Genomic DNA, 56,882 nt, shown 5'->3' with positions numbered 1-56,882 from the left:
TGAAGCCGACCGTGTCCGACAGCATCGCCTTGCCGCCATGCGGCAGGTTGAGTGCGCGCAGCGTGGGGTCAAGCGTCGCAAACAGCATGTCGGCGGCCTGCACGTCGGCACGCGTCAGGCGGTTGAACAGCGTCGACTTGCCGGCATTGGTGTAGCCGACCAGCGCGACGACGCGATATGGCACGCGCTGGCGGCCGGCGCGATGCAGCCGCCGCGTCGCCTGCACCTTCTTCAGCTCGCCCTCGAGCTTGGAGATGCGCTCCTGGATCAGGCGGCGGTCGGCTTCGATCTGGGTCTCGCCGGGACCGCCCATGAAGCCGAAGCCGCCGCGCTGGCGCTCCAGATGGGTCCATGAGCGCACCAGGCGCGAGCGCTGGTAGTTGAGATGCGCGAGCTCGACCTGGAGCGAGCCTTCCTTGGTCTTGGCGCGGCGTCCGAAGATTTCCAGGATGAGACCGGTGCGATCGAGCACCTTGGCGTGCAGTTCCTTTTCGAGGTTGCGCTGCTGGATCGGTGCCAGCGCGCAGTCCATCACCACGAGCTCGACGTCGAGGCTCTTGGCCAGCGCCGCGATCTCTTCGACCTTGCCCTTGCCGATATAGGTCGCGGGCCTGATCTGGCTGATCGGCGTGATGATGGCGTCGGCAATGACGAGATCAATCGCACGCGCGAGGCCGGCGGCTTCATCGAGTCGGGCCTCGGCGTTGCGCTGGATATGAGTCTCCGATTGCGCGTCGGCACCGCCTGCGCGCACCCGCAAATAGGGGCCGATGACAAGCACCCGCCCCGTCTGCTTAGCCCCTGCCGACCGCGGACGGTCGGCATCCCCGTCGAAATTCCGGGGTTCCAATCAGATCACTCTCAAGCCGGCTGATCCTCGCCGCCTTCGAACAACTGGATCGGCGCACCCGGCATGATGGTCGAGATCGCATGCTTGTAGACGAGCTGCGAATGACCGTCGCGCCGAAGCAGTAGACAGAAATTGTCGAACCAGGTCACGATGCCCTGGAGCTTCACTCCGTTGACCAGAAAGATCGTCAGTGGCGTCTTGGTTTTGCGAACGTGATTAAGGAAGGTGTCCTGTAGGTTTTGTGCGCGGTCTGCCGCCATTGTTTTTTTCTCGCTTTGAGTTTCTTTTTATTGCGCCGGTTGCGGCCCTCTTTGTGAAGTTCGGAGCCTCTCCCGGTTGCCGTTCCTCATGAGATCCCCCTCGGAAGGAACAGCTGTGCAATTAGAGGACAGGTGGACCTATTAGGCAAGCCGCTTCACGCGGCAGCGGGCGCCGTATTGCCCCGAAAAACTACGGAAATCGATGAATTTCCTCGTTTTATTCAAAGGTGTCGCCGCAGCGTCGCGGCGTTAGATCTTGTTCTGACGACGTTTTCCCAGTGCATACCGGTACCCGCTTCGCACGAGCACGCGCTAGCCGACACCGAGCGCTTTCAACTTTCGATGCAGCGCCGACCGTTCCATGCCAACGAACTCGGCCGTGCGAGAAATATTTCCTGAAAAACGGCTGATCTGTGCAATCAAATAGTCGCGCTCGAACACCTCGCGCGCCTCGCGCAGCGGCAGGCCCATGATGTGCTCGCCATTGTTGCTGGTCGGCATCGCCGGCACCATGGAGCCGACGTCCTGCGGCAACATGTCGGCCGTGATGATGACCTCCGGTCCACCGGCGGCGAGAATCATGACTCTTTCAACGTTGTTGCGGAGCTGGCGCACATTGCCCGGCCAGACATGCGATTGCAGCACCGCCATCGCGTCCTGGCCGATCTGCCGCTTGGGCAGGCCGCTACCGGCCGAGATCTGCTCCATGAAATAGTCGATCAGTTCCGGGATGTCCTCGCGCCGCTCCGACAGTGCAGGCACGCGGATCGGCACCACCGAGAGGCGATGATAGAGGTCCTCGCGGAAATGGCCGGCCGCAATCTCCTCTTCGAGATTGCGCGCGGTCGAGGAGATGATGCGGACGTCGACCTGCACCTTGGCGGTGCCGCCGACGCGCTGGAACGATTGCTCCACCAGGACCCGCAGGATCTTGTTCTGGGTCTCGCGCGGCATGTCCGCGATCTCGTCGATGAACAGCGTGCCGCCATGGGCTTCCTCGAGCGCGCCGGGCTTGCGCGCCTGTTCGCCGTTGGACTGCTCCACGCCGAACAGCTCGTGCTCCATGCGCTCGGGCGTGATCGCGGCTGCGTTGATGACGACGAAGGGACCGTCGGCGCGGCCCGAGGCCGTATGCAACGTCCGCGCCGTCAATTCCTTGCCGGCGCCGGCGGGACCGACGATCAGGATGCGGCTGTTGGCCTTGGCCGCGCGCTCGATGGTCTGGCGCAACTGGTTCATACTCGGCGAGCGGCCGACGAGCTGGCTTGCGCTCGGCGCCAGCTGCTTCAGCTCCTTGACCTCGCGCTTGAGCCGCGAGTTCTCCAGCGCCCTGGTCGCGACCAGGATCAGCCGGTCGGCCTTGAACGGCTTCTCGATGAAGTCGTAGGCGCCGCGCTTGATCGCGGCCACCGCGGTCTCGATGTTGCCGTGGCCGGAGATCATCACGACCGGCAGGTCGGCATTGTCCTTCTTGACCTGCTCCAGGAGCTGCAATCCGTCGAGCTTGGAGCCCTGCAGCCAGATGTCGAGGAACACCAGATGCGGCCGCCGGTTGGCGATTTCAGCCAGTGCAGAGTCGCTGTCGCGCGCAGTCCGCGTGACAAAACCCTCGTCCTCAAGAATGCCTGCGACGAGATCCCGAATATCGGCCTCATCATCGACAATCAGAATTTCACTTGCCATGGGTCGCGCCCTGTCTTGTCAGCTGCCTGTTGAGGCTTCGATTTTCGTTGAATCATTGGTCTTTTCAGCGGCCTCTTTGGTTTCGGCCGCCAGCTCTTTTGTTTCCTGCGCCGGGTCCTTGACAGGAGCGCCGGCCTCTTCGCCGGTTGCGTCCTTGACCGCGGCCGCCGGGGCCTGCTCGGCTCCCTCGGACTTCGCCGGCTGGCCGGAGACTGCGAAGCGCATCCGCATCCAGGCGCCGCGCTGGCCCTCGCGGAAGTCGGAAGCATCCTTCAGCTCGATGCGCCCGCCATGGTCTTCCAGCACGCGGCCGACGATCGCAAGGCCAAGGCCGGTGCCCTTGGCGCGCGTCGTGACATAGGGCTCGAGCAGCCGCGAGCGCGCGACCTTGGGTAGGCCGATGCCGTTGTCGATGACGTCGATCAGAACGTCCTCGCCCTCGCGCGACACGACCACGTCGATGCGGCCTTTGCCCAGCTCCTCCGGCGGGACCTGCTCGATCGCCTCGGTGGCGTTCTTGACGATGTTGGTGACGGCCTGCGAGATCAGCCGCCGGTCGAACTGCGCGCGGAGCGGATCGTCTTTGAATTCGGCCTCGATATCGATCTCGGGATGGGCGACCTTCATCAGGAACACGGCCTGCCGCACGGTGTCGGCGACGTCCTCGCCTTCCATCACCGGCTTCGGCATTCGTGCAAAGCGCGAGAACTCGTCGACCATGCGCCTGATGTCGTCGACCTGGCGCACGATGGTGTCGGTGCACTGCTCGAAGATCTGCTTGTCCTTGGCCTCGGTGATGCCCTTGCCGAATTTGCGGCGAATGCGCTCGGCCGAAAGCTGGATCGGCGTCAGCGGATTCTTGATCTCATGCGCGATGCGGCGCGCCACGTCGCCCCAGGCCGAGGTGCGCTGCGCCGAGACCAGCTCGGTGATGTCGTCGAGCGTGATGATGTAGCTGTCATGCGGCTGGTTCTTCTCGGCGCTGACGCGGACCGAGAGATTGCGCTCGGTGCCGTCGCGGGTGATCGTGATCTGGCCCTGCACCAGACGCTGGCTCCCTTCCCGCGCCGCCTTCATCATCTCGTCCAGCTCGGGCAGCACGTCGGAGAGCGGATGACCAAGCGTCTCCGCCTCGGAGTGCCCGATCAGTTTCTCGGCCGAGCGGTTCAAAATGCCGACGCTGCCGGAAGCATCGACGCCGATGATGCCGGCGCTTGCGGAGGACAGCACCGCTTCGATGAAGCGACGGCGGCTGTCGATCAGGTCGCTGGCGTTGACGAGCTCATCGCGCTGGCTGCGCAATTCCTGCGTCATCTTGTTGAAGGTCTCGCCTAACTGCGCGAGATCGCCTTCCGACTGGTGCACCGGCACCTGGACATGGAGGTCGCCGGTCGAGACCGTGTGGGCCGCGTTCATCAGCCGCCGGATCGGCGAGACCAGTGAATTGGCGAAGTTCAGGCCGATCAGCACCGAGGCCATCAGGATGGTCAGCGCGATCACGGCGAACATCAGCGCAAAGGCAACCTGGATGCCGAGCCGGCGCGACTCGATCTGGGCGTATTCGGCGACGCTGACCTCGGTCTGCTTGAGCTGATTGACGACGTTCGGATCAAGCGGACGGGCGACATAGAGGAAGGTGTCGCTGAAGGCGCGCAGCCGGATCACCGCGGCCACGAAGCTCGCATCGGGAAGGACCGCGATCTCGGGCTCTGACTCGTTGACGTTGCTGAGGAAGTCGGACGCGGGCGGCGAATAGGCGAGCCGCATGCCGGTGTCGGCGGATTCCAGGATGTTGGTGTTCTTGTCGATGATCATCGCGCCCGGCAAATTGCGGGAACTGGCGCTGGCGCTCAGCATCTCCCGGAACGAGCGGCGATCCTGGTCGTAGAGCGGCCGGGCATGCGCGATGTCGTTGGCCATGCCGAGAATGTCGCCGCGGATCAGCTGCGCATGGTCCTGCATATAGGCCCTCGCGATCGTCAGCGAATTCTGGATCACCTCTTTGGTCGGGCCGGAGAAGAGCCGGTCGAGGCCGCGTTCGATGGTGACGTTGGCGACGACGGCGACCAGCACCGCCGGCAGCACCGCCACGATCGAGAACAGGCTGACGATCTGGACATGGAGCCGCGCCGCCGCCCTGCCCCGCCGCCGCGCCAGGATCAGCTGCCAGAGCTCGCGGATGATGATCCCGACCAGCAACAGGATCGTGGCCGCGTTGGTCAGGTAGATCGAGCGGACCACCGCCGGCGTCGGCTCGATCGTGGTCAGGCCGGTCAGAACCAGAAAGGTCAGGAAGGCCGAGAGCAGTGCCAGCGCCACGGCAAAGGGCGCCAGCCAGCGCCGCGCCGACCAACGCCGGGGCTCTTCCGCTGGTGTCGTGTCAAAGTGTGCGGCCGAGGTGTCTGCGCTGGTCATTCCGGCAATGGTGGTGCTGAAAACGGGTCCGCGAAGGGCGGATACTGATGTATTCGTACCACATTGTTGCCGAATTGCGACAATTCCGCGGCGCCCCCGCCGCGGCGGACCGGCGCATCCACAGCTCTAGCGCGGCGCGTGGCACCGGCATCGTCATTCGCGAACGAGGGTGAGCTTTGACGCAGATCAAGGGTGCGCGGTGGCCGCTCGCGCCAATGTGGCTCATGCCCGACCGGAGTTCCGCCCATGAAGGCTGTGGCCGTTGAAGAAGCCGTTGCGATGCTTCCCGCTGGCACCAGCGTAGCGGCTTCATGGGTATTGGAACACCGGAGCGCTTGCTCGATGAAACGGCAGAAGACCGGATTGTCGGTGATCTGCAACGATGCCGCACTGCCGGGCAAAGGCGTCGGCAAGTTGTTTGACGCATCGCTCGTGTCGCGTCTGACCGCGACGCATATCGGGCTCAATCCCAAGGCCCAGCAGCAGATGCTGACGAACGAGATCGAGGTCGATCTTGTGCCGTGCTCGGCGGCCTCCAAGTCGACGCGCAGGGCCGCCTCGCCAACTGGATGATCCGCGGCAAGATGGTGCCCGGCATGGGCGCGGCGATGGACCTCGTCAGCGGCGCCAGGCGCGTCATCGTCGCCATGCAGCACGCGGCCAGGGGCAAGTCGAAGATCGTCGCCCAATGCACCCTGCCCCTGACCTCGGCGCGGTCGGTCGATCTCGTCGTCACGGACATGGCCGTGATCGGGCTTCTCCGGCGGCAGGGCGACGCTGCTGGAGACCGCGCCCGGGGTCAGTGTCGGCGAGGTCATCGCGCTCACTGAAGCCGAGCTCGCTCTTCCCGACAACGTCCCGGAAATGAACGTCTGATCCGTCGGCGGCCTCAATCGATGATGTGATAGCCGCCGTCGATATAGAGCACGCCGCCCGTGATCAGCTTGGCGCCGTCGAGCGCGAGGAACGCGGTGGCGTTCCCGACATCGTCGATGCTGACGAGACTGCGCGCCGGCGCCTTCGACTGCGCCTTGTCCATGAGCTCATCGAACTCGGGAATCCCCGAAGCCGCGCGGGTGGCCAGCGGACCCGGCGAGATCGCGTGCACGCGGATGCCCTTCGGGCCGAGCTCCGCGGCGATATAGCGGACCGAGGCTTCCAGCGCGGCTTTCGCGACACCCATCACGTTGTAATTCTCCACCACCATCTGGCTGCCGTAATAGGTCATGGTGAAAAGCGTGCCGCCGTTCTTCATCAGCGGCTCGGCGAGATGAGCCATCCGCAAGAACGACCAGCATGAGACATCCATGGTCTTGAGGAAGCCGTCACGGCCGACGTCGACGACACGGCCGTGCAGCGCTTCCTTCGGCGAGAAGGCGATGGAATGAAGCATGAAATCGAGCTGCCCCCATTCTGACGCGATGCGCTCGAACACCGCCTCGGTCTGCCCTTCGGCCATCACGTCCAGCGGCATGAAGATCGGCGCTTCCAGCGCCTGCGCCAGCGGCTCGACATGCTTTTTGGCGCGGTCGTTCAGATAGGTCACCGCGAGATCAGCACCCAGTGCACGAAACGCGCGCGCACATCCCCAGGCGATCGACTGGTCGTTGGCGATGCCGACGATCAGTCCCTTCTTTCCCTTCAGGGCCACCTTGCTTTCCGGAAATACTGGGATCATGACACCCTCTTAGGTCTCGTGTTGATCAACTGACCGTCCATCAATAGCGATAGCGTGTGCTGTGCAATCATCAGCTCCTCGTCGGTCGGAATGACGTAGACGGGGACGCGGCTGTCGGCTGCCGAGATCAGGGGCGCATGGCGGGCGTTCTCACCGGCATCGAGGCGGACGCCGAGCCAACCGAGCTGCTCAGCGATACGTGCGCGGATCGATGCCGAGTTCTCCCCGATACCGGCAGTGAAGACGAAGGCATCCAGGCCCTGCAAGGCCGCGGCCAGCATGCCCGCGTTGAGGCCGATCCGATAGACGAAATGGTCGATTGCGAGCCGCGCACGCGGGTCCGTGCTCGCTTCCAGCTCGCGCATGTCGTTGCTGACGCCGGAAAGCCCCTTCAGACCGCAGTCCCGATAGACGAAGTCCTGCACCTTCGCGGCCGGCATGCCCTTCTCGGCGATGAGATAGAGGATGACCCCGGGATCGATCTGCCCTGGACGCGTTCCCATCGGCAGCCCGTCGAGCGCCGTGAAGCCCATGGTACTCTCGACGCTGCGTCCCTCCTTGATCGCGCACATCGAGGCGCCGCTGCCGAGATGGGCAACGATGACCCGCCCCTTGGCGATCTCAGGCGCCACACCGGGCAGCGTCCGGGCGATGTATTCGTAGGAGAGCCCGTGAAAACCGTAGCGCCGCACACCCTCGGCATAGAGCTGCTGCGGAATCGCATAGTGATCGGCGACGAGATCATGCGTGCGGTGAAATGCCGTGTCGAAGCACGCCACCTGCGGCAGCCCAGGGAAATTCGCGAGCAGCGAGCGGATCGGCGCGAGATTGTGCGGCTGATGCAGCGGCGCCAAGTTGACAAGGCGTTCGAGGCGGGAGACGACGCCGTGGTCGATCAGGACCGGGCGGACATGGTCCGGCCCGCCATGAACGACGCGATGACCGACCGCGATCGGCGTAATCCGAAGCTCGTCGCGCAGCCAATTGCCGGCAACCGACATGGCGGCGGGCACATCGGGCACAGCTTCAACCGAATAGGCGCGATCGGCCAGCGCATCGCCGCTCGCACCGCTGGCGCGCAGGCGCGGGCGGCTGCCGATGCCATCCATTTGTCCCTTGATCTGACGCCGGAGCGCACCGTCGCCCAACGCCGAATAGACCTGAAACTTGACGCTCGAAGAGCCGGCATTGACGACCAGGATCGTGTCCATGGCGATCACGCGGCCACTGACGGCGCCTTCTGGCGCCGGGCGCGCGCGTAGAGCGCCGCCACCGCACAGGAGGCCATGCGCGCACGCGGCGTATCGGCGCGCGACGTCAGGACGACGGGTACCCGCGCGCCAAGAACAATGCCGGCACCATCCGCCTTGGCGAAATAGGCGAGATTCTTGGCCAGCATGTTGCCGGACTCCAGATCTGGAACGACCAGGATCTGTGCGCGGCCGGCGACCTCGGACTCGATGCCCTTGATGCGTGCCGCTTCCGGGTCGATGGCGTTGTCGAACGCCAGGGGACCGTCGAGCACGCCGCCGCTGATCTGGCCGCGATCGGCCATCTTGCAGAGGGCGGCGGCTTCGATGGTCGAGGGAATTTTGGACGTCACGGTCTCGACCGCCGACAAGATCGCCACGCGCGGCGTTTGGCCAAACCCGGCGTGATTGTAGAGATCGATCGCGTTCTGGATGATGTCGCGCTTGGCATCGAGATCGGGAAAGATGTTGATCGCGGCGTCGGTGACGAAAATCGTCTCGGCATAGGCCGGGACATCCATGACGAAGACATGGCTGATGCGCCGATCCGTGCGCAGGCCGCCGGTCTTTGCCGTGACCGCGCGCATCAACTCGTCGGTGTGAAGGCTGCCCTTCATCAACAGCTCACCTCTGGCGGCATGGATGAGCTCGACGCCCTTGGCCGCGGCGTCGTCACTATGGGCGGCATCCACGATCTCGAAGCTTGATACGTCCAGATCGAACCTCGCGGCGGTGTCTCTGATCTTCCCTTCCGGCCCGACCAGGATCGGTCGAATGATCCCCGCGCTGGCGCTGTCGATCGCCCCGCGCAGCGAAGTCTCGTCGCAGGGGTGCACGACGACGGTCGGTGTCGGGGGCGCAGCCCTCGCCGCCGCGATCAGCCGGTCGTACTTGCCGCCGGTTTCGTGCGTCATATCGGTCGACATCAGGTCACTCCCGCTTTCGTCAACCACGCTACGACGCTCTTGCCTGGGGATCGAATGGCGCGACGTTCGACGTCATCTCGCCCTCTCCGTCCAGGCCAAATAACTCGGCGACTCGCCTCAGGCGATTGGCGCGCTCGCCGGTGATGTCCGCGCTTGCCGAGAGCACCTCGCACATCGCCTCGAAGGCCGCGCGCCGCTGGTTCATGTCCTCGGGCAACAACCTTGGAATGGCCGCCAAGGCGCCCTCTCGGTCGAGCAGCAGCATGAAGAACTGCTCGCGTACCAGCATCTTGAATGCGGACAGGGTCATCCGGGAGCCGGCATGGTCGCGCCTAACCTGGCGCAGCGCCTCGATGCTGCGCTCGTCCACCATGCCGCGCGCGGAGCCGACATAGAGCAGCGCGCGGATAGCAGCCTCCCGCAGGCCACCGTCACCAATCTTCGCCCTCAACTCCGCAATCCTGCTTTCGAGCATGGCGCGATGCTCGTCCGACATCTCACGGCGCCGCGTTGACTCGGCGTTGGGGTCGATGCCGACAGCGGCCTGGAGCGCAGGTGAGCCATAGACGTTGAGGAAGACGGTCTCGCTCAGCGCCTCCTGGGCATCGCGCCAGCTGTCGAGCGCATGCACAATCTGCTTCGACACATGCTCCTGGAAGGCCAGGAACGGATTGTCTTGCGACACCGGCCTGCGCTTCTCTTCGGCGCGATCGGCCGCCGCCTTCACCACGGACATCCATGGATTCTGACTGCTGAAAGCCTCATATTGCATGCGTAGCGGATGCATCTCGCGCGCCCAGTTGGCCGCCTGTGGCGTCACCATCTTCTTGATCCAGGGCTGCACGAATTTCTGATAGGCTGCAAGATTGAGCTCCGAGATGCGCTTGGCGGTGGCGAACCGCCGCTCATCCTCGGGGGAATTGCCGCCCATGACCCGGATGTCGTCGAGCGTACGGGCCTCGCAACGCATTACCCATTGTCCCGTTGCAAGGTCGGCGTTGAGCGTCTCGCTGCCCCTCGCCTCGAACGTCGCCTCGTAGAGCCCGGGCGGGAGCACGTCGATCAGATCGATGTTGCTGGAGAACTCGGAATGCTCTTTCTTGGCGACGCCTCCGGACACGAAGATCCCGAGATGACCGATGCTTTCGTGGATGGTGTAAACGATGGTCTGGCCATATGCCCTGATCTCATTGACGTCGGCGTAGCAGTCGCAAATCCAGTCCAGCGCCTGCTGCGGCGGGGTGACGTTGTCGCCCTTGGAGCAGAACACCACGATCGGCGAGCGGATATTGCGCAGGTCGACCTTCTCCCCGTCCGACATTTCGATCCGGCCGGCGGCGAGGTTGTTGCCGATGAACAGCTCATCGACGATGAACTGGATCTCCTCGGCGTTGAGATTGACGTGCCCGCCCCACCAGCGTTCGAAGTCGAGATAGCGCTCGGCCTCGGTGTCGACTTTGGAATAGACGTTGTATTGCTTGGTCCAGAGTGTGTTCGAGGGGTTCTGGTTCTCGAAATTCTGCACCAGCCAGGCGCCGTCGAACTTGCCGGCACCGAGATCGCTCGTCAGCGCCGTCAGCCAGCTTCCGCCCAGGAGGCCGCCGGAATAGCGCATCGGATATTTGCCATGCACGCCCGCCCAATAAGCGAGCGGCGCGCCTGCGATGATCAGCGGTCCGAACAGCTCCGGCCGTAGCGACGCCAGGATCATGATCGCCCAGCCGGCCTGACAATTGCCAATGACGCAAGGCTTGCCGTCGGCGTCGGGGTGACGGCTGATGACAGTTTCAAGAAACGTCGCTTCGGCTCGCGCAATGCGCTCGATCGTCTGGCCGGGCATGGGTTCGGGCAGAAACCCGATGAAGTAGCAGGGATGTCCCGCCTTCATCGCGACACCGATTTCGCTGTCCGCCTTGAAGCCGCCGATGCCGGGACCATGGCCGGCGCGCGGATCGACGACGACGAACGGCCGCCGCCTCATGTCGATCGCGACATTCTTGGGTGGGATGATGCGTACGAGCGCGTAGTTGACAGGCTCGTCGAGTTTGCGGCCGTCCGTGATCAACTCGGCGGCATATTGCAGCACATGCGGCGCGGTCTGCGCGAGGTGCTCGCGATATTGGTCGCCGCGCTGGCGCATGATGTCCAGAAACAACACGCTCCGCTGTCCGGCATCGACCAGATACTCCACGGCGGAGGCGACTAACTCCGACATGGGACCGGCAGGCGGCTTCAGATTTTCCATCGCAATCTGACCTCGTTGTGTGCGAGGCCACTCAAGGAGAGATGTCACCGGCGACGTTGACATAGGTCAACGGTCAGCGGTTTCCAGCATAGCGGGACGCCAGATCTTGGAACCTTCTAGAGGTAGATCGATAATGTCAGACGGGGGAACTGTTTCCGGCCATTCCGGCTTGACATGGCATGGATAGGTTCTTCCTCGCGATAATGGTTTCTGCCGTTCTGCTGCTGATCGTGGCGTCCGATCTGCTGGTCAACGGTCCCGGTCTGCAGGAGCCGACGACAGACGTCGCGCGCCTGATGCCGTCGACCGAGCGACTGTTCAGGTGATGGATCGCGGTCGCGGGCGACTGAATGCCTCACCCTTGTGTGACCGCGGAACATGTGTGACCGCGGAACATTTCGGCCCCATTCCGACTTCTGCTCACCGCGTCAGCCAAAACGGCCAGCGCGATCCGGACAGGCTCAGCTCCGCTTTGGTAGGGGGAGCTGAGCCACCGTCCGCGTAAACGCGTTTAGCGTTTGTCGCGAGGGAACTAGCCCCCGCTCCGATAGACCTGGATGTCGAGATCCCGGATCTTCTTGCGCAGCGTGTTGCGGTTGAGGCCGAGCAGGTCGGCGGCGCGGATCTGGTTGCCGCGGGTGGCGGCGAGCGCGGCCGTGAGCAGCGGCACCTCGATCTCCTTGAGGATGCGGTGATAGAGGCCGGGCGGCGGCACGCCGTTGGGGAAGCCTTGGAAGTGCGAGGACAGATAGGCCTCCACTGCGCCGCCGAGATTGTCGACGCCCTGCTGGACCGCGGCGCCCGGGCTGACCGAGGGCGGCGCCAGCTCGCCATCGATGACGGAAGCCGTGATCACGTCCTGCGGATAGAGCGCGGCGAGGCGCCGGGCGAGGTTTTCCAGCTCGCGCACGTTGCCGGGCCAGCGGTGCTGCTTCAGCCGCTCCAGCGCCAGCACGTCGAGCTTCTTCGGCGACAGGCCGTCCTTCTCGGCCAGCGCGAAGAAGTGCCGGATGAGATCGGGCAAATCCTCGATGCGCTCGCGGAGCGGCGGCAGCCGCAGCGGCACGACGTTGAGTCGGAAGAACAAATCTTCCCGGAACAGGCCCTGCTGGATCAGGACGCGCAGATCCTTGTTGGAGGCCGCGACGATACGCACGTCGGTCTTGATCGGGGTGCGGCCGCCGACGGTGGTGTATTCGCCCTGCTGCAGCACGCGCAGCAATCGCGTCTGCGCCTCCATCGGCATGTCGCCGATTTCGTCGAGAAACAGCGTGCCGCCCTCGGCCTGCTCGAACCGGCCGGAGGCGCGGGTGTTGGCGCCGGTGAAGGCGCCGCGCTCATGGCCGAACAGTTCGGATTCGATGAGGTCGCGGGGGATCGCCGCCATGTTGACCGCGACGAACGGGCCGTTGCGGCGCTTGCCGTAATCGTGCAGCGCGCGCGCCACCAGTTCCTTGCCGGTGCCGGACTCGCCCGTGATCATCACGGTGAGATCGGTCTGCATCAGCCGCGCCAGCACGCGGTAGATTTCCTGCATCGCCGGCGAACGGCCGACCAGCGGGATCGCCTCCATCTCGGCGTCCTCGTCCGGGGTCGAGACCCGCTCCTTCGGCTCGGCCAGCGCGCGGCCGACGATGGCAATCAGCTCCTTGAGGTCGAACGGCTTCGGCAGATATTCGTACGCCCCGCGCTCGGAGGCGCGGATCGCCGTCATGAAGGTGTTCTGCGCGCTCATGACGATGACGGGCAGATTCGGCCGCATCTTCTTGATCCGCGGCAAGAGGTCGAAGGCGTTTTCGTCCGGCATCACCACGTCGGTGATGACGAGATCGCCCTCCCCCTGGCTGACCCAGCGCCACAGCGTTGCGGCATTGCCGGTCAGCCGCACTTCGTAGCCGGCGCGGGACAGTGCCTGATTGAGAACGGTGCGGATGGCGGTATCGTCATCTGCTACGAGAATGCTACCTGCGGGCATCGTTAATCCTCATTTCGCCCCCTGTGACGCAGGCGACGGCTTCCCGGCAGAGTCGGCGCGACTGCTTTGATCGGCATGTTTCACCGATGTGGAATACATCGGCATCAGCACGCGGAAGGTGGTCTTGCGCGGCTGAGATTCGCATTCGATGATGCCCCCGTGATCGCCGACGATCTTGGCGACCAGCGCAAGGCCCAGGCCCGAGCCGGTCTGCTTGGTGGTCACGAAGGGATCGAACAGGTTGGGCAGAAGATCGTCCGGCACGCCAGGTCCGTTGTCCTTCACGCAGAATTCGAGCGGCAAGGATACCCGGGATTTTTGACCGGGGACTGACAGGCGCACGCCGGGGCGGAACGCGGTGGTGAGCTGGATCTCGGCGTCGGGGATGTCGATCAGGGCTTCTGCGGCGTTCTTCACGAGATTGAGGAACACCTGGATCAACTGGTCCTGGTTCGCCAGCACCGGCGGCAGCGAGGGATCGTAATCCTCGATGAAGCGGATGTTGCGGGCAAAGCCGGACTGCGCCAGCCGCTTGACGTGGTCGAGCACCGAATGGATGTTGACGGGGCCGCGCGATACGGGGCGCTCGTCGCCGAACACCTCCATGCGGTCGACCAGCGTCACGATGCGGTCGGCCTCGTCGCAGATCAGGCGCGTCAGCATGCGGTCCTCGGACGAGGCCTGCTGCTCGAGAAGCTGCGCCGCGCCGCGGATGCCGGAGAGTGGATTCTTGATCTCGTGCGCCAGCATCGCGGCCAGCGCGATCACCGAGCGCGCCGCGCTGCGATGGGTGAGCTGGCGGTCCATCTTGTCGGCGATGGAGCGCTCCTGCAGCATCACCACGATATGGCCGGGCCGCTCGGTCAGCGGCGCGACATGCAGATCGACCTGCCGGTCGCCGCCCATGCGCGGCGTGCCCAGATCGACCTTGTATTCGTTGACCGGCGAATTCGACGAGCGCACCTGGTCGATCAGCGCCAGCAAGGGGCTGCCGAACGGCACCAGCTCTTTCAACGACTGCCGCTTCAGGAACTGCGTCGAGATGTCGAAGAAGGCCTCGGTCGCGATATTGGCGGCGACGATCTTGCCGTCCGGCCCGATCATGAGCACGGGGTTGGGCAAGGCATCCAGGATCGCGTCGCTGTCGGACGGCCGGCGATGTTCGGCGGCGGAGCTCATGCAGCAGCGCTCCATCCGAAGTCGTCGAACGCATCCTGCAGCGACTGGTGGACCAGGCGCGGATCTTCCGAGGTGAGGATCTTCTGGCGCCAGGATTTCAGCTTTTCGGCCGGCGCGCGGCTTACCTCGGCTGCGACATCGAGCGCCCAGCCCAGATGCTTGCGGGCATGCCGGAGGCCGATGCGCAGACCGTAGAGCGCGCAGACGCCCTCATAGAGCGTGCGGACATAATGCAGCTGCGTTTCCAGCGAGGGCCCAGCCTCCTCAGCCCCGCCCTGCAGGCGGCGGCCGATCTGACCGGGCAGCCAGGGCTGGCCCTGCGCGCCGCGGCCGATCATCACGGCGTCGGCGCCGGAGGCTTCGAGCGCCGCGAGCGCTTTCTCGTAGGAAGTGATGTCGCCGTTGACGACGAGCGGAAGGCAGGTGGCCTCGCGCACGGCGCGGATCGCATCCCAATCGGCCTCGCCCTTGTAGAACTGGCTGCGGGTGCGGCCATGCACCGTGACGAGCTTGACGCCGGCGGCTTCCGCGCGCCGCGCCAGTTCCGGCGCGTTGCGGCTGCGGTCGTCCCAGCCGAGCCGCATCTTCAGCGTCACCGGCACCTTCACCGCCGCGATGGTCGCATCGATCAGGCTGACGGCATGGTCGAGGTCGCGCATCAAGGCCGAGCCGGACTGACCGCCGGTGACGTGGCGGGCCGGACAGCCCATGTTGATGTCGATGATATCGGCGCCCTCGGCTTCGGCGATCCGGGCGCCCTCCGCCATCCAATGCGTCTCGCAGCCGGCGAGCTGGACCACGTGCGGGCCGATGCCGGTGGCTTCGCAACGCAACCGGGACATCCGGTGGCCGCTCGCGAGCTCATCGCTGGCAGTCATTTCGGACACGACGAGACCGGCGCCAAGCTCGGCGGCCAACCGGCGGACGGGCGAGTCAGTCACCCCCGACATCGGTGCCAGGAAGACCGGGGTGGCGACATCAATATCGCCTATTTTCAACGGCTTAGAGCCGGATACTGCCGAACCGGTCACGGGGTTCTCGTTGACTGGGCAGGGCCTCATCGCGCCTGCCATGACCTATCTTGCGCACAATTCTTGTGCAGTCAAGCGTCATGCCTACAGTTTAGACAATTCTGCAAATCTTTCAAGTGCAGTGCAGCAAATTGCTGTTTCCAACAATCCGGGGAAACCCCCTTTTTTTGCGGGCCTGCCGTGCTAGAGGCATGCGGCAATCACCCCACTCCCCGACTCTCCATCACCAACTGAGTATTCGAGTCCTATGGCGAAATCACAACGCACCGCAGTCGTCCTCGTGGCAGCCGGGCGTGGACTGCGTGCGGGCGCCGGCGGGCCGAAGCAATATCGCGAGATCGGCGGCGTGCCCGTGATCTACCGCGCCATGGAAGCCTTCAGCCGCCACGCCGACGTGTTTGCGGTGCAGCCGGTGGTGAACCCTGATGACAGCGCCATCTTCACGGCCGCGGTCGCCGGGCTCGAGCACGAGCCGCCGACCAATGGCGGTGCGACCCGGCAGGCCTCGGTGCTTGCCGGCCTCGAGGCGCTGGTCAAGCACGAGCCCGACATCGTGCTGATCCACGACGCCGCCCGCCCCTTCGTCTCGGAAGGATTGATCTCGCGCGCGATCGAGGCGGCGAGCCGCACCGGCGCTGCCATCCCCGCCGTTCCCGTCACCGACACCATCAAGCTGACCGGCGATGGCGGCAATGTCGAGGGCACGCCGGACCGTGCGCGGTTGCGAATCGCGCAGACGCCGCAATCCTTTCGTTTCGACGTCATCCTCGAAGCGCATCGTCGCGCCGCGAAGGATGGCCGCAGCGATTTCACCGACGATGCCGCGATTGCCGAATGGGCGGGATTGACGGTTGCAACCTTTGAAGGCGATGTTGCCAATATGAAGCTCACTACTCCCGAGGATTTCGTGCGCGAGGAAGCGCGCCTGGCGGCCCAGCTCGGCGATATCAGGACCGGCACGGGCTACGACGTGCACGCCTTCGGTGAGGGCGACCATCTCATGCTCTGCGGCGTGCGCGTGCCGCACACCAAGGGTTTTCTCGCTCATTCCGACGGCGACGTCGGCCTGCATGCGCTGGTCGATGCCATCCTCGGCGCGCTCGCCGACGGCGACATCGGTTCGCACTTTCCGCCGAGCGATGCCAAGTGGAAGGGCGCCTCCTCCGACCAGTTCCTGAAATACGCCATCGAGCGCGTCACCCAGCGCGGCGGCCGCGTTGCCAATCTCGAGGTCACCATGATCTGCGAGCGGCCGAAGATCGGCCCGCTGCGCGACACCATGCGTGCGCGCATCGCCGAGATTTCCGGCGTCGACGTCTCGCGCGTCGCGGTGAAGGCGACCACCAGCGAGCGGCTCGGCTTCACCGGCCGCGAGGAAGGCATCGCGGCGACCGCGAGCGCCACCATCCGTCTTCCCTGGAGCGTCTAGGTCATGGGCGGCAGCGACGCACGCGCCCTCTCCCGCTCGCTGCTCGACCTGTGCCGGATGCGCAAGCTGACGATCGCGACGGCTGAATCCTGCACCGGCGGCCTCGTCGCCGGCGCGCTGACCGACATCCCCGGCTCTTCCGACGTGATCGATCGAGGCTTCGTCACCTATTCCAACGACGCCAAGCGCGCGATGCTCGGCGTCGAAGCCGGCACGCTGACGAACTTCGGTGCCGTCAGCAAGGAGACCGCGACCGCGATGGCGGTCGGCGCGCTGGAGCGTGCCGGCGTCGATCTCGCCGTCGCCATCACCGGCATTGCCGGCCCCGGCGGCGCGACGCCCGGCAAGCCGGTCGGTCTCGTGCATTTCGCCGTCGCAGCGCGCGACGGGCGCATCATCCACCGCGAGCACCGCTTCGGCGCGATCGGGCGCACCGCGGTGCGCGCCCGCTCGGTGGTCGAGGCGCTGCGCATGCTGATGGATCTGGCCCGCGGCCCGCAGCCCCAGGCCAAGCCGCGCCGTCCCGCTGCAAGCCGCCTGCGCCCGCGTGTGACGCGCTCGCCGCGCCGGCATGTGGCCAAACGACGGACGCCGCGGTCGCCGCGGGGCTGAGCACCCCGCTCACGGCTTGCGGGCAATCACGCGGATCGCAGCCAGATTGGCGCGATGCTGCTCGAACACCCGCCGCATCGCCAGCACCCGGCGCCGCGCCGCACGATCCAGCAGAAGATTCCTGGCGAGCCGCAAGGCGCCGACGAGGCCCTCGTCCTGCACCAGGCGCCGCGGCCGCAACAGATGCATCGGCGCGAATTCGACCGCCTCGATCTGAAAGCCGACGCTCTCCAGCAGCCCTCTCCATCCGTCGCCGGACAACGGACGCGCGCCGACATGGATAGCGCCGGAGAGCGCGCGGTCGATCTCCTGCCTTTGGCCGAACGGCATATTGTCCGGCGTCACGGCGAGCTCGTGGATGCCGTAACGTCCGCCGGGGCGAAGCAGCCGGAACGCTTCCGCCGCGATGCGGCGCTTCTGCTCCTGGGTCTGCATGCTCAGCATCGCCTCGCCGATCACGACCGACGCCGAACCGGCCGGCAAGGTCGTCCGATCGGCCGTGCCGACGATGACCGAGACATTCCGCCTCGCCGGCAGCTGCTGCCTCGTCCACGCCGCCGCCTGCGCATCGCGCTCGACGCCGACATAGGTTCGCGGGCCTCGCGCCAGGATCAGGCGCGCGGTGACGCCGAGCCCAGGCGCAAACTCGACGACATCGTCTTCGGCGCCGATCACCAGCCCGTGCAGCAGCGCGCGCGTCAGGCCAAGACCGCCGGGACGCAGCACGCGCTTGCTGAGCCGGGCCAGCAGCCAGTGACCCGGCATCTTCGCCACGTCGAGATCGCCTCCGGGCAGGTCGACCGGTGGCATCGTGTGGTCTGCAATCATGGGAGTCTCCTTTGCAAGTTAGAACCGCGCCCGGATGCCGCCGTAATAGCCGCGTCCGTCGCCGGGGATGAACGCGGCCTGGTCCGGTCGCGCCTGATCGACGATCAGGGTCGATGCGGCATAGGTCGCGTCGAACAGATTGGTGATCTCGCCGAACACCGAGAAGCGCTCGCTGATCCGGTATTCGGTACGCAGATCGGCGACCACGAACGGATCGGCAAACAGCGTGTTCATGTTGTCGACCGGCATGTGGCCCGGGCTCCAGCGCACCACGCCTTCGAGCTTCCAGGCGTCGGTCGCCTGATATTGCAGGACCGCGTTGACGAGATGCGGCGGCGCGCCGGCCAGCCGGTTGTTGCCGCGCAGTGGATCGTTGTCGAAGCGGAAGTCCTGGTAGGTGTAGGCGACGCGGCCGGTCAGCCGCTGCGCGATCCTGACACCGAGGCCGAGCTCGACGCCGAGATGCGTGGTGCGGTCGGCATTGAACGCTGCCATCAACGCGCCGGTGGAGTCGCGCAGGCTGAGCAGTTCGTTGTCGACCCAGGAATAGTAGCTGACCGCGTCCCACGACAGGATGCCGGCGCGGCCGCGCCAGCCGCCCTCAACCGTGGTGGCGGTCTGGGCCTTCAGATTGGGCGCCGCGAACGCAGCTGCGACGAGCCCCGGATTGCCCGGCGTCGGCCGCCCCGAGCTGCTGTTCGGCGTCCCGTTGATCGTCGCGAGCAAATCGTCATGTGACGGCGGCTCGAAGCTGCGGCTGACCGCGGCAAAGACGGTCTGGCCGGGCACGGGCCGGAAGGTCACGCCGAGGCTGGGGCTCCACGCCGAATAGCTGCGCGCATAGCTCGAGCTCTGCGTTGGCACTGCGCCGTTCGGCAGCAGCATGGTCGGATTTGCCGGATTGTAGGCGATCGTCGGCCGCGTCGCAATCCGGTAGACGTCGTCATTGTCGCGCGTGGCGTGGCCATAGGCGATCGCCGGCGACACGGGTGATCCGGTCCCAGATCGGTAGATTGAGGCCGCTATGCAGCGCCAGCGTCGTCGCATCGAGCCGACTCTCGCCGAACTTGGCGCCGGTCTGCCCGGCCTGGTTGATGAAATTCTCCCGATCCGCCGATCCCACCGAATATTGCGCGGTCGTTTCCACGAGCGGCAACGCCGCCGCGCTGTCGGGCTTGTAGGCGTAGCGGAACACGCCGGTCGCATCGTCACCCCGCGTGGCGCGGACGCCTGAGGAGATCGGAAAGCGGAACATGTCGTCGCTGTGGGTATAGCCGAGCGCCAAGTCGAACAGATGCGCGTCGAACGTCGCGGTGGTTCGCGATCCCGCCACGAACTGCTCGGCCTCGCGCCGCGGCCTGTCGCGCACCACGTTGGGGCCCGGATTGATCGAGGTCGACGGCGGGATGAAGGTCGGCCCGGCAAACACCTGCCGCGGATTGGCCTGCATCGCGCTCTTGGTCAGCGGTCCCGCCACATCGAAGCCGAGATCGGTGTAGCCGATGAAGAAGCGCGTGCTGACATTCTCGGACAGCACGGCGCCGACATTGGCATTGAAACTGCTGCGCTCGGAGCTGTTGTAGTCGCGAAAGCCGTCACGACGGCTGAAATCGGCCTGCACCAGCGCGTCCACATTGTCTTTCCTGCCGCCGGTCTGCGCGCTGGCATTGATCTGGCCGAAGCTGCCGCCGCTGATTGCGGCCTGCGTGCCCGGCGAGGACGATCCCGTCGGCGACACGAAGTTCAGCGCGCCGCCGAGCACGGTGGCGCCGAGGCGGTTGGCCATGTAGCCGCGATAGACCTCGATGGCCTCAGCCTGCTGCGGATTGGCGAAGCCGACGATGTAGGAGCCGTCGGCGCGATTGATGGGCAAGCCGTTCTGCAGCACCAGCAGCCCGCGCTCGACCGGATTCTGCTGCAGGCCGGAGCCGCGGATCTGGATGCGCGGCTGGTCGTTGCCGCCGAAAAAATTCTGCACCACGACACCGGGAACACCGCTGAGGGCACGTGACACGGTCGGATTGCCCGTGGGTGAGAGATCCTCGCGCCGGACCACCGCGACGCCGCCTGCGAGCGCTTCGAAGCGCTCCTGCACCGATGCAGCCGAGGCAGCATGCCCCGTAACCTCGTCGCCGGAATTGTCACCGCTGCGAGATTGCGGCTTGGCGGCGCCGCGCCGCGCCGCGACCCGCTCGCGAGATGCCGCCGGGGGCTTCGCCGCGCTCTTCGGTGCCTCCACCACGACAGGATCGAGCTGGACCGACGCGCCTGGCGCCGCCGATTGCGCCAGGCAAGCCTCCCCGGCGAGGGCCGGCAGCAGCAAGCCGGACGCAGTCCAGGACAGCAGCACCGCACCCTTCGTTCTACATGCGCGCCGCGAGCGCCCTCGCCCCAACGACGGATTCTTCATCTTGCTTCCCAAGTCCAGCCCCCACTCTCCACGCGGCGATGTGGTACGCCGTCGCGATCACGCGCGAACCTCGCCGCGCGCGGTCGGGATCTGGTTGCGCTGGAGCAAACAGCGCTCAGCTTGGAATTAGTTTCGTTCCAACTCGCCTCGGCTGAGGCGGCTATGCCGCCGCCAGCAGCGCGCTCGCATGGTCGAGCACCCGCTGCCTGACCGCATCGGCATCTGACGGATTCACCCTCGCGCTGACCGTCAATTCCACGACGGGCGCCGCGGGATCGGCGGCGATCACCTTCGTCACATTGACCGACGGTGCGACACCCTTGGCGATGCGGGGATCGTCGCGCAGCTGTTTCAGGATCCGGTCTGCCAGCGCGTTGGCCGATCCGGCCCTGACCGGAAACGCAACCTTGACCTCGCCCGTGCCGGGATAGGCGCTGCGGTTGATGATGGCCGCGCCCCACACCTGCCCGTTAGGCAACAGGATCTGCGTGTTGTCGGGCGCGACCAGCTCGGTCATGAACAGCGACAGCGACTTTACCTTGCCCGCCTTGCCGGCGACCTCGACATCGTTACCGATGTGAAACGGCCGGAACAACAGCAGCATCACGCCGGCGGCAAGATTGGAGAGCGTGCCCTGAAGTGCCAGACCAATGGCGAGCGATGTCGCGCCCAGCACGGCAACGAGGCTCGCGGTCTGAATGCCGAACAGCTGAAGCACGGCGATGCCGACCACCGCCAGCACGCCGTAACGTGCAAGGCTGCCCACGAACAAAGTCACGAGCGGGTCGACGCGATGCGTGACGCTCAACAGGCGCGTGACGAACCGCTGCATGGCGCCCGACAGGTACCAGCCGATCGCGAGCAGAAGGATCGCGTAAATCGCGTTCAAGCCATACAGGACGAGCGAGGCTTTCAACGTGTCGAAATTGATGGTCATGGCGGCTCCAACCCGGACAATCCGTTGCAAACTCACTGCGGCGCGAATTGATCCCGAAGGGAACACGGTCCCTAGGGCGGGTTAGCGAAGCGTAATCCGCCGCGTCTCTCGTCGCGGGACCAGAATGGCGGATTACGCCTTCGGCTAATCCGCCCTACGGCGTACAATGTCTTGCGTTGCCCGACGGGCAAAACACGCTAGCCGTAGGGCAAGGCGCGCGGGCGAAAATATTCGCCTTTACAGAATTTCGGCTTTATCGCATTGTCTCGCCACCTCACCCCGGTCAGAGGGGCGTATCGCGATCGTCACGAAACGTGGGGTGAGCTGCGGTGGACGTTCGTCACATCGGCGCGAGAGGCATTGCAGGGCGGGCAACCGTGAGCAACAGCCTATCGTGCACACGACCGGTGTGATCTGCGTACGGCAAAACCGTGTCGTCCTGACGCCCGGGGTCTGTGCGTCAAGTCTTGTGGTGATGTGTGGTGCCCGACCGGGTGCGCACGTCAGTCATCTGCAAGGCGACGGGGGCAATAGTGCATCGCTCCCCGGGGAGAGCTCGGCATAAGCCGTCAAACCACTGCGCAGGGAAGGCCGGGTTGTCCTGGCTACACCTGTATGCCGCTGTGCAGCTTCTTGTCACGCAGGATTCGCACAGTGGACCGCGGGTGCCAGCCGGCACCCGGCCTTCCCTGCGCCCTCTGACATCTGAGGGCGACATGACCAATGCAGGACTCGGGCAGGAACTGTCGCGAGACCGCAGCGTTATGCTAAGTTTTTGAAAAAAGCACGCAAGTTTGTCCAATTCGATCGGAATCGCGAATGCAGACGGCGCGACCAAACGTCATCACGCGTCTCCGATCTTGCGCGAGAAAATATTGGCGCAATAATGCCGCTCTACGTTGTGAGCCGGAATCAACCGGACCAGCATTTGGAGGGCGACGAAATTGTTCGCTCGCGCCGCGGCTTCAGTCGCCGTAACTATCACCTTGGCCACCATTGATGGTGCGACCGCACAAACGGCCAACCAGCCTCCGGACACGATGGCGGCGCGGGTCGAGGCTTGCACGCCCTGTCACGGCAACAAGGGCGAAGGCACCAGCGACGTCTATTTCCCGCGGCTTGCCGGCAAGCCCGCCGGCTATCTCTACAATCAGCTGCTCGCCTTCCGCAGCGGCCGCCGCAAATATCCGCCCATGAACTATCTGCTGGAGTTTCTGCCCGATCCGTATCTGGAGGCGATGGCGGAATATTTCGCCGGCGAACATCCGCCGCTGCCGCAGCCGGCGCCGAGCGAGGTCAGCAAGGACGTGCTGGCGCTGGGCGAGCTGCTCGCCACCAGCGGCGATGCCAGCCGCAACATTCCGGCCTGCGTGAGCTGCCATGGCCCGGGACTCGCCGGCATGCAACCCGGCATCCCCGGCCTGCTCGGCCTGCGCGCCAATTACATCAGCGCCCAGCTCGGCGCCTGGCGCTACGGCACCCGCACGGCGAAATCGCCAGACTGCATGCAGCAGGTCGCTGGCCATCTGACCGAGGCGGACGTCACCGCGGTCGCGGCCTGGCTCGCGACACGACCGGCGCCCACGAACCCGGCCCCCGTGCCGAAAGGCACCTACGCGTTGCCTTTCGGCTGCGGCAGCCAGCCCAACTGACGAGGCGGATGATGGGCTCGAAACTGTCGACCGCACTGTTATCGATCAAGCTCCTGGCCCTCGCGGCGCTCACCACGGCCGCGCAGGCGCAGGACAAGAGCAGCGACATCATCGCCCGCGGTGAATATCTCGCCCGTGCCGGCGATTGCACGGCGTGCCACACCGCGCCGGAAGGCCGCCTGTTCGCCGGCGGCCGCGCCATGCCGACACCGTTCGGCACACTCTACACCTCCAACATCACGCCGGACCCGGATACCGGGATCGGCAAATGGAGCGCCGACGACTTCTACAAGACCATGCACAGCGGCCGTTTCCCGGACGGCGGGTTGATCTATCCGGCCATGCCGTTCGCGTCCTACACCAAGGTGACGCGCGCCGACAGCGACGCGATCTTCGCCTATTTGCGCTCGATCGCGCCGGTGAGCCAGAAGAACAAGCCGCACGAACTGCGCTTTCCCTACGACAACCGGCAGCTCATTCTGGGATGGCGCACGCTGTTCTTCAGCGAAGGCGAGTTCAAGCCCGATCCGAAGAAATCGGCGGAATGGAATCGCGGCGCCTATCTCGTCGAGGGCCTCGGCCATTGCGGCATGTGCCATTCGCCTATCAATGCGCTCGGCGGCACCTCGCAATCGGACGCCTTCAAGGGCGGCCTGATCCCGATGCAGAACTGGTACGCGCCCTCGCTGACGTCCAATCGCGAGGCCGGCCTCGGCGACTGGAGCATCAAGGACATCACCGACCTGCTCCAGACCGGCGTCTCCATGCGCGGCGTGGTCTACGGCCCGATGGCCGAGGTCGTGCACAACAGCCTGCAATATCTCAATGACGAGGACACCCGCGCGATGGCGGTGTACCTCAAGGGCATTGCGGAGCCCGCGCCTCCGCCGCCGGCAAGCTCGACGCTGCCGACCACCGAGAGCAGCCTGCTGATCAGCCTCGGCAAGACCGTCTACGACAAGCAATGCGCGAGCTGTCACGGCACGCAGGGCGAAGGCAAGCCGCCGCACTGGCCGCCGCTCGCCAACAACCAGTCGATCGAGATGCAGTCCGCGGTCAATCCCATCCGCATGGTGCTCAATGGCGGCTATCCGCCAGGCACCAAGGGCAACCCGATGCCCTACGGCATGCCGCCTTTCGCGGGCCTGTTGTCCGACAACGAGATCGCCGCCGTCGTCTCCTACATCCGCACCGCTTGGGGCAATCGCGGCACGCCGGTCTCGGCGCGCGAGGCCAACGAGCTGCGCTCCGCACCGCTGAACTGAGAATCACATGATCAACTCCGACCCGCCGACCAGCCCCGCGAGCGCCGACCAGGCCGTCGAGGAGGTCGTCGCGCAAGGCCCGTCCGGCGCGATCGTGCTCGCCGGCATCGCCACCGCCTGCGTGGTCGCGATGTGGCTCGCCTTCTATCTGTTCGTCTTCCTGCCCCGCGGATCGCTGCAATGAGCACCGAGGAAACTCATCACGACAGCGCCGAGGTCGCCGCCCGCGTCGAGCGGCGCTGGGCCACCATCGCCGTGATCATCATCGTGATGATGGCGCTGCTGGCGGCTTTCGCCGGCATCCATCGCGCGACCATGCCGCAGCCGCGCGTCGAGATCACCGATCCCTCGCGCCTGCATCTGTCCGGCGAATTCGTCGAGAGCAATCTCGGCAGCGTGCTGGAGGCCAACGGCAATGTCACCGTGCGCGCAATCGGCCAGCAATATTCCTTCACGCCAGCCTGCATCGTGGTGCCCGCGGATACGCCGATCACGCTGCGGGCCACCAGTGCCGACGTTGTCCACGGCATCCTCATTCAGGGCACCAACGTCAACACCATGCTGGTGCCGGGCTACATCTCCGAGCAGCTGATGCGCTTCGCGAAGACCGGCGACTATCTGATGCCCTGCCAGGAGTTCTGCAGCTTTGGCCATGAGGGCATGTGGGGCAAGGTCAAAGTGATCGACAAGACCGAATTCGCCGATCGCGCGAAGGGTGGCGGGAGGCTGAGCTGTGTTGGTCAATAGGAAGCTCATCCTCGCCCATTTCTGGCTGGCCTTCGCCGTATTCGGCATCGCGCTCACGCTCGGCGCCTGGCAGATGTTCATCCGCAGCCCGATCGGCACGTGGCTCTCCAACCCCGAGCTCTATTACCGCTCGCTGACCGCCCACGGCACGGTGATGGGCTACGTCTTCCCGACCCTGGTGGCGATGGCCTTCGGCTACGCCATCAGCGAGTCCGCGCTGCAGCAGCGCCTGGTCGGTGTGCGCTGGGCCTGGGCCGGATTCTGGTTGATCGTCGCCGGCAGCGTCATGGCGGTGATCCCGATCGCGCTCGGCCGCGCCTCGGTGCTCTACACCTTCTATCCGCCGCTGATCGGCAACGTCTTCTATTATCTCGCCGTCGTCCTGGTCGTGGTCGGCTCCTGGATCTGGGTCGCGCTGATGTCGGTCAATCTGCGCGTCTGGCGCAAGGCCAATCCCGGCGCGCCAGTGCCACTCGCCATGTTCGCCAATGTCGCGGGCTCCTACCTCTGGGCCTGGACCGCGGTCGGCGCCGCGCTCGAGCTGCTGCTGCAGATCATTCCGGTTGCGGCAGGCCTCAAGGCCACCATCGATGCCGGCCTCGCCCGCGTCTTCTTCTCCTGGACGCTGCACGCCATCGTCTATTTCTGGCTGATGCCGACCTACATCGCCTATTACACCATCGTGCCGCGTGCGATCGGCGGCCGCGTCTATTCCGACTCGATGGCGCGGATCTCCTTCATCCTGTTCCTGGTGGTGTCGATGCCGATCGGCATGCACCACACCTTCGCCGATCCGCAAGTCGGCGCCGGCTTCAAGTTCATCCATTCGGCCTTCACCGCGCTGGTCGCGCTGCCGACGCTGCTGACCGTGTTCACGATCTGCGCCTCAGTCGAGATCGCGGCGCGGCTGCGCGGCGGCCGCGGCATGTTCGGCTGGATCGGGGCCCTGCCCTGGGACAATCCGATGATGCTGGCGCTGGCGTTCTCCTTCGTCATGCTCGGCTTCGGCGGCGCCGGCGGCCTCATCAACATGAGCTATCAGCTCGATGCCTCGATCCACAACACGCAGTGGATCACCGGCCATTTCCACCTGATCTTCGGCGGCGCCATCGTCATCATGTATTTTGCGATTGCCTATGATCTGTGGCCGCATCTGACCGGCCGGGAGCTGATCGATCTCCGCCTGATCCGCACCCAGCTGTGGCTGTGGTTCATCGGCATGATCGTGACGACCTTCCCGTGGCACTGGGTCGGCATTTTGGGCATGCCGCGCCGCATGGCCTATTTCGATTTCGGCGATCCCGCGATCGCGCCGCAGGCGCTCTCCGTCACCCTCTCGGCGATCGGCGGCTTCATCCTGCTGGCGTCGGGCATCATGTTCATCGTCATCCTCGCGCGCGGCATGCGCGCGCCGCAGGCCGACGCCGGGCCCTATCGCTTCGCGCTGGCCGTGCACCAGCCGACAACCGTGCCGGTCGCGCTCAACACCCATGCGCTGTGGGTGGCGCTGATGATCGGCCTCACGCTGACCAATTACGGCTATCCGATCCTGAATCTGGCGCTGAGTTCGGGCACCTCGGTGCCGGCCGTCTATGTGGGGGCGCAGTGATGAGCACGCGCGACCTCTTCACCTTCCGCAACAGCCATTTCAGGACTGGCGTCGGCATCACCGCCGCGATCCTCGTCGTCACCGCGATTGCCGGCTTCATCGTGCTGCCCTTCGCACAGCCCTGGGTTCAGTTCGCCAATGTCTGGGATGCGATCTGCAGTGCCGCCGGCGTACCGCAGCGTGCGGCTGGCGTCACGGCGCCCGAACAGGCAAAACGCCTGTCCGGGGTCGTGCTCACCTCGAACACGTTGTCACGTCCGAGCCAGGAAGCGATCGGCCGCGGCGCGACGCTGGCGCAGCGCTGCGCGATCTGTCATGGCCCCACCGGCGTCAGCCGCGCGGACTCGCCCAATCTCGCCGGCCAGTATGCGGCCGTGATCTACAAGGAGCTGCACGATTTCCGCTCGGGTGCGCGCACCAATGCCGTGATGTCGCCGTTTGCGGTCAACCTGACAGACCAGGAGATCGCCGATCTCTCGAACTATTACGCCTATCTGCCGCGGCTTCCGGCCTATCACCCGACGCCACAACTGCCGAAACCCAACATCGTCATCTACGGCGCGCCGATGCGCGGGATCGCGCCCTGCGGCTCCTGCCACGGCAGCCTCGACAACAAGACCGGCAGCCCGTGGCTGGAGGGGCAGTCCGAGGCCTACATGAAGGCGCAGCTCCACGCCTTCGCCTCCGGCGAGCGCCGCAACGACATCAGCCAGCAGATGCGCAACATCGCCCGCGCAATGACGCCGCAGGAGATCGAGCAGGCCGCGGCGTATTACGCCTCGCAGCCGCCGGATGTGGTGAAGGCGGTGGATTGAAGTCGATTCTCGTAGCCCGGATGGAACGAAGCGCAATCCGGGACGGTGCTTCGACGCGCGAACTGCCCCGGATTACGCTTCGCTCCATCCGGGCTACAGGCGATCGACACCTACGACGACGCCAGCTTCCGCCCGTAAATCGCGTCCGCCCGTTTCTCGAACGCGGTCGAGAAGCGCGCGAAGGCGGCGTCGAACATCGAGCCCATCAGCAGCGCCAGCATGCGGCTCTTGAATTCGTAGGACAGGAAGAACCCGACGTCGCAGACGCCCTCGCCTTTGGGCTCGAACGTCCAGCGATTTTCAAGGTTGCTGAAAGGACCTTGCAGATATTCGACCAGGATCTTCAGATTGGCGCGGTCGAGGCTCACGCGGCTGGTGAAGGATTCCTTGACCAGCTTGAACGACACCGTCATGTCGGCGACCAGCACCTCGGTGCCATCAGGCTTGGCCATGCGCTGGCGCACCTTCAGCGCGCTGCAGAGCGGCACGAATTCCGGGTAGCGCTCGACGTCGGCGACCAGATCGAACATCTCGGTGGCGCTGTGATTGACACGGCGCTTGCTCGAAAATTTGGGCATGGCGGTTCAGCGGGCCGTCGCGGCCCGCGCGGCCTTCAGTCTCGCAAAGTCCTCGCCGGCATGATGCGACGAGCGGGTGAGCGGGCTCGCCGACACCATCAGGAAGCCCTTGGTGTAGGCGACCTTCTCGTAAGAGGCGAACTCGTCCGGCGGCACGTAGCGCATCACGGCGTGGTGTTTGCGGGTCGGCTGCAGGTATTGGCCGATGGTCAGGAAATCGACGTCGCCCGAACGAAGGTCGTCCATCACCTGCTGCACCTCGTGGCGCTCCTCGCCGAGGCCGACCATGATGCCGGACTTGGTGAAGATGGTGGGGTCGAGCTCCTTGACCCGCTGCAACAGCCGGATCGAATGGAAGTAGCGCGCGCCCGGCCGCACCGTGAGATAGCGCGACGGCACGGTCTCGAGATTGTGGTTGAAGACGTCGGGCTTGGCGGCAACCACCACCTCGAGCGCCCCCTCCTTGCGCAGGAAGTCCGGCGTCAGGATCTCGATCGTGGTCGTGGGGCACGCGGCGCGGATCGCGCGGATGGTCTGGGCAAAGTGCTCGGCGCCGCCGTCAGCGAGGTCGTCGCGATCCACGGAGGTGATGACGACATGGGCAAGGCCGAGCTTGGCGGTCGCCTCGGCGACGTTCTCAGGCTCGGCCGCATCCAGCGCATTGGGCAGGCCGGTCTTGACGTTGCAGAACGCGCAGGCTCGGGTGCAGGTGTCACCCATGATCATGAAGGTGGCGTGCTTTTTGTCCCAGCACTCGCCGATGTTCGGGCAGCCGGCCTCCTCGCACACCGTGTGCAGGCCGTTGGACCGCACGATGTTGCGGGTGTCGGCGTAGCCGCGGGTGTTCGGCGCGCGCACGCGAATCCAGTCCGGCTTCGGCGGCGAAGCGGAGTCAGGACGATTCACCTTTTCGGGGTGGCGCGGGCGCAGCGGGTTCGTGATGGTATCGACAATAACGACCATGGGATGTCCGGTCTGTTCAGGTCCTACCTAGTCGGTCTCGCCCCGCATCGCAACCCGGCTCGCGCCGCTTCAGGGAACATGGCAGATATGGGCAATATCCTGCTCTGTTCTCAGGCGATTCTCACCTCGAATGGCTCCAGTATCGAAGACTTCCACCCCGCGGCTCGGCAAGCTGCTCAAGCGCGGCTTTTTCGACCGCGACGTCCGCGAGGTCGCCCGGGACCTGATTGGCGCGACCATGCTGGTCGACGGCGTCGGCGGCGTCATCGTCGAGGTCGAGGCCTATCATCATACCGAGCCGGCGGCGCACTCCTACAACGGGCCGACGCCGCGGAACCAGGTGATGTTTGGCCCGCCGGGCTTTGCCTATGTCTATCGCTCCTACGGCATCCACTGGTGCGTGAACTTCGTCTGCGAGGAGGAAGGCTCGGCGAGCGCCGTGCTTATCCGCGCGCTGGAGCCGACGCACGGGATCGCCGCGATGCGCCGCCGCCGTCATCTCCAGGATGTGCACGCGCTGTGCTCGGGCCCCGGCAAGCTGACCGAGGCGCTCGGCATCACCATTGCGCACAACACCCTGCCGCTGGACCGGCCGCCGATCGCGCTGCATGGGCGGACGGACGATGTCGAGGTAGTGGCCGGCATCCGAATCGGCATCACCAAGGCCGTCGAGCTGCCCTGGCGCTATGGCGTCAGGGGCTCGAAGTTTCTGAGCAAGCCGTTTCCGAAGTAGTCGTCGTTCCGGGGCGCGACGAAGACGCGAACTACGGTGCGCAATTGCGCACCGGAGAATCTCGAGATTCCGGGTCTGGTCCTTCGGACCATCCCGGAATGACAGCGAGGTCACGACGCCTGCTTCAGCCGCTCCAGCGCCTCGAGCAGCTTGGCCTTGCGCGCGAGCGCGGCCTCGCGCTTTTCGCGCTCCTCCTCGACGACCTCCTCGGCCGCGTTGGCGACGAACTTTTCGTTCGCGAGCTTGGACTCGGCGCGTTTGATATCGGCGTCGGCCTTGCCGATCTCCTTGTCGAGACGCGTGCGCTCGGCAGCGACGTCGATCACGCCCTTCAGCGGCAGCGCGGCCACTTCGCCACGGATGAGGAGCTGAACCGCGCCATCAGGCGCGCGGTCGGCGAAGGAGATGTCCGACAGCCGCGCCATACGCTTGATGACGTCGGTCCAGCGCGGCGCCCGCTCCCGGGTTTCGGCGGAAGCCCCGACCAGCACCAGTGCCGTCAGCGTTGCCGGCGGAATGTTCATCTCGGCACGCACCGAACGGATCTGCGTGATCAGGTCGATGACCCAGCCGATCTCGGCTTCCGCCTTGGGATCGGTGAAGTCGGCGTGGTCGAAGATCGGCATGACCAGCATCGGCGACATCAGCGGTTCGGTCGGTCCAGCCGCTGCAGCGAGGATTGCGAGTTGCTCCGGTGTCGGCTCGGCCGGCTTCAGCGGCCATTGCGCCAATGCGAGCAGACCGTCGCGCTTGGCCGTCAATTCCCACAGCTCCTCGGTGATGAAGGGCATGAAGGGATGCAGCAGCTTCAGGATCTCATCGCGCGCCCAGGCGACCATGGCGCGGGTTTCGTCCTTTGCCGGGCTGTCGGGGCCGAGCAGCACGGGTTTTGCGAGCTCGACATACCAGTCGCAATAGACGTTCCAGACGAAGCGGTAGATGCTCCCAGCCGCATCGTTGAAGCGATAGGCTTCGATAGCCTCGGTCACCTCGCGCGTGGTGTGCGCGCTCTCATGCGCGATCCAGCGGTTCAGCGTCTCCTTGGCCTTCGCCGGCTCGAAACCCGCGGGCACGGCGCAGTGGTTCATCTCGGCGAAGCGGGACGCATTCCACAGCTTGGTCGCGAAATTGCGGTAGCCCTCGACGCGGCTGGTGGCGAGCTTGATGTCGCGGCCCTGCGCGGCCATCGCAGCCAGCGTGAAGCGCAGCGCGTCCGCACCGTATTCGTCGATCAGGTTGAGCGGATCGATGACATTGCCCTTCGACTTCGACATCTTGGCGCCCTTCTCGTCGCGGACGAGGGCGTGGATGTAGATCGTCGAGAACGGCACCTCCTTCATGAAGTGCAGGCCCATCATCATCATGCGGGCGACCCAGAAGAAGATGATGTCGAAGCCGGTCACCAGCGCATTGGTCGGGTAATAGCGCTGCACCTCGGGGGCATCCTCGGGCCAGCCGAGCGTCGAGAACGGCCACAGCGCCGAGGAGAACCAGGTGTCGAGCACGTCCTCGTCGCGGGTGATGAAGCCTTCGCGCTTGATGCGGTCGAGCGCCATCTCGCGGCCCTGCTCGGCCGTGATGACCTCCTGCTCGACGTAATAGCCGAGCGCGTGGCTGACGGCCTCCTCCTCGGTCTCGGCGACGAACACCTTGCCATCGGGGCCGTACCAGGCCGGGATCTGATGGCCCCACCAAAGCTGGCGCGAGATGCACCAGGGCTGGATGTTATCCATCCACTCGAAATAGGTCTTTTCCCAGTTTTTCGGCACGAACGACGTCTCGCCCGACCGCACCGCCGCGATCGCGGGCTTTGCCAGCGTCTTGGCGTCGACATACCACTGGTCGGTGAGGTACGGCTCGATCACGCTGTTGGAGCGATCGCCGTGCGGCACCATGTGGGTGTGCGGCTCGATCCGCTCGACGAAGCCGAACGATTCAAGCCGCTCGACGATGCGCTTGCGCGCAGCGAAGCGGTCGACCTTGTGGAATTCCTCGGCGAATTGCGAGGCGCCTTCCGGCAGATCGCGCAGATAGTCCTCGTTGTCGACGAGATCGAGGCAACCTTCCCTGTCGATCACGCTGATGCGGCGCAGGCCGTGGCGATTGCCGACCTCGAAATCGTTGAAGTCGTGCGCCGGTGTCACCTTGACCGCGCCCGAGCCCTTCTCCGGATCGGAATAATCGTCGGCGACGATCGCGATCTTGCGGCCGACCAGCGGCAGGATCACGTTTTTGCCCACCAGCTTCTGGTAGCGCTCGTCCTCGGGATGCACGGCAACGCCGGTATCGCCGAGCATGGTCTCGGGGCGCGTGGTGGCGACGACGATGAAGCTCGAGGGATCCTCAGGGTTGAACGTCTTGCCCTCGATCGGATAGCGCAGATACCAGAGGTGGCCCTTCACCTCGGTCTGCTGCACCTCGAGATCGGAGATCGCGGTCAGCAGCTTGGTGTCCCAGTTCACCAGCCGCTTGTCCTTGTAGATCAGGCCGTCGCGGTGCAGCTCGACGAACACCTTGATGACGGCCTTCGACAGGCCCTCGTCCATGGTGAAGCGTTCGCGCGACCAGTCGCAGGAGGCGCCGAGCCGCTTGAGCTGGTTGATGATGGTGTCGCCGCTCTCGGCCTTCCACTGCCAGACCCGCTCCAGAAACTTCTCGCGGCCCATCTCGCGGCGGCCGGGCTGCTGGCGCTCCATCAGCTGCCGCTCGACCACCATCTGGGTGGCGATGCCGGCATGGTCTGTGCCGGGCTGCCACAGCACGTCGCGGCCGCGCATCCGCTCAAACCGGCACAGGATGTCCTGCAGCGTGTTGTTGAGGGCGTGGCCCATGTGCAGCGAGCCCGTCACGTTCGGCGGCGGGATCACGATGGTAAAGGGCACGGCGTCGCGGCGGTCGGGGCGGCCGGCCTTGAAGGCAAGGCTGTCCTCCCACACCACGGACATGCGGGCTTCGATATCGGCGGGCTGGTAATTTTTCTCGATCATGGGGCTGTTAGAAAGCCGCGTGTGCGGGTCAAGTCAACGGGAAGCTCAGCGGCAAAGGCTTTCCTGCCCGGTCCGCAGATCGAATATGCCGCAGGAGCAGGGCTTTATCGGGGCCGCAGGGCCGTATCAGCGCCCGCCGCGCGAGACCCGCTCGATTTCGGCCTTCACGATGCGTTCAACGAGGCCCGGCAAATTGTCGTCGAGCCAGGATTTCAGCATCGGACGCAGCATCTCCTTGACCAGATCCTCCAGCGTCCGCGCGTTGCTGCTGAGCACCGTATGAGCCAGGGAGTTGAAGGCGGATTCGACCGCCGAGACGGTCGACTGCGCGAGCATGGGCTGCTGCGGCGGCAGCGGCGGGGCATCGAAGTCCACCGGCGCGTAGGACGGCGCCGGCGTCGGGCGCGGCGGCGGCGATTCGGTGAATTCGAGATCGTCACGCGGCTCGACCTTGCGGAAGCTCGGCGGCGGCGGAGGCGGCGTCGGATCCATCGCCATCTCGTCGGTCAATTCGAGCACGTCGGGCTCAGGCTCGGGCTCCGGCTCAGGCTCGCGGACCTCCGGCGCGGTTGTGGCCGTATCCAGCCCCGCCAACAGCGCGTCGATGTCGTCCTGGCTGTTCGGTGATGCCTCCGCCGCAGGCGGTGGGGCCGCTGCCGGCTTTGCGGCCGGAGGTGGCGCAGGTTTTTCAGCGGCAGGCTTGGTAGGGGCAACCTTGGAGGGCGGAATGTCGTTCATCGCCTGCGGCTTGGGTGCGGGCGCAGCAGGAGCTGGCGCGGGCTTTGCGGCCTCTGCCAGCGGCGGCTTGGCCTCATCGTCGGCAATGATGCGCCGGATCGAGGCCAGAATCTCCTCCATCGAGGGTTCTGTGACCTTTGCAGGCTGCGTCATCTCCGACTCCACATCATCAACGCCCTCGCATGCGTTGTTTTACACCAAGCACGACAGGATTGGCCGGTTCCGGATGGGCGGCCCGACATTTTCGTCGCGGCAGCCCGACTTGTCCCCAGATCACGGCTCAACGTGCAGCGGTGCGCCCCTGCCCCCGGCACTCAAGCTTTACGCACACGGCATCACTGCGAGGCGAATCGACCCGCATCGTCTTGGCAAGGCTATGTCAGGGATTTTGATGATTGCAAGCAAAGCGCCGGTCGGCCTCGGCAATTCATGAGGCCGACCGGACGAGTACGGGAATCAGCGCCCGTCAGGCGTACGCACGCCGGCCCAGCTATCGCGGACCTGATGGTAGTGAACGCTGGGATCGTAAACCGTGGTCGCAAGGCCGAGAACCTGCGGCGCCAGACGGCCGACGGCGGCGAGGACGTTATAGGATGCAACAACCCGGTCGTGCTGCGCAGTCACCAGCGCGACGCGCGCATTGACCAGCGCCTGCTGCGCGTTGAGGACGTCCAGGGTCGTGCGCTGACCGGCCTTGGCCTCTTCGCGCACGCCATTCAGCGCGATCTCGGACGCCGTCACCTGCGCCTGCGCGGACTGCACCTGCGCCTTGCCGGCCTGCAGCGAACCCCACCACTGCACGACGGTCGCGCGGGTCTGATCCCGCGTGTTTTCGAGGTTGAGACGTTGCTGCGCCAGGTTTTCCTTGGACTGGCGGATCAGCGAATATTCGCTACCGCCCTGATAGATCGGCACCGAGACCTGCGCGATCGCGGAAGCGCTGAGCGAGCGGTACTGAATCAAAGATTGTTCGTAGGCCTGGGTCACCCCCGCCTGCAGGGTGACCGTGGGCAGCAGAGCGCCCTCGGCAACCTTGACCTGCAAGAAATTGACGTCGATGCCGAACATCGCGGCGGTGACGTTCGGATGCTCGACGAGGCCGAGCTCGACCGCGGCAGCGAGCGTCGCGGGCAGGAAACGATCCACCGGCGAGCCGGGTGCCAGATTCGTCGGCTCGTTGCCGATGATGCGGCGGAAGTTCGCGCGCGTCGTGGTGAGATTTGCTTCCGCGGTCAGGGCCTGCGTCCTGCCAGCCGCCAGCTGTGCTTCCGATTGCGCAACGTCGGTGCGCGTCACTTCGCCGACGTTGAAGCGGTCACGAGTCTGCTTGAGCGTCTGCTCGAGCACCCGCACGTTGCTGCGCTGGACTTCGAGCGTCGCCGAGTCGCGCAGATAATCCATGTAGGTCGTGGCGGCCAGGAGCAATATGCTCTGATCGAGGCTGCGCAACGCTTCGCGGGAGCCGGAAACCTGACTCTCCGCGGCGCGCGTCCTGTTGGCAGTCTGGTTACCGTTGTAGAGCGTCTGGGTGGCAGTCAGTCCCACGCTTCGGGGATAGCCTTTACCGTTAATCGGATCGCTGTTGGACGCACTTTTGAAGTCCGAGTACTGAATGCCCCCGCTCGCCGTCAGCGAGACCTTCGGGCGATATCCCGAGAGCGCCTGCGGCACGTTTTCGTCAGTCGAGCGCACCTGGGCGCGCTGTGCGTTGAGCTGTGGATTGTTCTGATAGGCGCGCACCAGCGCGGACTCGATCGTGTCCGCCAAGGCAGGCGTCGGCCCGGCAAGCGCGAGCAGCAGGACCGAAACCGCAGCTCCGGTGAAGAGCTTCACCCCATGCATCCCAAAAATTCCGTTCATTCTAACGCCCGGCTCGTGCCCGCGAGCTGGGTTACCGTCTACGAGTGGAGTCGTTGCCCCGCCGCAACATAAGACGCGGTCAAGCGCGACGGAACTACCTGAGGGTAGTTCTCGGTGGAAACTCTTTACGTGCAGCATCCCGGCCACACTTCTGATTCAGAACGGGATTTTATCGCGTTTTGGGCCGTCAGAACACAAAGGCGGCGGCCCGTTCCAACCCGGGAAGGACCGGAGCGGCAGCGTCGAACAGGGCCCGATGGCCGAATTCACCATGGGTATGGGTCACGATTATGGCACGCGGCGGCCTCGATTCGGCCGACACCCCCACCAGACGCCCGCCCTCCTTCAGCTGCCCGAGCAGCGCTTCCGGCACGACTTCAGTCGCGCCATTGAGGATGATCACGTCATAGGGAGCGGCGGACGGATCGCCTTCGGCGCAGCCCGCGGCCTTGCAGGTGACGTTGGCAAGGTTCAGGGCTGCCTTGGCTTTCGCGGCCAAAGCCGAATCGCATTCGGTGGCGGTGACCTGGCGTGCAAGCTTAGCGGTCAGTGCGGCGAGGTAGCCCGTGGCGCAGCCGACCACCAGCACGTTGTCGCCCTCGCCGATCTCGGCGGCCTGGAGCAGCTTGCCGGTCAGCTGCGGCTTGATCAGGAACCGCTTGGCCGCGCCTTCGCTCACGTCGAGGTCGAGGTCGAGATAAGCCAACGCCTGCCGGTCGGCCGGCACGAAGGCTTCCCGCGGAACCGTGAGCATGGCATCGAGAACACGACGGTCAGTGACGTCATTGGTGCGCACCTGGCCATCGACCATTTTGAGGCGCGCGGTCGAGAAACCGGACATTTGCGGACCCTGCAAGGCGGACGATGCCGCGGACGAAATTCGCGGCATCTTTGGAGCATGCACGGCCAAAACGCAACACGGCCGTTAGCCTGCGCGGCTAAGGCCTCCGCATGTTACCGCATCAGGGTCGGGACGGATTATTCGATGGCCACCGCAAGGCGGCCGATCAGAGCGGCGACCTCATCCAGCCGCGCCGAATCGGGCGTCTCGACCGCACGCGCCAGACAGGCGAGGCATTCGTCGTCGCTGAGCTCGGGAATGTCGGCCGGCAGAATCGAGGGGGCCATATGGTCGACCTGGATGTCTGGCATGGGAATCAGCTCCGTTAAGATCCGGCTATCGCGAAGCTCGATTTCAATTGAGTCGATTTGGCGCCGTCCGCATGGCGTGACGGGGCCAGCCCACAACACAACTGCTTGAATGCGATTCCCAGCCGGGATCGCGAAAGCGCGGTTCAGAGGGCACGGCAACAAGATTGCGCATCGCGCGAGAATGCGCCCATAACCCGTTGAATTTGCGGCAGGATTTGGCTCCCCGGGCTGGATTCGAACCAGCGACCATCCGATTAACAGTCGGATGCTCTACCGCTGAGCTACCGAGGAAAAGGCGAACCAGTCGTTCGCGCGCGGCTGCGTATAACAAAGCCGCTTGCGCTTGCAAAGGACGAATTCGTCATCATCCGCAATGCGCCGGAGGAAGGCTGGGATGCCCCCTCCTGCGGGCCATGTCTGCCAGAGACTACTCGGCGAGGAACGAGGTGGTCTTGGTGCCGGGATCGTAGCGCAGCCGAAGCGCGGTCATCTTGCAGAGGTTGACGTTTTTCCAGAGCACGGCTTCGTCGTAGTTCTGCCAGTCGACGCGGATGTTCCAGACGCAGCCCTCGTCGTCCTCGTCGAACTCGACATAGGTGCTGGCCTGGTTCTGCAAGACCTTCTCGAGCTCATTGTCCCATTCGTCCAGGCCATCGTCCGGCGCGTTGAAGCCCAGGAATTTGATGGCATAGCCGGTCTCGTTGACGACGGTGACGTTGCGGGCATCGGCCGCGAACGAGGGCATGGTGGCGATCGAAAGGCCGATCGCGATCAGTCCAGACAGAAAATATTTCATATGAAATTCCCCGATCGAAACAGGCTTCAGCGCCTGGCGTCGATCGGCGCAGGCGCCGCGGCAACCAATGTCGTTGCCTTGGAAGATCCGTCCGGAGTGCGATCGAAAGGTTCAAGACGATCGATCGTCACTCCGGCACGTTGCGCGACGCGAGACGCGCTCAGCCTGTTTATCGATTCGAATTCTCCGCAGCAATGAACGGGCATTCATAGATCGGCGGTGTTCGTCTTCTCTGGTGCCGGCGCGGGCACGGCGGCGCCGTTGCTCTTCCCGGTCACGGCGCCGACCAGCGCCTTCACGGGATCCTCGCCGGGCGCAAAGCCGCTCTGGCGCAGGATCTCGTCGATCATCGGACGCAGCGCGTGCACCTTGAGCAGCTCGCCGGCGAGTCCCTCGCCGAAGCCGACATTGCCTCCACCGGTGCCGTTGCCGCCGAACGCGCCGCCGGTGTGCAGGATACGGACGTCCTTCAGGTTGGCGATGGGCTTGACCATCTCGGCCAGCGCCGACGGCATCGTCTCGATTCGCTTCTTGGCGATCTCGAAGTCGATGACGTTGCTGCCGAGCTTGTTCTGCGCCTCGTTCTTCATGGTGATGACGGCCGCTTCCGCCTCGCCGATGTTGCGCACACCCACGGCCTTGATCTTGTTGGACTCGGCTTCCGCGGTGGCCAGCGTCTTGACGGCCTCGGCGCGATCGAGCGAGGCCTTCTTCTCGGCTTCGGCCGCGACGATCAGCTCCGTCGATTTGCGCTCGGCCTCGGTCCGCGCGGCCAGCACCTGGGTGAGACGGGCACGATCGGCGACCTCGACCGCGCGTGCGGTCACGACCTTTTCCTCCGCGGAGACCGCGATCGCTTCGGCGGTCTTGGCCTCGGCAACGGCCTCCGAGGTCTGCTTGCTCTTGGACGCGATCTGGATCTCGTTCTCTTGGGTCGCGATCTGGATCTCGCGCTGGGCGTCGGTCTTTCGCTTGTTGATCGCCAGATCCGACTCGATCACCGCGGTTTCCTTGACCTGCTTGGCGCCCGCCTCCTTCTCGGCGACCGCCCTGTCGGTATCGATGCGGGCATTCTCCTCAGTGAGGCGCGCGGTCTGCGTCGCGGTTGCGACCTCGGCGCGGGTGCTCGCGGTCTTGTTGGCGATGTCGCGCTCCTGCGACAGCTCGGCCTCCTTCTTGGTCCGCTCGATGCCGAGGGTCTGCTGCCGCGCCTCGAGGTCCTTCTGGGCGATCGCCACCTCGTTGTCGCGCACGATGGCGTTGCGGTCACGCCGGCGCGTCTCGGTGACGGTCTTGAGCTGGGTGAGACCTTCGGCGTCGAAGAAGTTTTCCGGGTTGAAGAACTTGACGTCGGTCTGGTCGAGCTTCGTGAGCGACACGGATTCAAGCTCGAGGCCGTTGGATTTGACGTCGGATTCGACTGTCGCCTGCACATGTTTGACGAAGTCCGAGCGCTTCTCCTGGAGTTCGAGGATGCTCATGGTCGCCGCCACCGAGCGCAGGCCGTCGACGAATTTCGCCTCGACCTGGTTGCGCAGGGCTTCGGCGTCATTGGTCAGTGCGCCCAGCGTCTGGCTCGCAAGCGCGATACTCTCGTCGTCGGGCCGGACGCGCACGTAGAATTCGGCGACGATGTCGACGCGCAGCCGGTCCTTGGTGATGAGGGATTCCCGCTCCTTGCGTTCCACGGTGAGCCGAAGCGTCTTCAGATTGACGCTGGCATAGGAGTGGAAGATCGGCAGGATCATGGCGCCGCCGTCCAGCACGACCTTCTTGCCGCCAAGGCCGGTGCGCACGAAGGCCTCGTCGCGGGTGGCGCGCTTGTAGAGGATGGTGAAGACGATCCCGAGGACGACGATCAGCGCGACGCCGATCATGGCCGGGACTGCGATGTCGAACATGATGCTCTCCGATAATGACTTGCTAACTGTTTAGAGTGGGCTTGGAAGGTTTGAGTTCATCGTCGGCCCTGACCGCCACGAAGCGGGTGCCGTCGCGATCGACCAGCAGGACCATGGTTCCCTGTGGCAGGGGCGATGACGCCGGCGCCGCAACCGCCCAGACGAAATGGCGGTTGCCGTGGACGTCGGCGACGCTGACCTTGCCGGGCGGCCCCTGGTCGAGCGGGCCGATGACGACCTCACCGATGCGGCCGACGAGATCCCCTAAGCCGACGGCATAGCTTTCATCCTTGGGAATGACCCGCGCGATCGCCCTGCTGGCAGCGCGGACCACCGGAACCGAGATCACGACGGCCCCCACCGAGGCCACTGTTGCCGGCAAGGGCCCCGCAACCATTCGCGCGATGTCCTGGATCAGGAAGCCGGTGATGGAGAAGGCGCCGAGCAGCAGCAACAGGAAGATCAGAAGCGGCACGCCGCCGACATTGATCCAGGAAATGGCGTTGATCACGCCATTGTCGCTGGGGTGACCGAAATCGATGTTGGTCCCGAGCATTTCGCTCAAGGAAGCCCCGACCAGCATCGAGACCACTTCGATCGAGCCGACGATGAGGATCATGGCCGCCGCGATCGCGAACGGCCTGACCTCCGGCGACATGACGTGTTCGAGCAGAGCGCTCATGACACGGCACTCAGGAGCGCGACTTCAACCGCGCGAGCCTCGCCGCAATTTCCTTGTCGCGATGCAGCGTGCTGAGCTCGTCGATGTCGCTCGAATAGGGAATGCCCGGCGGCACGCCGGTGGCGCGTGCCACCGCCCTGCCCGCCCGCAGCGCCTTCGCTGCCGCAGAGCCGCCGCCCTGTTTTCGGGATGACGTCGAGGCCTGATGGCTTGCGGCCGCCTCGCTCTTTTCGAGATCGGCACGGCGCTGCTCGGCGTCCTGCAGCGCAGACAGCACCGCGCGCAGCGAGGTGATGCATTGCTCGATTTTCTCGTTGTTCTCGTCGATGGCGCGGGAGAGCACATCGAACTGGGCCTCCAGATCCATCTGGCGCGCGATGCCGGCGCGGGCGAGATCGTCGCGGCTGTCAGCGATCGCGCCCTCGATCTTGGGCGCGAGATCGGCCATCTCGCGTTCGATCTCGGTGCGGCGCGCGTTGAGGCGATATTCCTCGGCACGCGCAGCGGCGAGCGCGTCGCGCGCTTCGCTCTCGGCGCGCTCGATCTCGCGGATGGCCTGGCTGACCACTTTCAGCTTGTTCTTGCCTTCGGCCTGCTCGATCGCGTCATAGGCGATCCCGGCGATCAGGCGCCCGACCCGGGACAGGAAGTTTTCGGGAGCGGCAGCGATGGTATCCATGGCGTTCTCCTCCTCTGGCAGATTGTTCGGCGTGACGCCGTAGTGAACTTCAAAGCCGTCGTCGGTGCGGATGAGGCGAGCGGGCACGCTCTGCCCCCAGCCCTCGGCATAGCCGGCATAATCGAAGGGCACGCTGAAGCGCCCTTGCACGGTCGCGATCGAAATGGTGGCCGGGCCCTTGATCTTGGCGAGCTTGTCGTCGAGCGGCAGACGGCGGCCCTGTGCCGCGCGATACTCGGCGCGGTCACGCAGGCCCAGCGTCACCAGGCGCGAGGGCAGCGCGGTCTGTTTGCGGATCGGGTCATAGGCGTGGGCATGCAGCAGGACGACGTTGGAGCCGACATTGTGGCTCCGCGCGACCTCATCGAGGATCTCCATCATGCGGTCATAGGCCTGGAAGGTCGCCTCCAGTGCAGCCTTGGCGGCCGGATCGGGGGCAAGCCTGTAACGCAGCGCGGACGGCGCGTTTCGGGGCGACTGGCTCATGGAAAGCACTAAAGCACCATTTTGGTGCTTTAGGAAGAGGAGGCCTGATCACGTTTCCCTGATCCTCATGCACGCTTACTATTAGTCGTTGTGCCCGGGACGCACGTTCAAGCCGGGCGTTCACCCCTAGATCACACCCGATCAAGGCTTCTTGCACGCGCGGGTTGCAATTTGAGACGAAATGCAGCGAGCGCTCGGCAAGCCCGTCTTCTCTCACTCGCATCGGCACAAAGGCTATCCACAGCCTGTCCGCAGCATATCCACAGAACCGCTATCGCGAATTCGTCAGCCGACGCGAGCCACTTGCTGCGCACACATCCACAGGCCCTTAACCGCCGGCCTGATCGAATACGCTGCGGCAGGCTTCGCTCAGGCTCGAGCGGTTGCGCCGCAGGCACGCCGTGATGGCGCGGACGTTGGGTATTTCGCCGGCGCAGAGCCGGTAGACGTCGGGCGTGCAGGCCCGGCGCTGTTCGGCTGTCCCCTGCGCGTGGGCGGTGGAAGCAAACAGCGTCAGGAACAGCCCGACCGTGGAGGCGCGGCGGGCTCGGCTCTTCACACCCGCAAACCGCAAGAACCTCGCCTTCATGACCAGTCTCCCGTTCGCCCTGCCCGCTCCGGCCTGCATTGGGCCGGTAGGCGAAGGGGTTAAGAGAAATAAACCGCCAAGGATGTGATCTCTTTCACACTGCCGGCGCAGCGGAGGAACCTAGAGTTTCCCAGGGGATTTTCACAAACCGCTAACCAATCGGGACCCGATCGCCGGATCGTTAAAATGCGAACGATCCGCTCAACCGGGTAACAAACCGGCTTTGCGACATTGCGCCGTCCGCGTTCTGCGAGGGTGCGATGAGAAGCGAAGCCGAATTCAACTTGTTGCTGGATGCCGTCCGGGACGCCATGGTCATTGAAGACTTTGCTCCCGCGCCGGAGGAGGAATTCGTGCCCCGCTCGTGGAGTTTTCACGCGACGCCCAAAGCCGCCAATGACAATGAGGGCGCCTGGCCCCTTCTGCCGTTCCCCGACGGCTGGTACGCGGCCTGCTGAAGCTGCTTTCACCCTGAGCCCTAGAGCCCGCTTCGCGGGCGTTTTGCCATAGGCACTGGGCGTAAAACTTGGCGCTGCGCAATCAGGTCTTGATGCGATCCTCGCCATCCTGCGGCACCCGGTCGGGTGCGGCCGATGGAAAGATGCTGTCATAGATCGCGCGAGCCTCGCGAATGAGGCGAGCCCGCTCCAGCTCGGATTTCGGGACAAATCGGACGATGTCGCCCACGGGTGCTCCAGCGCTCGTTGATGTCAGTCGCATCGCTTCGCAGATGCGAAGTCCATGCCAACGAGACTGAATCGGGGGGGCCAGCGAGCTCCGGACAAACCCGGAGATCGATCCACCTCTGAGGTCGGCAGAACATTTCGCGCAGCATCAGCGGAGCCGGCGGCGAGATCGAATTGTACTGGGAGATCAGAGGGATATGATGGAGGCCACGACCAGAATTGAACTGGTGTACACGGTTTTGCAGACCGTTGCGTAACCACTCCGCCACGTGGCCCCGTAAGGCCGGAGCAATATAGGGGATGAAGGGTTTAGGCAACCGCCTTCGTCCGATTTTGGCCGTCAGGGGACCTTCGAACCGCTACGCGCTCCTCCCGCCGGACCCCGCCAGATATTGCGCGAGAATCGTATCGGTTGCGCCGGCCGCGATGATCTTCCCCTGCTCCAGCAGGATCGCCCGGTTGCAGGTGCTCTGGATCAGCTCGATGTCATGCGAGGCGAGCACCAGGATGCCGGCGCGGGCGACGATTTCATCCAGCCGCTGCCGCGCCTTTTTGCGGAACTGCTGGTCGCCGACGCCGATCCATTCGTCGAGCAGCACGATCTCGCCCTCGACCGCGGTTGCGACCGCGAAGATCAGGCGCAGCATCATGCCGCTGGAATAGGTGCGCAGCGGCAGGTCGAGGCGGTCGCCGAGCTCGGTGAACTCGGCAATCTCCGCCCGCCGCGCGTCGATCTCGGCGCGCCGCGCGCCGATCACGAGCCCCCGCCGCATGATGTTCTCGTATCCGGTTGCTTCCTCGTCGAAGCCGGCCTGCAAATCGAACAGCGACAGGCAGCGGCCGCGTACGTCGATGCTCCCCGCCGTCGGATGGTAGATGCCGGCGAGAACCCGCAGCAGCGTGGTCTTGCCGGCGCCGTTGGCGCCGATGATGGCGAGGCGGTCGCCGGCGCGGATGTCGAGGCTGACCTCGTTCAACGCCGTGATGAGGTGCGAGACCGCCGCCTTCCGCCGCAGCGTCACGGCGCTGACGAACCGGCTGCGCAGCGAGCGGTCGCGAAACGACAGCACAGGAAACGTGACCGAGACGTCGCGAAGCACGATGTGGGCCGTGGTCGTCATGCGCGCATCACAGCCAATACGCCACGCGATGGCGGTATTTTGCGTAGCAGCCGAGGCCAATGACGGCGACGACGATCGCATAGAGGGTCCCTAACAGCCATTGCTCCGCATCGGTCGGCTGCGACAACAGCGGCCGGCGCACCAGATCGAGCAGCGTCGCGAACGGATTGACCCGCGTCAGCCAGTGAAACGCGGTGCCGCGCGCGCTGTCCTCGGTCCAGATGATCGGCGTGAGAAAGAACACGAATTGCAGGCCGCTGACGATCGCCGAACCAATGTCGCGAAAACGCGCGCAGAGCATGCCGAGCGCGACCGAGCCGCCGAGCAGCGTGAGGAACAGGATCGCAAAGCCGGGCAGCGCGAGCAGCATGCTCCAGCGCAGCGGCCAGGGCATCACGACGTAGAGCAGCACGACGATCACCAAATGATGCGCGAAGATGAGGACGTTGCGCGCGATCATCTGGAGGACATGAACGATCAGCGGGGCCGGCACCGCCTTAATGAGATGGCCGGACGCGACGAAGATGTTGGAGCCCTCCTGGAGCGTCGTGGCGATCAGGGTCCAGACGATCAGGCCGACTGCGAAGGACGGCAGGAAGGTGGCGATGTCCTGCTTGAACAGGGCCGCATAGACGGTGCCGACGCTTGCGATCGTCGCGGCCAGCGTCAGCGTGATCCAGAGCGGGCCGATCACGGTCCGGCGGTAGCGCAGCGAAATGTCCATCAGCGCGAGCGTGCCCCAACGATCGGGCCGCGCCGCCTGTGCCAGGATTTCCTTCGCTGCGAGCTGAATTCGACTGCCCCTCAGGTTCTCGCTCTCCGATGCCGCAACAGGAGAGCAGATCGCAACCGGTTTCGGCCGATCGTCTCTAGACGCCCGGCTGTCGCGGTGCAATCGACCGTACAGATGATGCGGGCCGAAGTCAGGCTCGTTTGCGCCGCCGGAAGTCGCGCCGGCCCTTCGGGGCAGGTTTTGGCGCCAATTCCGGCATCTCGGCCTGGACCTCGCGGTAGCGTATTAACAGGCGTTCAAAGCTCGCATTCAGCGTCTCTGCGATGTCGGGACGCCGCTCGAGCCCGGCGAGAATCGTTGCCGCGGCCTCGATTGTGGAGAGCCCGTCCTTGCGCGGCTCCTTGCGCAGACGGCCATAGCGCGAGGGGTGCGCCGGGTTGAGGATGACGCGCTGGCATTTCAGCATCCAGGGATTGCGCCACCACAGCGCCTTGGCCTGGCTCCAGGTGCCGTCGAGCAGCACGACGCCTTCGAGCTTGCCGAGGATCGCGCGCTGGTTCTCCGCGACCTCGCCCTTGCGGTTGAGCGCGACGATTTCGCCTTCCGCTTCGAGATCGGCGGCGCGGGCCGAGCCGAGATAGAGCACGGCCCAACGCGCGGCATTCTCGACCGGCCGTCCCAACGCCTTGGACAGGCTCGGCCAGGACAGGCCGACCCGCACCGTGGCATCGGCAAAATGCCTGGCAAGCAGGCGCGCGGTGCCGAGCGCCCTGTCCTGCTCCTGCGGGTGCTGGAGGATCAGGAGTGAGAGGCGATTTTCGATTGGCGTGACGCTGTCGCAGATGCACAGCGGCATCGGCTTCTGGCAATGCGGGCACTCGGGGATCGGATCGGCCGGCGCGGCGGCCGTGTCTGGCGGGTTCGACATGGGCGCCGCTATACGCTTGATGCGGCGCTTCAACAACCTATTCCGCGGGCGCAGGCACCGGGCGCGGCGCGGACCGGCGCCGCAGGCGATCGATCAAGAGGTAGATCACCGGCGTGGTGTAGAGCGTCAGGATCTGCGAGACGAACAGGCCGCCGATGATGGTGATGCCGAGCGGACGGCGCAGCTCCGTGCCGGGGCCGGTCGCCACCACCAGCGGGATGCCGGCGAACAGCGCCGCCATGGTCGTCATCAGGATCGGCCGGAAGCGCGCCTGGCAGGCCTCGAAGATCGCTTCCGCCGAGGACAGGCCGCGCTGGCGTTCGGCGTCGAGCGCGAAATCCACCATCATGATGCCGTTCTTCTTGACGATGCCGATCAAGAGGATGATGCCGACGAAGGCGATCACCGTCAGCGGCGTGTTGGTGAGCTGCAAGGCGAGCAGCGCGCCTAACCCCGCCGAGGGCAGCGTCGAGATGATCGTGAGCGGATGGGCGAGACTCTCGTAGAGCACCCCGAGCACGATATACATCGCCACCAGCGCGCCGAGGATCAGGAGCGGCTGGCGGCCGCTGGTCTTGGCGAAGTCGCCGGCATTGCCGTCGAAGCTGCCGCGGATGCCTTCGGGCATGTGCAGTTCCTCCACCGCCCGCTGGATGTTCTGGGTCGCTGCCTGAAGCTGCACGTCCGGCAGCAGGTTGAACGACACCGTCGTCGAGGGAAACGACTGCGAGTGATAAACCGCGAGCGCGGCCAACCCACGCGTCGCATGCACCACGGCCGACAGCGGCACCTGCGCGTCGTTCGCGCCGGCAACGTAGATGCGCTCGAGGTTGGAGGGATCAACCTGGAACTTGGGATCGATCTCCAGCACGGTCATGTACTGGTTGCGCTGGGTGTAGATGATCGAGATCTGCCGCTGCGAAAAGGCGTTGTTCAGCGCGTTGTCGATGTCCTGGACTCGGACGCCGAGTGCCGAGGCCTTCTGACGATCGATGTTCAGGGTCAGCTGAAGCCCGCCGGGATCGCGGTCGCTGGAGATGTCGGTGATACCCTCGACGCTCTCCATGCGCTTGGCCACGATCGGCGCCCACTTTTGCAGCAGACCGAGGTCGGTGCTGGTCAGCGTGTACTGGAAGTCGGAATCACTCTGCCGCCCGCCGGCACGGACGTCCTGGGCAGCGAACATGAAGAGGCGAATGCCGGGCACGGGGTACAGCGCGCGCCTCAGACGGTCGATCACGACCTGCGTCGAGACGTGGTCGCGCTCCCCCGGCGGCTTCAGGCTGATATACATGATGCCGCGGTTCGAGGTCGCTCCCCCCGGCCCGCCTCCGGCGCCGACGGTCGAGCCGATGCCGGCCACGGCCGGATCCTGCATCACGATGTCGGCAAGCCGCTGCTGGAGGCCGAGCATCGACTGGAACGAGATGTCGGCCGAGGCACGCGTCGCTCCGATCACGAAGCCGGAATCGTCGGTCGGAAAATAGCCCTTGGGGACCTTGATGTAGAGCGTCACCGTGAGGCCGATGGTGGCGAAGAACACCAGCAGCGTCGCCAGCGGATAGTCCAGCACGGTGCGCAAGGTCCGGGCGTAGAAGGCGACGATGCGCGACAGCGAGCCCTCGATCACCCGATCGAACAGCGTCGCCGTGCCGGACGTGGCCTGCCGGATGTAATGGGCGCAGATCATCGGCGTGACCGTGAGCGACACCAGCGTCGAGACCAGGATAGCGAAGGTCAGCGTCAGCGAGAATTCGCGCAGCAGGCGGCCGACAATACCGTCCATGAAGATCAGCGGCGTGAATGCCGCGATCAGCGACAGGCTGATCGAGACCACGGTGAAGCCGATCTGCTTCGCGCCCTCCTGCGCTGCTCGGAACGGCCGCATGCCGTGCTCGAGATTGCGGTACATGTTCTCGATCATGACGATGGCGTCGTCGACCACGAAGCCGACGGAGATCGCGAGCGCCATCAGCGACAGATTGTCGATCGAGAAGCCCGCGACCCACATGCCGGCGCAGGTGCCGGCCAGCGCCAGCGGCACCGAGATGCCGGCCGCGATGGTCGGCGTCAGCCTGCGCAGGAACACGAACACCACGACCATCACCAGGACCGCGGTCGCCAGCAACGTCCATTGCATATCGAGCACGCTGGCGCGGATCGTGCCGGTGCGGTCGACCAGGGTGGAGATCTCGACGCCGGCCGGAATCCACTGCTTCAGCTGGGGGACCAGCGCCTTCACCCTGTCAACGGTGTCGATGACGTTGGCATCGCCCTGCTTGGTGATCTGGATCAGCACTGCCGGCTGCTTGTTGAACCAGGCGATCGAGCGGGCGTTACGGACGGAATCCTCGATGTCGGCGACGTCGGACAGCCGCACGAAATTGCCGTTGGCGCTCTTGATGACGATGTCGCGGAACTCTTTCGCCGTGCGCATCTGCTTGTTGAGCGCCAGCGTCTCGCTCTGGCGCTCGCCGTTGAAGATGCCGACGGGACCGAGCGGGTTGGCATTGACGATCGCGGTCCTGACGTCGTCGGTGGCGATGCCGGCGTTCGACAGCGCGACGGGGTTGAGCTGGACCCGCACGGCCGGCTGGTCGGCGCCTGATACCGTGACGTCGCCGACTCCAGGCACCTGCGAGATGCGCTGCGCCAGAACCGTGTCGGCGACATCGTAAATCGCGCTGGCGGACAGCGTCTTCGAGGTCAGCGCCAGCACGAAGACGGGCGCGCCGGCCGTGTTGGCCTTGCGGAAGCGCGGCAGCGTCGGCAGGTCGCTCGGCAGATCGACCATCGCGGCGTTGATCGCCGCCTGCACGTCGCGCGCGGCCTTGTCGATGTTGCGGCCGATGTCGAACTGGAGCTGGATGCTGGTGTTGCCGAGCGTCGAGGTCGAGGTGATCTGATTGATGCCCGAGATCTCTCCGAGCCGCCGCTCCAGTGGTGAAGCCACGGTGGCCGCCATAACCGACGGGTCGGCGCCGGGCCGGCTGGCCGAGACGAAGATGGCGGGGAAGTCGACGTTCGGGACCGAGGCGACGGGAAGGAAATCGTAGGCGACCACACCCAGCAGGAACAACCCGATCGACAGCAGCGTGGTGGCAACCGGGCGGCGGATGAAGGGCTCCGAGATCGATGCCATCACTGCATCCCCTCGGTCGCGCCCGCGACCGGCGGGCCGCCGGATTCGGCCGGCGGCAGCGCCTGCTCGAGGCGGCGGTTGATGCGGTCGAGCGCGAGGTAGATCACGGGCGTGGTGTAGAGCGTCAGCAATTGGCTGAGCAGCAGCCCGCCGATGATGGAGATGCCGAGCGGAAAGCGCAGCTCGGCGCCGGTGCCGCTCTCGATCGCCAGCGGCAAGGCGCCGAACAGCGCTGCCAGCGTCGTCATCATGATGGGACGGAAGCGCAACAGACAGGCCTGCACGATCGCCTCGTTGGGCGACATGCCCTGCCCGCGCTCGGCCTCGAGCGCGAAGTCGATCATCATGATCGCGTTCTTCTTGACGATACCCATCAGCAAAATGATGCCGATCAGGCCGATCACCGACAGGTCCTGCCCGCACAACACCAGCGCCAGGATCGCCCCGACGCCGGCCGAGGGCAGCGTCGACAGGATCGTGATCGGATGGATGTAGCTCTCATAGAGCACGCCGAGCACGATGTAGATCGTGATCACGGCCGCAAGCAGCAGCCAGGGTTGTCCCGCCAGCGCCTTGGCGAACTCAGCGGCATCGCCGGCATAGACGCCGACGATGCTGTTGGGCATTTCGATCCGGGTCTCGATCGCTTTCACGGCCTCGACGGCATCGCCGAGCGCGGCACCCGGCGCGAGATTGAAGCTGAGCGACACGGACGGGAATTGCGCCTGGTGTGAGATCGCGAGCGGGGCCGTGGTGCGCTTCAGCGTCGCCACGGCCGACAGCGGCACCTGGGCATTGGGCGCGCCGACTGTAGTGCTCGCGGCGCCCGGCAGATAGAGTTTTGACAGGATCGAGGGATCGCGCTGGTACATCGGCAGCGCCTCCAGCACCACGCGGTACTGGTTGGCCTGGCCGTAGATGGTCGAGATCTGGCGCTGCGCGAAGGCATCGTTGAGCGTATCGGTGATGCCTTGCAGGCTGACGCCGAGCTGGCCCGCGCGGGTGCGATCAACGTCGAGCTGCGCCCGCAGGCCGCCTTCCTGCGCCTCCGAGGAGACGTCGCGGAACAGGGGATCGCGCCGCATCTCCGTAACCAGCTTGCGCGCCCATTCCGACACCAGCGCCGCATCGGTGCCGGTGAGCGTGTACTGGTATTGCGAGCGGCTCGACTGGGTCGAGATCTGCACGTCCTGCACCGGCTGGAAATAGACGGTCATGCCGGGAATGCCCGCCACCCGCTGCTTCAACCGGGTCACGACCACGCTGACATCGTCGCGCCGCTCGCCGCGCGGCTTCAAGGTCATGACGAGCCGGCCGACATTGGTGGTCGGATTGACCGAGCCGGCGCCGATCACCGAGACCACGCCGACCACGTCAGGATCCGCCTTGATGGTGTCGGCAACCTCGCCCTGCCGCTTCTGCATCTCCGCGAACGACACGTCCGGCCCCGCCTCCGTCACGGCCGTGATCGAGGCGGTGTCCTGCAGCGGCAGGAAGCCTTTTGGCGCAACGACGTAGAGGACGAGGGTCGCAATCAGCGTGGCGAAGGTCACGACCAGCGTGGCGCGCTGGCGCTCCAGCACCCAGAGCAGCGTCCGATGATAGGCCTCCACGGTGCGGTCGATGAAGCGGCTGATGGCGGCGAGGCCCGGCACCGCCAGCTCCTCATGAGCGTGCTTGAGCAGGCGCGAGCACATCATCGGCGTCAGCGTCAGCGAGACCACGGCCGAGGTCACCACCGCGATCGTCAAGGTCAGCGCGAATTCGCGGAACATGCGCCCGACGAGACCCGACATGAACAGCAGCGGGATGAAGACTGCGATCAGCGACACCGTCAGCGAGATCACGGTGAAGCCGATCTCGCTGGCGCCCTTCAGCGAGGCCTCCATCGGCCCGTCGCCGTTCTCCATGTGGCGGACGATATTCTCGATCATGACGATGGCGTCGTCGACGACGAAGCCGGTGCCGATCGTCAGCGCCATCAGCGACAGATTGTCGAGGCTGAAGCCGGCGAAATACATGATGCCGAAGCTGGTGATCAGCGACAGCGGCAGCGCCACGCCGGCGATCAGGGTGGCCCGCAGCGAGCGCAGAAACAGCAGCACCACCAGCGTCACCAGCACGACGCTGAGCACCAGCGTGAACTGCACGTCGTGGACCGAGGCGCGGATGGTCACGGTGCGGTCGGAGACGATGGTGAGGTTCACGCCGGCCGGGATCGCGCGCTGCACTTTAGGGATTTCGGCGCGGATCTGGCTGACGACGTCGATGACGTTGGCGCCGGGCTGGCGCTGGATGTCGATGATGACGGCGGGCGTGCCCTGGTACCAGCCGCCGGTGCGGTCGTTCTCGAGGCCATCGACGATCTGCGCGACGTCGGCGATGGTGACCGGCGAGCCGTTGCGGTAGGCGATGATGACGGGCTTGTAGGCATCGGCGGCGGCGATCTGGTCGTTGGCCGCGATGATGTAGGATTGCTGCGCGCCGTCGAGCGAGCCTTTCGGCCCCGAGACATTGGCATTGGCGATCGCGGTGCGCAGATCTTCCATGGCGATGCCGTAGGCGGCGAGCCGCGCCAGATCGGCCTGGATGCGTACGGCCGGCTTCAGCCCGCCCAGCACCGAGACCCGTCCGACGCCGGAGATCTGGCTCAGCCGTTGCGCCAGGAGCGTGTCGGCGATGTCGCTCATCGCCCGCAGCGAGATGGTGTCGGAGCGCAGCGCCAGCGTCATCACCGGGGCGTCCGCCGGGTTCACCTTGGCGTAGGTCGGCGGATAAGGCAGCGTCTTGGGCAGCACGCCCGCCGCTGCGTTGATCGCGGCCTGCACGTCCTGGGTCGCGCCGTCGATGTCACGGTTGAGATCGAACTGGAGCGAGATCTGGCTGACACCGAACGAGCTCGTCGAGTTCATCGCCGACAGCGACGGGATCTGGCCAAGCTGCCGCTCCAAAGGCGCGGTGATCAGTGAGGCGATCACGTCGGGGCTCGCGCCGGGAAGCTGCGTCGTCACCTGCACGGTCGGGAAATCGACCTGCGGCAGCGCCGAGACCGGCAGCGCGAAATAGCCCAGCAGCCCGCCGATCAGCAGCGCGATGCCGAGCAGCGAGGTCGCGATCGGACGGCGGATGAAGGGTTCGGAGACACCCATGGGATCTGCCTGCCGCTTCAAGCGGCTGTTGTCGGGATCATGGCTGCTTGGCTCCACTTCCCGCCGCCCCCGGCCCGGGGGCCGGCCCGGTCTGCCCCTTCTGGTCGCCCTCGCTGCTCTTGCGCTTGGCGCGGAACTCGCCGTCCTTACCCTGTCCGTCCTTCTGGTGCTCCTTCTGCCCTTCCTTGGCACCATCCTTCTTCTGGGCGTCAAGCCCGCGCGACCGCTTGCGCGGGGCGAGATCGGCCGACGGGGTCTGGTCGTCGCGGCCGATGGTCACCTTGGAGCCGTCGGACAGATTGGCAAAGCCCGTGGTGACGACCCTGTCGGTCGCCGACAGGCCGCTGGCGATCACCGCGTCATGCTCGTTCTGCTGGGTCACGGTCACGGGCTTGGCCGAGACGATATTGTCCTCGCCGATGACATAGCTGAATGTCCCGATCGGGCCGCGCTGCACGGCCGAGGTCGGCACCACCAGCGCCTGCGTCAGCGTCTCGACCTTGAGACGGACATTGACGAACTGGCCGGGCCAGAGCTGGTAGTTGGCGTTGGGAAACTCGGCCTTGAGCTTGAGCGTGCCGGTGGTCTGGTCGACCTGGTTGTCGATGCCGGTGAGCTTGCCGGTATCGATCACGGTGATGCCGTCATTGCCGAACACGTCGACCGCCAGCGTACCCTTCGACGCCGCGGCGTTGACGCGCATGATTTGTTGCTGCGGCAGGCTGAACCATACCGCGATCGGCTGCAATTGCGTGATCACCACGAGGCCCGTGGTGTCGGCGGCGTGGATGATGTTGCCCTGGTCGACCTGGCGCAGGCCGGCTCGCCCTGAGAGCGGCGCCACGATCTTGGTGTAGCTAAGCGTCGCCGCCGCGTTGTCGATCGCAGCCTGGTCGGCCTTGACCAGCGCCTCGGTCTGCGCGACCAGCGCGCGCTGGGTGTCGGCCTGCTGCTTGGAGCCGGCGTTGGAGGCAGCGAGCTGCTCGTACCGTGTCAGGTCGATGCGCTGGTTGGCGAGCTGGGCCTGGTCCTGCGCCTTCTTGGCGACCGCCTGGTCGTAGGTTGCCTGGTAGAGCGCGGGATCGATCTCGCCGAGCACGTCGCCCTTTTTGACGTCCTGCCCTTCGGTAAAATTCACGGCGATCAGCTTGCCGTCGACCTGCGAGCGCACGGTCACGGTGTTGAGCGCGCGGATCGCGCCGACGCCGTCGAGATAGACCGGAACGTCCTGAACGCGGGGCGTCGCCGCCAGCACGGGCACCGGCAGGTCCGGCCGCGCGTTTCGGTCGGCAGCCGGCTTCTGGTGCATCGCGTTCCAGCCGAGATAGCCGAGGCCACCAAGGATCGCGAGCGTGATCAGGGTCATGACGAAACCGCGGCCGCGCGACTTCTTCGCCGTCCCCTCCTTCGCGTCCTGCTTGGTATCCGGCTTAAAGAGCATTGACCGGTTTCTCCATTCGCGGCTCCCAGCCGCCGCCGAGCGCCTGATACAGGCTGACGATGGCGAGCAAGCGGGCCAGTTGCGCCTGTGACAGCGCGTCTTCCGCCTGGAACAGGGTCAGTTGAGTGTTGAGTACAGTCACGATGTCGGCGGTGCCGGCGCGCAGTTGCTGCTCGGAGAGATCGAAGGCGCGGCGTGAGGCGACGACGACGTCGCGTTGCAATTGCAGCTTGATCGTGGTCTGCTTGATCGAGAACAGCGCATTGTCGACGTCGGCGAACGACTGGATGATGGTCTTGCGGTAGGTCTGGAGCAATTCGTCCTGCCGCGCCTTGGCCAACTCGAAATTGCCGAGGATCTTGCCGCCGTCGAAGATCGGCTGCGTGGCGCTGCCGACGAGCTGGAAGAAGGCCGCATGCGGCTGGAACAGCGAGACCAAAGCCGAGCTCTGATAGCCGCCATTGCCGGTGAGCTGAATGGTCGGAAAGAACTGAGCACGGGCATTGCCGATATTCGCCGTCGCCGAGGCAAGCTGCGCCTCCTGTCGGCGGATGTCGGGCCGCTGCGTCAGCAGCTCCGAAGGCAGGCCGGGCGTGACGCGCGGGATCGCGATCCGGTCCAGCGAGCCGCCGAGCACGCGCACGCTTTCCGGCGGGCGCGAAACCAGCACGGCGAGCGCGTTGACGTTCTGGTCCAGCGTCTGGCGCAGCGGCGGCACCAGGGCTTTCTGGTTGGCAAGCACGCTCTCCTGTTGGGCGACGTCGAGATCGGTGCCGGTGCCGGCCCTGCGCCGCTCCCTGACCGCATCGAGGATGCGCTGCGCGCTCGCAATGTTGCGCTGTGAGGTCCTGATGCGGTCCTGCGAGGCCAGCACCTGGAAATAGGCGTTGGCGACGGCCGCCAGCGTCGTCAGCGCGACGGTGTCGCGGTCAAAGCGGTTGGCGTTCGCCGTCTCTTCCGCCGATTGCAGCGCATCGCGATTCTGGCCCCAGAAGTCGAGCTGGTAGCTCGCGCTCAGCGAGGCCGAATAATTGACGACTTCGCGGCCGCCGATCGAAAGGCCGGACGCGCTCGAGCCCGAGGTGCGCGAATAGGTTTCCGATCCGCCTGTCGAGACGGTCGGCAGCAGCGCAGCCCCCGCCTGCCGCGCCTGGGCGTCGGCCTGGACGATGCGCGCAACGGCGGCGGCGATGTCGAGGTTGACGGTTTGCGCCTCCTCCATCAGCTGCGTCAGCTGCGCGGAGCGGAACCCGCGCCACCAATCCAGTGACGGCGGCGCATCACCCTTGCCCGCATATTTGTACTGCGTAGGAACGTCGAGGGCGGGATCGGGAAGATCCTGGGTCAGCACGCAAGCCCCCGAACCGGCGGCAAGGCACACCACCGCAATCCAGCGCGCCGCGCGCAGCGTCCGGGATGCAGAACCTTCAGACCGCCGCATGGCGATCGCAGGAACATCCTCTGTCACATCCATCCCCCGCGGGGCAGATCGAACCGCCGCGCAGCCGGATTAGCCGATTCGCGGCGCGACAGTCGGGGGGCTTTGGACAACTCGTTCACAGCGGCGATGCTTTCTGCGGAACCTCGAAAATCATACTAGCCGGGCGCTGAACTGCGGGACAGTCCCGCAGTTGCGAGATGGCCACGCCGACGAAGTGGAAACGAACCGCTCGAAATTCAAAAGACGGCTGTCTCGCAGGGATTTTTCTCATTTTGAAACATTGGGATACACGATCAAGCTTACCAAGATTTCATGTGATATTGCTGCCACAGCGGCACTTGGGCGTTTCCATCCGACCGCACCACGCCCCGCCTCAGTCGCGCCCTGGCTGAGTAATCTCACAAGCCCGTCAATCGCCGAACAGAAAGCCGTTCCTCGGGCCGATATGATTCGACCATCCGGGCGTCATCCACGGCCCTCGATGGCGAGAAGCCTCGGCCTTGGAAAAAGTTTGTCGCGAGTTGGCTGGTCACGACTGTCATCTTCCCTGGCCTGACGGAGCGCAGGCGTTTCCTCCTATCGATATCCCGGCTTGCGGCCGAGCGCATCGCCGCCGGGCGCGCCTCTTGGGAATATTGCTGTTTGAGCAGAGGTTTCGCTCGGTTTCGCCGCAACGCAAAAGCCTTCCCCTTTGGCCTTCCAAGCACTACGTTCTCGCCAACCAGATCAACCCCCTTGGTAGCGATTTCCCTGACATGACCATTCGAAATGACGTTGTCGAAGCCATCGGCAACACCCCGCTGATCAAGCTGAAGCGCGCCTCGGAACTGACCGGCTGCACCATTCTCGGCAAGGCCGAGTTCATGAATCCCGGCCAGTCGGTCAAGGACCGCGCCGGCAAATGGATGATCCTGGAGGCCGAGAAGCGCGGCGAGCTCAAGCCGGGCGGTCTCGTAGTGGAATCGACCGCCGGCAATACCGGCATCGGCCTTGCGGTCGTCGCCAGCGCGCGCGGCTATCGCACTCTGATCGTGATCCCGGAAACGCAGAGCCAGGAGAAGAAAGACTTCCTGAAGCTGTGCGGCGCCGAGCTGATCGAGGTGCCGGCCCTGCCCTACGCCAACCCCAACAGCTACCAGCATGTCGGCCGCCGCCTCGCCGACGAGCTGCGCAAGACCGAACCCAATGGCGTACTGTTCGCCGACCAGTGGAATAACCTCGACAATGCCAAGGCGCATTACGAGTCCACCGGACCCGAAATCTGGGAGCAGACCGGCGGTAAGGTCGACGGCTTCGTCTGCTCGGTCGGCAGCGGCGGCACGCTGGCTGGTGTCAGCCGTTACTTGAAAGAGCAGAACAAGAACGTGCGGATCGCATGCGCCGATCCGCATGGCGCCGGCATGTATGAATACTTCAGGACCGGCGATCCCAAGGCGACGCCGGGTGGCTCGATCACCGAGGGCATCGGCCTCAACCGGGCGACCGCCATCGTGGAGACCGCGAAGGTCGATGATGCCTATCTCATTCCCGATGCCGAAGCCGTCGGCGTGATCTACGAACTGCTGCAGCACGAGGGCCTGTGTCTCGGCGGCTCGACCGGTGTCAACATCGTGGGCGCAATGCGCCTCGCCAAGCAGCTCGGACCCGGCAAGACGATCGTCACCGTGCTGTGCGATTCCGGCAGCCGTTATCAGTCGAAGCTGTTCAACGCGGACTTCATGCGCGCCAAGAACCTGCCGGTGCCGGAATGGTTGGAGAAGCGCAGCAACATCAAGCCGCCCTTCGTGTGATCGTCACGCGCCCCCTCGGGTCGGGGACGCGCGTCACAAAGCTCAGCGCGGTTCGTCCGGCTTATACGACCTCGCCGCGCTCCGCAGCAGCGGCACAATAGTCGCGCCAGAACCGGCGATACCCCTCCTCGACCCTGCGCGTGTAAATCTCGACATTGCCGGCGGGCGAAGCTGCAATCCGAGCCGGTAGGCCCGCGCGCAATTTCGCCAGATAGTCGGGCTGCGACGCGAATTTGCGGGCGATCTCGACATAGCCGTCGTCATCCTCGGCGACCCAGTCGTTAAGCCCGACCGCCGCCACGATGGCGCCGCCGGCGCGCGATGAGGCACCATGACCGAGCTTGGCCACGACAGGAACGCCCGCATAGAGGGATTCCCAGGTGCTGATGCCGCCATTCTGCGGGAATGGATCGAGCGAAATATCGACTTGCGCGAAGGTCCGCAGATGATCCGCCCGCCCTGACGAGCCCAGGCAGGTGATGTTCTGTTCGGGGATGCCCTGGTTCACGAG

General features: G+C 65.2%; 47 protein-coding genes, 2 tRNA genes and 4 pseudogenes (1 of these 53 running past the window's edge). 15 read left to right on the top strand and 38 right to left on the bottom strand.

Annotated features, from left to right (window positions below):
* The 4 genes from hflX to A3AS_RS0125850 all read right to left on the bottom strand — a co-directional run.
* Positions 1-850 carry the 5' portion of a GTPase HflX gene (gene hflX / locus A3AS_RS0125865; RefSeq protein WP_018320443.1) on the bottom strand. It extends 533 nt beyond the left edge of the window, so only the first 850 of its 1,383 coding nucleotides appear in the window; it begins with the start codon at positions 848-850; its stop codon lies off the left edge, out of view.
* An 11-nt stretch (positions 851-861) separates the two neighbouring features.
* On the bottom strand, positions 862-1,110 hold the full coding sequence (gene hfq, locus A3AS_RS0125860; RefSeq protein ID WP_007591126.1) for an RNA chaperone Hfq: 249 nt from the start codon (positions 1,108-1,110) through the stop codon (positions 862-864).
* A 312-nt stretch (positions 1,111-1,422) separates the two neighbouring features.
* Positions 1,423-2,793 (bottom strand): sigma-54 dependent transcriptional regulator, encoded by a 1,371-nt coding sequence (locus tag A3AS_RS0125855; protein WP_018320442.1) that lies wholly within the window; start codon positions 2,791-2,793, stop codon positions 1,423-1,425.
* Between the two features lie 18 nt (positions 2,794-2,811).
* A complete protein-coding gene (locus A3AS_RS0125850) occupies positions 2,812-5,208 on the bottom strand; it encodes a PAS domain-containing sensor histidine kinase (protein ID WP_018320441.1) in 2,397 nt (798 codons plus the stop codon).
* Positions 5,209-5,454: 246 nt separating this feature from the next.
* Between A3AS_RS0125850 and A3AS_RS0125845 the strand changes: the two are divergent.
* A pseudogene (locus A3AS_RS0125845) lies at positions 5,455-5,730 on the top strand (CoA-transferase); the annotation flags it as partial.
* Positions 5,730-6,084: pseudogene (locus A3AS_RS0125840) on the top strand (CoA-transferase); the annotation flags it as partial. The pseudogenes A3AS_RS0125845 and A3AS_RS0125840, both read left to right, overlap by 1 nt.
* Positions 6,085-6,097: 13 nt before the next feature.
* Here A3AS_RS0125840 and fabI read toward each other — a convergent pair.
* From fabI to A3AS_RS0125820, 4 genes are read right to left on the bottom strand one after another with little or no spacing between them, the layout of a single operon-like run.
* Complete coding sequence (gene fabI / locus A3AS_RS0125835) at positions 6,098-6,886, bottom strand: enoyl-ACP reductase FabI (RefSeq protein ID WP_018320440.1); 789 nt, start codon at positions 6,884-6,886, stop codon at positions 6,098-6,100.
* On the bottom strand, positions 6,883-8,097 hold the full coding sequence (locus tag A3AS_RS0125830) for an acetate/propionate family kinase (protein ID WP_018320439.1): 1,215 nt from the start codon (positions 8,095-8,097) through the stop codon (positions 6,883-6,885). Before A3AS_RS0125830 ends, fabI begins: the two co-directional genes overlap by 4 nt.
* Positions 8,098-8,102: 5 nt before the next feature.
* Positions 8,103-9,062, bottom strand: a complete 960-nt coding sequence (locus tag A3AS_RS0125825) for a phosphate acetyltransferase (RefSeq protein WP_018320438.1) — start codon at positions 9,060-9,062, stop codon at positions 8,103-8,105.
* A 28-nt stretch (positions 9,063-9,090) separates the two neighbouring features.
* Positions 9,091-11,307 carry a DUF3141 domain-containing protein gene (locus A3AS_RS0125820; RefSeq protein WP_049814986.1) on the bottom strand — a complete coding sequence of 739 codons (2,217 nt, stop codon included), beginning with the start codon at positions 11,305-11,307 and terminating at the stop codon, positions 9,091-9,093.
* 179 nt (positions 11,308-11,486) lie between these two features.
* On the opposite strand from A3AS_RS0125820, the gene A3AS_RS48515 reads away from it, so the two are divergent.
* Positions 11,487-11,633 (top strand): hypothetical protein, encoded by a 147-nt coding sequence (locus A3AS_RS48515; RefSeq protein WP_177237179.1) that lies wholly within the window; start codon positions 11,487-11,489, stop codon positions 11,631-11,633.
* A gap of 206 nt (positions 11,634-11,839) precedes the next feature.
* Here A3AS_RS48515 and ntrC read toward each other — a convergent pair whose 3' ends face one another.
* Genes ntrC through dusB form a run of 3 tightly spaced genes read right to left on the bottom strand, consistent with a single transcriptional unit; the run spans position 11,840 to position 15,459 of the window.
* Positions 11,840-13,282 (bottom strand): nitrogen regulation protein NR(I), encoded by a 1,443-nt coding sequence (gene ntrC, locus A3AS_RS0125810; RefSeq protein ID WP_018320436.1) that lies wholly within the window; start codon positions 13,280-13,282, stop codon positions 11,840-11,842.
* A 9-nt stretch (positions 13,283-13,291) separates the two neighbouring features.
* Complete coding sequence (locus tag A3AS_RS0125805) at positions 13,292-14,461, bottom strand: nitrogen regulation protein NR(II) (protein ID WP_018320435.1); 1,170 nt, start codon at positions 14,459-14,461, stop codon at positions 13,292-13,294.
* Positions 14,458-15,459 (bottom strand): tRNA dihydrouridine synthase DusB, encoded by a 1,002-nt coding sequence (gene dusB, locus A3AS_RS0125800; RefSeq protein ID WP_018320434.1) that lies wholly within the window; start codon positions 15,457-15,459, stop codon positions 14,458-14,460. Before dusB ends, A3AS_RS0125805 begins: the two co-directional genes overlap by 4 nt.
* On the opposite strand from dusB, the gene A3AS_RS48510 reads away from it, so the two are divergent.
* From A3AS_RS48510 to A3AS_RS0125790, 3 genes are read left to right on the top strand one after another with little or no spacing between them, the layout of a single operon-like run.
* On the top strand, positions 15,431-15,679 hold the full coding sequence (locus A3AS_RS48510; RefSeq protein ID WP_198293728.1) for a hypothetical protein: 249 nt from the start codon (positions 15,431-15,433) through the stop codon (positions 15,677-15,679). The two genes, dusB and A3AS_RS48510, sit on opposite strands and share 29 nt — an antisense overlap.
* Before the next feature lie 60 nt (positions 15,680-15,739).
* Positions 15,740-16,921 (top strand): bifunctional 2-C-methyl-D-erythritol 4-phosphate cytidylyltransferase/2-C-methyl-D-erythritol 2,4-cyclodiphosphate synthase, encoded by a 1,182-nt coding sequence (locus A3AS_RS0125795; protein WP_018320433.1) that lies wholly within the window; start codon positions 15,740-15,742, stop codon positions 16,919-16,921.
* A 3-nt stretch (positions 16,922-16,924) separates the two neighbouring features.
* Positions 16,925-17,533, top strand: coding sequence for a CinA family protein (locus tag A3AS_RS0125790; protein WP_018320432.1), 609 nt, complete (start codon positions 16,925-16,927; stop codon positions 17,531-17,533).
* Between the two features lie 9 nt (positions 17,534-17,542).
* Here A3AS_RS0125790 and A3AS_RS0125785 read toward each other — a convergent pair whose 3' ends face one another.
* The 4 genes from A3AS_RS0125785 to A3AS_RS0125775 all read right to left on the bottom strand — a co-directional run bounded on the left by A3AS_RS0125785 (position 17,543) and on the right by A3AS_RS0125775 (position 21,708).
* Complete coding sequence (locus tag A3AS_RS0125785; protein WP_026202360.1) at positions 17,543-18,361, bottom strand: class I SAM-dependent methyltransferase; 819 nt, start codon at positions 18,359-18,361, stop codon at positions 17,543-17,545.
* Positions 18,362-18,379: 18 nt separating this feature from the next.
* Positions 18,380-19,348, bottom strand: a complete 969-nt coding sequence (locus tag A3AS_RS50125) for a TonB-dependent receptor domain-containing protein (RefSeq protein ID WP_371260717.1) — start codon at positions 19,346-19,348, stop codon at positions 18,380-18,382.
* Positions 19,305-20,711 (bottom strand): TonB-dependent receptor plug domain-containing protein, encoded by a 1,407-nt coding sequence (locus A3AS_RS50120; RefSeq protein WP_371260716.1) that lies wholly within the window; start codon positions 20,709-20,711, stop codon positions 19,305-19,307. Before A3AS_RS50120 ends, A3AS_RS50125 begins: the two co-directional genes overlap by 44 nt.
* A 220-nt stretch (positions 20,712-20,931) precedes the next feature.
* Positions 20,932-21,708 (bottom strand): mechanosensitive ion channel family protein, encoded by a 777-nt coding sequence (locus tag A3AS_RS0125775; RefSeq protein ID WP_018320430.1) that lies wholly within the window; start codon positions 21,706-21,708, stop codon positions 20,932-20,934.
* A gap of 944 nt (positions 21,709-22,652) precedes the next feature.
* Between A3AS_RS0125775 and A3AS_RS0125770 the strand changes: the two genes are divergently transcribed.
* From A3AS_RS0125770 to A3AS_RS0125745, 6 genes are read left to right on the top strand one after another with little or no spacing between them, the layout of a single operon-like run.
* On the top strand, positions 22,653-23,360 hold the full coding sequence (locus A3AS_RS0125770) for a c-type cytochrome (protein WP_018320429.1): 708 nt from the start codon (positions 22,653-22,655) through the stop codon (positions 23,358-23,360).
* Between the two features lie 8 nt (positions 23,361-23,368).
* On the top strand, positions 23,369-24,625 hold the full coding sequence (locus tag A3AS_RS0125765; protein ID WP_018320428.1) for a cytochrome c: 1,257 nt from the start codon (positions 23,369-23,371) through the stop codon (positions 24,623-24,625).
* Positions 24,626-24,632: 7 nt separating this feature from the next.
* Complete coding sequence (locus A3AS_RS48505; protein ID WP_018320427.1) at positions 24,633-24,809, top strand: hypothetical protein; 177 nt, start codon at positions 24,633-24,635, stop codon at positions 24,807-24,809.
* Entirely contained in the window at positions 24,806-25,372 is a 567-nt protein-coding gene (locus A3AS_RS0125755; RefSeq protein ID WP_018320426.1) for a cytochrome c oxidase subunit II, read from the top strand. Before A3AS_RS48505 ends, A3AS_RS0125755 begins: the two co-directional genes overlap by 4 nt.
* A complete protein-coding gene (locus A3AS_RS0125750) occupies positions 25,359-26,981 on the top strand; it encodes a b(o/a)3-type cytochrome-c oxidase subunit 1 (protein ID WP_018320425.1) in 1,623 nt (540 codons plus the stop codon). The genes A3AS_RS0125755 and A3AS_RS0125750 overlap by 14 nt, the downstream gene beginning before the upstream one ends.
* Positions 26,981-27,796, top strand: coding sequence for a c-type cytochrome (locus A3AS_RS0125745; protein ID WP_026202358.1), 816 nt, complete (start codon positions 26,981-26,983; stop codon positions 27,794-27,796). Before A3AS_RS0125750 ends, A3AS_RS0125745 begins: the two co-directional genes overlap by 1 nt.
* A 110-nt stretch (positions 27,797-27,906) precedes the next feature.
* Here the strand turns inward: A3AS_RS0125745 and A3AS_RS0125740 are convergent, their stop codons facing one another.
* On the bottom strand, positions 27,907-28,374 hold the full coding sequence (locus tag A3AS_RS0125740; RefSeq protein WP_018320423.1) for a type II toxin-antitoxin system RatA family toxin: 468 nt from the start codon (positions 28,372-28,374) through the stop codon (positions 27,907-27,909).
* 6 nt (positions 28,375-28,380) lie between these two features.
* Positions 28,381-29,337 (bottom strand): lipoyl synthase, encoded by a 957-nt coding sequence (lipA, locus tag A3AS_RS0125735; protein WP_018320422.1) that lies wholly within the window; start codon positions 29,335-29,337, stop codon positions 28,381-28,383.
* A 130-nt stretch (positions 29,338-29,467) separates the two neighbouring features.
* Between lipA and A3AS_RS0125730 the strand changes: the two genes are divergently transcribed.
* The gene (locus A3AS_RS0125730; RefSeq protein ID WP_018320421.1) at positions 29,468-30,070 is read left to right on the top strand and encodes a DNA-3-methyladenine glycosylase; all 603 of its coding nucleotides are present in this window, start codon (positions 29,468-29,470) and stop codon (positions 30,068-30,070) included.
* A 110-nt stretch (positions 30,071-30,180) separates the two neighbouring features.
* On the opposite strand, the gene A3AS_RS0125725 is transcribed toward A3AS_RS0125730, so the two are convergent.
* From A3AS_RS0125725 to A3AS_RS0125675, 11 genes are all read right to left on the bottom strand, one after another.
* Positions 30,181-33,057: a valine--tRNA ligase gene (locus tag A3AS_RS0125725; RefSeq protein ID WP_018320420.1), complete on the bottom strand. Its 2,877-nt coding sequence runs from the start codon at positions 33,055-33,057 to the stop codon at positions 30,181-30,183.
* 126 nt (positions 33,058-33,183) lie between these two features.
* Entirely contained in the window at positions 33,184-33,948 is a 765-nt protein-coding gene (locus tag A3AS_RS0125720; protein WP_026202357.1) for a PopZ family protein, read from the bottom strand.
* A 303-nt stretch (positions 33,949-34,251) separates the two neighbouring features.
* Positions 34,252-35,637: a TolC family outer membrane protein gene (locus A3AS_RS0125715; RefSeq protein ID WP_018320418.1), complete on the bottom strand. Its 1,386-nt coding sequence runs from the start codon at positions 35,635-35,637 to the stop codon at positions 34,252-34,254.
* A 205-nt stretch (positions 35,638-35,842) separates the two neighbouring features.
* A complete protein-coding gene (locus A3AS_RS0125710; RefSeq protein ID WP_018320417.1) occupies positions 35,843-36,496 on the bottom strand; it encodes a protein-L-isoaspartate O-methyltransferase in 654 nt (217 codons plus the stop codon).
* A gap of 137 nt (positions 36,497-36,633) precedes the next feature.
* Positions 36,634-36,807: a hypothetical protein gene (locus tag A3AS_RS46725; RefSeq protein WP_018320416.1), complete on the bottom strand. Its 174-nt coding sequence runs from the start codon at positions 36,805-36,807 to the stop codon at positions 36,634-36,636.
* A gap of 216 nt (positions 36,808-37,023) precedes the next feature.
* Positions 37,024-37,098 (bottom strand) — tRNA-Asn (locus A3AS_RS0125700).
* Between the two features lie 136 nt (positions 37,099-37,234).
* Complete coding sequence (locus A3AS_RS0125695) at positions 37,235-37,603, bottom strand: hypothetical protein (protein ID WP_018320415.1); 369 nt, start codon at positions 37,601-37,603, stop codon at positions 37,235-37,237.
* Between the two features lie 206 nt (positions 37,604-37,809).
* Positions 37,810-39,504, bottom strand: coding sequence for a flotillin family protein (locus A3AS_RS0125690; RefSeq protein ID WP_018320414.1), 1,695 nt, complete (start codon positions 39,502-39,504; stop codon positions 37,810-37,812).
* A 22-nt stretch (positions 39,505-39,526) separates the two neighbouring features.
* Positions 39,527-40,186, bottom strand: a complete 660-nt coding sequence (locus tag A3AS_RS0125685; RefSeq protein WP_018320413.1) for an OB-fold-containig protein — start codon at positions 40,184-40,186, stop codon at positions 39,527-39,529.
* A 10-nt stretch (positions 40,187-40,196) separates the two neighbouring features.
* A complete protein-coding gene (locus A3AS_RS0125680; RefSeq protein ID WP_018320412.1) occupies positions 40,197-41,360 on the bottom strand; it encodes a PspA/IM30 family protein in 1,164 nt (387 codons plus the stop codon).
* Between the two features lie 319 nt (positions 41,361-41,679).
* Entirely contained in the window at positions 41,680-41,940 is a 261-nt protein-coding gene (locus A3AS_RS0125675; protein ID WP_026202356.1) for a hypothetical protein, read from the bottom strand.
* A gap of 260 nt (positions 41,941-42,200) precedes the next feature.
* On the opposite strand from A3AS_RS0125675, the gene A3AS_RS0125670 reads away from it, so the two are divergent.
* Positions 42,201-42,398: a hypothetical protein gene (locus A3AS_RS0125670; protein ID WP_018320410.1), complete on the top strand. Its 198-nt coding sequence runs from the start codon at positions 42,201-42,203 to the stop codon at positions 42,396-42,398.
* An 82-nt stretch (positions 42,399-42,480) separates the two neighbouring features.
* Here the strand turns inward: A3AS_RS0125670 and A3AS_RS48500 are convergent, their stop codons facing one another.
* The 9 genes and pseudogenes from A3AS_RS48500 to A3AS_RS0125625 form a co-directional block, all read right to left on the bottom strand.
* Positions 42,481-42,627 (bottom strand): hypothetical protein, encoded by a 147-nt coding sequence (locus A3AS_RS48500; RefSeq protein ID WP_018320409.1) that lies wholly within the window; start codon positions 42,625-42,627, stop codon positions 42,481-42,483.
* Positions 42,628-42,827: 200 nt separating this feature from the next.
* Positions 42,828-42,901, bottom strand: a tRNA-Cys gene (locus A3AS_RS0125660).
* Between the two features lie 84 nt (positions 42,902-42,985).
* A pseudogene (locus A3AS_RS0125655) lies at positions 42,986-43,591 on the bottom strand (ABC transporter ATP-binding protein); the annotation flags it as partial.
* Positions 43,592-43,754: 163 nt separating this feature from the next.
* Positions 43,755-44,471 carry an ABC transporter permease gene (locus A3AS_RS0125650; protein WP_018320407.1) on the bottom strand — a complete coding sequence of 239 codons (717 nt, stop codon included), beginning with the start codon at positions 44,469-44,471 and terminating at the stop codon, positions 43,755-43,757.
* Positions 44,472-44,670: 199 nt separating this feature from the next.
* The gene (locus tag A3AS_RS0125645) at positions 44,671-45,408 is read right to left on the bottom strand and encodes a tRNA-uridine aminocarboxypropyltransferase (RefSeq protein ID WP_018320406.1); all 738 of its coding nucleotides are present in this window, start codon (positions 45,406-45,408) and stop codon (positions 44,671-44,673) included.
* A gap of 37 nt (positions 45,409-45,445) precedes the next feature.
* Positions 45,446-48,550 carry an efflux RND transporter permease subunit gene (locus A3AS_RS0125640; protein ID WP_018320405.1) on the bottom strand — a complete coding sequence of 1,035 codons (3,105 nt, stop codon included), beginning with the start codon at positions 48,548-48,550 and terminating at the stop codon, positions 45,446-45,448.
* Positions 48,550-51,699 carry an efflux RND transporter permease subunit gene (locus tag A3AS_RS0125635; RefSeq protein ID WP_018320404.1) on the bottom strand — a complete coding sequence of 1,050 codons (3,150 nt, stop codon included), beginning with the start codon at positions 51,697-51,699 and terminating at the stop codon, positions 48,550-48,552. Before A3AS_RS0125635 ends, A3AS_RS0125640 begins: the two co-directional genes overlap by 1 nt.
* A gap of 37 nt (positions 51,700-51,736) precedes the next feature.
* Positions 51,737-53,140 (bottom strand): efflux RND transporter periplasmic adaptor subunit, encoded by a 1,404-nt coding sequence (locus A3AS_RS0125630; RefSeq protein ID WP_018320403.1) that lies wholly within the window; start codon positions 53,138-53,140, stop codon positions 51,737-51,739.
* Positions 53,130-54,614, bottom strand: a complete 1,485-nt coding sequence (locus tag A3AS_RS0125625; protein WP_018320402.1) for an efflux transporter outer membrane subunit — start codon at positions 54,612-54,614, stop codon at positions 53,130-53,132. The genes A3AS_RS0125630 and A3AS_RS0125625 overlap by 11 nt, the downstream gene beginning before the upstream one ends.
* A 722-nt stretch (positions 54,615-55,336) precedes the next feature.
* Between A3AS_RS0125625 and A3AS_RS0125620 the strand changes: the two genes are divergently transcribed.
* On the top strand, positions 55,337-56,371 hold the full coding sequence (locus A3AS_RS0125620) for a cysteine synthase A (RefSeq protein WP_018320401.1): 1,035 nt from the start codon (positions 55,337-55,339) through the stop codon (positions 56,369-56,371).
* A gap of 61 nt (positions 56,372-56,432) precedes the next feature.
* Here A3AS_RS0125620 and A3AS_RS43825 read toward each other — a convergent pair.
* Positions 56,433-56,882: pseudogene (locus A3AS_RS43825) on the bottom strand (acetylglucosamine transferase); the annotation flags it as partial.

The sequence above is a fragment of the Bradyrhizobium sp. WSM2793 genome (genome assembly GCF_000379585.1).
Taxonomy (GTDB): Bacteria; Pseudomonadota; Alphaproteobacteria; order Rhizobiales; family Xanthobacteraceae; genus Bradyrhizobium.
Note: the sequence above shows the minus strand (reverse complement) of the source record. Positions and strands in the feature narration are given on the sequence as shown.

What these genes read in the sequence shown, in the direction of transcription:
- A3AS_RS46725 (WP_018320416.1), bottom strand. Translation starts at nt 36,807, where the DNA reads ATGCCAGACATCCAGGTCGACCATATGGCCCCCTCGATTCTGCCGGCC.
- A3AS_RS0125620 (WP_018320401.1), top strand. Translation starts at nt 55,337, where the DNA reads ATGACCATTCGAAATGACGTTGTCGAAGCCATCGGCAACACCCCGCTG.
- A3AS_RS0125825 (WP_018320438.1), bottom strand. Translation starts at nt 9,062, where the DNA reads ATGTCGACCGATATGACGCACGAAACCGGCGGCAAGTACGACCGGCTG.
- A3AS_RS0125720 (WP_026202357.1), bottom strand. Translation starts at nt 33,948, where the DNA reads ATGACGCAGCCTGCAAAGGTCACAGAACCCTCGATGGAGGAGATTCTG.
- A3AS_RS0125645 (WP_018320406.1), bottom strand. Translation starts at nt 45,408, where the DNA reads ATGTCGAACCCGCCAGACACGGCCGCCGCGCCGGCCGATCCGATCCCC.
- A3AS_RS0125670 (WP_018320410.1), top strand. Translation starts at nt 42,201, where the DNA reads ATGAGAAGCGAAGCCGAATTCAACTTGTTGCTGGATGCCGTCCGGGAC.
- A3AS_RS48515 (WP_177237179.1), top strand. Translation starts at nt 11,487, where the DNA reads ATGGATAGGTTCTTCCTCGCGATAATGGTTTCTGCCGTTCTGCTGCTG.
- A3AS_RS0125855 (WP_018320442.1), bottom strand. Translation starts at nt 2,793, where the DNA reads ATGGCAAGTGAAATTCTGATTGTCGATGATGAGGCCGATATTCGGGAT.
- A3AS_RS0125765 (WP_018320428.1), top strand. Translation starts at nt 23,369, where the DNA reads ATGATGGGCTCGAAACTGTCGACCGCACTGTTATCGATCAAGCTCCTG.
- A3AS_RS0125805 (WP_018320435.1), bottom strand. Translation starts at nt 14,461, where the DNA reads ATGAGCTCCGCCGCCGAACATCGCCGGCCGTCCGACAGCGACGCGATC.
- A3AS_RS0125790 (WP_018320432.1), top strand. Translation starts at nt 16,925, where the DNA reads ATGGGCGGCAGCGACGCACGCGCCCTCTCCCGCTCGCTGCTCGACCTG.
- A3AS_RS0125675 (WP_026202356.1), bottom strand. Translation starts at nt 41,940, where the DNA reads ATGAAGGCGAGGTTCTTGCGGTTTGCGGGTGTGAAGAGCCGAGCCCGC.
- A3AS_RS0125715 (WP_018320418.1), bottom strand. Translation starts at nt 35,637, where the DNA reads ATGCATGGGGTGAAGCTCTTCACCGGAGCTGCGGTTTCGGTCCTGCTG.
- A3AS_RS0125630 (WP_018320403.1), bottom strand. Translation starts at nt 53,140, where the DNA reads ATGCTCTTTAAGCCGGATACCAAGCAGGACGCGAAGGAGGGGACGGCG.
- A3AS_RS0125725 (WP_018320420.1), bottom strand. Translation starts at nt 33,057, where the DNA reads ATGATCGAGAAAAATTACCAGCCCGCCGATATCGAAGCCCGCATGTCC.
- A3AS_RS0125635 (WP_018320404.1), bottom strand. Translation starts at nt 51,699, where the DNA reads ATGGGTGTCTCCGAACCCTTCATCCGCCGTCCGATCGCGACCTCGCTG.
- A3AS_RS0125820 (WP_049814986.1), bottom strand. Translation starts at nt 11,307, where the DNA reads ATGGAAAATCTGAAGCCGCCTGCCGGTCCCATGTCGGAGTTAGTCGCC.
- A3AS_RS0125755 (WP_018320426.1), top strand. Translation starts at nt 24,806, where the DNA reads ATGAGCACCGAGGAAACTCATCACGACAGCGCCGAGGTCGCCGCCCGC.
- hfq (WP_007591126.1), bottom strand. Translation starts at nt 1,110, where the DNA reads ATGGCGGCAGACCGCGCACAAAACCTACAGGACACCTTCCTTAATCAC.
- A3AS_RS0125745 (WP_026202358.1), top strand. Translation starts at nt 26,981, where the DNA reads ATGAGCACGCGCGACCTCTTCACCTTCCGCAACAGCCATTTCAGGACT.
- A3AS_RS0125625 (WP_018320402.1), bottom strand. Translation starts at nt 54,614, where the DNA reads ATGGATGTGACAGAGGATGTTCCTGCGATCGCCATGCGGCGGTCTGAA.
- A3AS_RS0125690 (WP_018320414.1), bottom strand. Translation starts at nt 39,504, where the DNA reads ATGTTCGACATCGCAGTCCCGGCCATGATCGGCGTCGCGCTGATCGTC.
- A3AS_RS48505 (WP_018320427.1), top strand. Translation starts at nt 24,633, where the DNA reads ATGATCAACTCCGACCCGCCGACCAGCCCCGCGAGCGCCGACCAGGCC.
- ntrC (WP_018320436.1), bottom strand. Translation starts at nt 13,282, where the DNA reads ATGCCCGCAGGTAGCATTCTCGTAGCAGATGACGATACCGCCATCCGC.
- A3AS_RS0125850 (WP_018320441.1), bottom strand. Translation starts at nt 5,208, where the DNA reads ATGACCAGCGCAGACACCTCGGCCGCACACTTTGACACGACACCAGCG.
- A3AS_RS0125650 (WP_018320407.1), bottom strand. Translation starts at nt 44,471, where the DNA reads ATGGACATTTCGCTGCGCTACCGCCGGACCGTGATCGGCCCGCTCTGG.
- A3AS_RS0125640 (WP_018320405.1), bottom strand. Translation starts at nt 48,550, where the DNA reads ATGGCATCGATCTCGGAGCCCTTCATCCGCCGCCCGGTTGCCACCACG.
- A3AS_RS0125685 (WP_018320413.1), bottom strand. Translation starts at nt 40,186, where the DNA reads ATGAGCGCTCTGCTCGAACACGTCATGTCGCCGGAGGTCAGGCCGTTC.
- A3AS_RS0125775 (WP_018320430.1), bottom strand. Translation starts at nt 21,708, where the DNA reads ATGACCATCAATTTCGACACGTTGAAAGCCTCGCTCGTCCTGTATGGC.
- A3AS_RS0125795 (WP_018320433.1), top strand. Translation starts at nt 15,740, where the DNA reads ATGGCGAAATCACAACGCACCGCAGTCGTCCTCGTGGCAGCCGGGCGT.
- A3AS_RS0125740 (WP_018320423.1), bottom strand. Translation starts at nt 28,374, where the DNA reads ATGCCCAAATTTTCGAGCAAGCGCCGTGTCAATCACAGCGCCACCGAG.
- A3AS_RS0125785 (WP_026202360.1), bottom strand. Translation starts at nt 18,361, where the DNA reads ATGATTGCAGACCACACGATGCCACCGGTCGACCTGCCCGGAGGCGAT.
- A3AS_RS0125830 (WP_018320439.1), bottom strand. Translation starts at nt 8,097, where the DNA reads ATGGACACGATCCTGGTCGTCAATGCCGGCTCTTCGAGCGTCAAGTTT.
- A3AS_RS0125710 (WP_018320417.1), bottom strand. Translation starts at nt 36,496, where the DNA reads ATGTCCGGTTTCTCGACCGCGCGCCTCAAAATGGTCGATGGCCAGGTG.
- lipA (WP_018320422.1), bottom strand. Translation starts at nt 29,337, where the DNA reads ATGGTCGTTATTGTCGATACCATCACGAACCCGCTGCGCCCGCGCCAC.
- A3AS_RS0125730 (WP_018320421.1), top strand. Translation starts at nt 29,468, where the DNA reads ATGGCTCCAGTATCGAAGACTTCCACCCCGCGGCTCGGCAAGCTGCTC.
- A3AS_RS0125695 (WP_018320415.1), bottom strand. Translation starts at nt 37,603, where the DNA reads ATGAAATATTTTCTGTCTGGACTGATCGCGATCGGCCTTTCGATCGCC.
- fabI (WP_018320440.1), bottom strand. Translation starts at nt 6,886, where the DNA reads ATGATCCCAGTATTTCCGGAAAGCAAGGTGGCCCTGAAGGGAAAGAAG.